This is a genomic window from Paenibacillus glacialis (genome assembly GCF_001637205.1).
Taxonomy (GTDB): Bacteria; Bacillota; Bacilli; order Paenibacillales; family Paenibacillaceae; genus Paenibacillus_AQ; species Paenibacillus_AQ glacialis.
Genome location: NZ_LVJH01000074.1, coordinates 115,344 through 173,014 on the forward strand (window position 1 = coordinate 115,344; position 57,671 = coordinate 173,014).

Annotated in this window: 46 protein-coding genes (2 of these 46 cut by a window edge); 10 read left to right on the plus strand and 36 right to left on the minus strand. The window is 41.6% G+C overall.

Annotated elements, in window-relative coordinates:
* From PGLA_RS25875 to PGLA_RS25890, 4 genes are all read left to right on the plus strand, one after another.
* On the plus strand, nt 1-1,414 hold the 3' portion of the coding sequence (locus tag PGLA_RS25875) for a sensor histidine kinase (RefSeq protein WP_068538082.1). 356 nt of this gene lie to the left of the window's left edge; 1,414 of the gene's 1,770 nt are visible here — the last part of the coding sequence; the start codon falls outside the window, past its left edge; its stop codon occupies nt 1,412-1,414.
* Between the two features lie 58 nt (nt 1,415-1,472).
* Nucleotides 1,473-3,083 carry a response regulator transcription factor gene (locus PGLA_RS25880; RefSeq protein ID WP_068538083.1) on the plus strand — a complete coding sequence of 537 codons (1,611 nt, stop codon included), beginning with the start codon at nt 1,473-1,475 and terminating at the stop codon, nt 3,081-3,083.
* 104 nt (nt 3,084-3,187) lie between these two features.
* A complete protein-coding gene (locus tag PGLA_RS25885; RefSeq protein ID WP_068538084.1) occupies nt 3,188-4,855 on the plus strand; it encodes a type 2 periplasmic-binding domain-containing protein in 1,668 nt (555 codons plus the stop codon).
* Nucleotides 4,856-5,106: 251 nt separating this feature from the next.
* Entirely contained in the window at nt 5,107-5,943 is an 837-nt protein-coding gene (locus PGLA_RS25890; protein ID WP_068538085.1) for a patatin-like phospholipase family protein, read from the plus strand.
* A 22-nt stretch (nt 5,944-5,965) separates the two neighbouring features.
* Here PGLA_RS25890 and PGLA_RS25895 read toward each other — a convergent pair whose 3' ends face one another.
* The 3 genes from PGLA_RS25895 to PGLA_RS25905 all read right to left on the minus strand — a co-directional run bounded on the left by PGLA_RS25895 (nt 5,966) and on the right by PGLA_RS25905 (nt 9,004).
* Nucleotides 5,966-6,925, minus strand: a complete 960-nt coding sequence (locus tag PGLA_RS25895; protein WP_145939684.1) for a VanW family protein — start codon at nt 6,923-6,925, stop codon at nt 5,966-5,968.
* 109 nt (nt 6,926-7,034) lie between these two features.
* Complete coding sequence (locus PGLA_RS25900) at nt 7,035-7,820, minus strand: tyrosine-protein phosphatase (RefSeq protein ID WP_068538086.1); 786 nt, start codon at nt 7,818-7,820, stop codon at nt 7,035-7,037.
* Between the two features lie 323 nt (nt 7,821-8,143).
* Nucleotides 8,144-9,004: an AraC family transcriptional regulator gene (locus PGLA_RS25905; protein ID WP_068538087.1), complete on the minus strand. Its 861-nt coding sequence runs from the start codon at nt 9,002-9,004 to the stop codon at nt 8,144-8,146.
* A 130-nt stretch (nt 9,005-9,134) separates the two neighbouring features.
* Here PGLA_RS25905 and PGLA_RS25910 point away from each other — a divergent pair, with 130 nt between their 5' ends.
* From PGLA_RS25910 to PGLA_RS25920, 3 genes are read left to right on the plus strand one after another with little or no spacing between them, the layout of a single operon-like run.
* Complete coding sequence (locus PGLA_RS25910) at nt 9,135-10,193, plus strand: Gfo/Idh/MocA family protein (protein ID WP_068538088.1); 1,059 nt, start codon at nt 9,135-9,137, stop codon at nt 10,191-10,193.
* 21 nt (nt 10,194-10,214) lie between these two features.
* Nucleotides 10,215-11,093: a sugar phosphate isomerase/epimerase family protein gene (locus PGLA_RS25915; protein WP_068538089.1), complete on the plus strand. Its 879-nt coding sequence runs from the start codon at nt 10,215-10,217 to the stop codon at nt 11,091-11,093.
* A 32-nt stretch (nt 11,094-11,125) separates the two neighbouring features.
* Nucleotides 11,126-11,983, plus strand: coding sequence for a sugar phosphate isomerase/epimerase family protein (locus PGLA_RS25920; protein ID WP_068538090.1), 858 nt, complete (start codon nt 11,126-11,128; stop codon nt 11,981-11,983).
* A 128-nt stretch (nt 11,984-12,111) separates the two neighbouring features.
* Here PGLA_RS25920 and PGLA_RS25925 read toward each other — a convergent pair whose 3' ends face one another.
* The 17 genes from PGLA_RS25925 to PGLA_RS26000 all read right to left on the minus strand — a co-directional run bounded on the left by PGLA_RS25925 (nt 12,112) and on the right by PGLA_RS26000 (nt 36,514).
* Nucleotides 12,112-14,856: an alpha-mannosidase gene (locus tag PGLA_RS25925; protein ID WP_068538091.1), complete on the minus strand. Its 2,745-nt coding sequence runs from the start codon at nt 14,854-14,856 to the stop codon at nt 12,112-12,114.
* 63 nt (nt 14,857-14,919) lie between these two features.
* The gene (locus tag PGLA_RS25930; RefSeq protein ID WP_068538092.1) at nt 14,920-18,045 is read right to left on the minus strand and encodes a beta-galactosidase; all 3,126 of its coding nucleotides are present in this window, start codon (nt 18,043-18,045) and stop codon (nt 14,920-14,922) included.
* Nucleotides 18,042-19,361: a glycoside hydrolase family 125 protein gene (locus tag PGLA_RS25935; protein WP_068538093.1), complete on the minus strand. Its 1,320-nt coding sequence runs from the start codon at nt 19,359-19,361 to the stop codon at nt 18,042-18,044. Before PGLA_RS25935 ends, PGLA_RS25930 begins: the two co-directional genes overlap by 4 nt.
* Nucleotides 19,362-19,502: 141 nt before the next feature.
* The gene (locus PGLA_RS25940) at nt 19,503-20,990 is read right to left on the minus strand and encodes an ABC transporter substrate-binding protein (RefSeq protein WP_068538094.1); all 1,488 of its coding nucleotides are present in this window, start codon (nt 20,988-20,990) and stop codon (nt 19,503-19,505) included.
* Between the two features lie 86 nt (nt 20,991-21,076).
* Nucleotides 21,077-22,000: a carbohydrate ABC transporter permease gene (locus PGLA_RS25945; protein WP_068538095.1), complete on the minus strand. Its 924-nt coding sequence runs from the start codon at nt 21,998-22,000 to the stop codon at nt 21,077-21,079.
* 19 nt (nt 22,001-22,019) lie between these two features.
* Nucleotides 22,020-22,949: an ABC transporter permease gene (locus tag PGLA_RS25950; protein ID WP_068538096.1), complete on the minus strand. Its 930-nt coding sequence runs from the start codon at nt 22,947-22,949 to the stop codon at nt 22,020-22,022.
* Nucleotides 22,950-23,200: 251 nt separating this feature from the next.
* Complete coding sequence (locus PGLA_RS25955) at nt 23,201-24,775, minus strand: response regulator (protein WP_068538097.1); 1,575 nt, start codon at nt 24,773-24,775, stop codon at nt 23,201-23,203.
* Complete coding sequence (locus tag PGLA_RS25960) at nt 24,768-26,588, minus strand: sensor histidine kinase (protein ID WP_068538098.1); 1,821 nt, start codon at nt 26,586-26,588, stop codon at nt 24,768-24,770. The genes PGLA_RS25955 and PGLA_RS25960 overlap by 8 nt, the downstream gene beginning before the upstream one ends.
* A 268-nt stretch (nt 26,589-26,856) precedes the next feature.
* Entirely contained in the window at nt 26,857-26,991 is a 135-nt protein-coding gene (locus PGLA_RS29520; protein WP_281197480.1) for a hypothetical protein, read from the minus strand.
* The gene (locus PGLA_RS25965; protein WP_068538099.1) at nt 26,981-28,171 is read right to left on the minus strand and encodes an alanyl-tRNA editing protein; all 1,191 of its coding nucleotides are present in this window, start codon (nt 28,169-28,171) and stop codon (nt 26,981-26,983) included. Before PGLA_RS25965 ends, PGLA_RS29520 begins: the two co-directional genes overlap by 11 nt.
* Nucleotides 28,172-28,384: 213 nt before the next feature.
* A complete protein-coding gene (locus PGLA_RS25970; protein ID WP_068538100.1) occupies nt 28,385-30,124 on the minus strand; it encodes a methyl-accepting chemotaxis protein in 1,740 nt (579 codons plus the stop codon).
* A gap of 279 nt (nt 30,125-30,403) precedes the next feature.
* Nucleotides 30,404-32,239, minus strand: a complete 1,836-nt coding sequence (locus PGLA_RS25975) for a UbiD family decarboxylase (RefSeq protein WP_068538193.1) — start codon at nt 32,237-32,239, stop codon at nt 30,404-30,406.
* 133 nt (nt 32,240-32,372) lie between these two features.
* Nucleotides 32,373-33,020, minus strand: coding sequence for a Vat family streptogramin A O-acetyltransferase (locus PGLA_RS25980; RefSeq protein WP_068538101.1), 648 nt, complete (start codon nt 33,018-33,020; stop codon nt 32,373-32,375).
* Nucleotides 33,021-33,166: 146 nt separating this feature from the next.
* Nucleotides 33,167-33,562, minus strand: a complete 396-nt coding sequence (locus PGLA_RS25985) for a hypothetical protein (protein WP_068538102.1) — start codon at nt 33,560-33,562, stop codon at nt 33,167-33,169.
* A 241-nt stretch (nt 33,563-33,803) separates the two neighbouring features.
* Nucleotides 33,804-34,100, minus strand: coding sequence for a hypothetical protein (locus PGLA_RS25990; protein ID WP_068538103.1), 297 nt, complete (start codon nt 34,098-34,100; stop codon nt 33,804-33,806).
* Between the two features lie 391 nt (nt 34,101-34,491).
* Nucleotides 34,492-36,198, minus strand: coding sequence for a DUF4127 family protein (locus PGLA_RS25995; RefSeq protein WP_068538104.1), 1,707 nt, complete (start codon nt 36,196-36,198; stop codon nt 34,492-34,494).
* Nucleotides 36,199-36,325: 127 nt separating this feature from the next.
* On the minus strand, nt 36,326-36,514 hold the full coding sequence (locus PGLA_RS26000; protein ID WP_425415423.1) for a hypothetical protein: 189 nt from the start codon (nt 36,512-36,514) through the stop codon (nt 36,326-36,328).
* Nucleotides 36,515-36,986: 472 nt separating this feature from the next.
* Here PGLA_RS26000 and PGLA_RS27750 point away from each other — a divergent pair, with 472 nt between their 5' ends.
* Entirely contained in the window at nt 36,987-37,205 is a 219-nt protein-coding gene (locus PGLA_RS27750; protein WP_068538106.1) for a hypothetical protein, read from the plus strand.
* Nucleotides 37,206-37,251: 46 nt separating this feature from the next.
* Here PGLA_RS27750 and PGLA_RS26015 read toward each other — a convergent pair whose 3' ends face one another.
* The 14 genes from PGLA_RS26015 to PGLA_RS26080 all read right to left on the minus strand — a co-directional run bounded on the left by PGLA_RS26015 (nt 37,252) and on the right by PGLA_RS26080 (nt 53,187).
* The gene (locus tag PGLA_RS26015) at nt 37,252-38,058 is read right to left on the minus strand and encodes an alpha/beta hydrolase (RefSeq protein WP_245700366.1); all 807 of its coding nucleotides are present in this window, start codon (nt 38,056-38,058) and stop codon (nt 37,252-37,254) included.
* Nucleotides 38,059-38,072: 14 nt separating this feature from the next.
* Nucleotides 38,073-39,089 (minus strand): FecCD family ABC transporter permease, encoded by a 1,017-nt coding sequence (locus tag PGLA_RS26020; protein ID WP_068538107.1) that lies wholly within the window; start codon nt 39,087-39,089, stop codon nt 38,073-38,075.
* A complete protein-coding gene (locus PGLA_RS26025; RefSeq protein WP_068538108.1) occupies nt 39,082-40,095 on the minus strand; it encodes a FecCD family ABC transporter permease in 1,014 nt (337 codons plus the stop codon). Before PGLA_RS26025 ends, PGLA_RS26020 begins: the two co-directional genes overlap by 8 nt.
* A gap of 10 nt (nt 40,096-40,105) precedes the next feature.
* Nucleotides 40,106-41,056, minus strand: a complete 951-nt coding sequence (locus PGLA_RS26030; protein ID WP_068538196.1) for an ABC transporter substrate-binding protein — start codon at nt 41,054-41,056, stop codon at nt 40,106-40,108.
* Nucleotides 41,057-41,192: 136 nt separating this feature from the next.
* Nucleotides 41,193-41,951 carry an alpha/beta hydrolase gene (locus PGLA_RS26035; protein WP_068538109.1) on the minus strand — a complete coding sequence of 253 codons (759 nt, stop codon included), beginning with the start codon at nt 41,949-41,951 and terminating at the stop codon, nt 41,193-41,195.
* A gap of 256 nt (nt 41,952-42,207) precedes the next feature.
* The gene (locus PGLA_RS26040) at nt 42,208-42,660 is read right to left on the minus strand and encodes an OsmC family protein (RefSeq protein WP_068538110.1); all 453 of its coding nucleotides are present in this window, start codon (nt 42,658-42,660) and stop codon (nt 42,208-42,210) included.
* Between the two features lie 25 nt (nt 42,661-42,685).
* Complete coding sequence (locus tag PGLA_RS26045; RefSeq protein WP_068538111.1) at nt 42,686-43,432, minus strand: ABC transporter permease; 747 nt, start codon at nt 43,430-43,432, stop codon at nt 42,686-42,688.
* A 28-nt stretch (nt 43,433-43,460) separates the two neighbouring features.
* Complete coding sequence (locus PGLA_RS26050; protein ID WP_068538112.1) at nt 43,461-44,498, minus strand: ABC transporter substrate-binding protein; 1,038 nt, start codon at nt 44,496-44,498, stop codon at nt 43,461-43,463.
* A 17-nt stretch (nt 44,499-44,515) separates the two neighbouring features.
* Nucleotides 44,516-45,310 carry an ABC transporter ATP-binding protein gene (locus PGLA_RS26055; protein ID WP_245700370.1) on the minus strand — a complete coding sequence of 265 codons (795 nt, stop codon included), beginning with the start codon at nt 45,308-45,310 and terminating at the stop codon, nt 44,516-44,518.
* Nucleotides 45,311-45,607: 297 nt separating this feature from the next.
* Entirely contained in the window at nt 45,608-47,833 is a 2,226-nt protein-coding gene (locus tag PGLA_RS26060; RefSeq protein ID WP_068538113.1) for an amylo-alpha-1,6-glucosidase, read from the minus strand.
* 25 nt (nt 47,834-47,858) lie between these two features.
* A complete protein-coding gene (locus tag PGLA_RS26065; protein ID WP_068538114.1) occupies nt 47,859-49,526 on the minus strand; it encodes a glycoside hydrolase family 13 protein in 1,668 nt (555 codons plus the stop codon).
* A gap of 140 nt (nt 49,527-49,666) precedes the next feature.
* Nucleotides 49,667-50,272, minus strand: a complete 606-nt coding sequence (locus PGLA_RS26070) for a carbohydrate ABC transporter permease (protein WP_342671712.1) — start codon at nt 50,270-50,272, stop codon at nt 49,667-49,669.
* A 290-nt stretch (nt 50,273-50,562) separates the two neighbouring features.
* A complete protein-coding gene (locus PGLA_RS26075) occupies nt 50,563-51,453 on the minus strand; it encodes an ABC transporter permease (RefSeq protein ID WP_068538116.1) in 891 nt (296 codons plus the stop codon).
* A gap of 21 nt (nt 51,454-51,474) precedes the next feature.
* Nucleotides 51,475-53,187: a type 2 periplasmic-binding domain-containing protein gene (locus PGLA_RS26080; RefSeq protein WP_068538117.1), complete on the minus strand. Its 1,713-nt coding sequence runs from the start codon at nt 53,185-53,187 to the stop codon at nt 51,475-51,477.
* A gap of 236 nt (nt 53,188-53,423) precedes the next feature.
* On the opposite strand from PGLA_RS26080, the gene PGLA_RS26085 reads away from it, so the two are divergent.
* Together PGLA_RS26085 and PGLA_RS26090 are read left to right on the plus strand one after the other, a co-directional pair.
* Nucleotides 53,424-54,992, plus strand: a complete 1,569-nt coding sequence (locus tag PGLA_RS26085) for a response regulator (protein ID WP_068538118.1) — start codon at nt 53,424-53,426, stop codon at nt 54,990-54,992.
* Nucleotides 54,970-56,670, plus strand: coding sequence for a sensor histidine kinase (locus PGLA_RS26090; protein WP_068538119.1), 1,701 nt, complete (start codon nt 54,970-54,972; stop codon nt 56,668-56,670). Before PGLA_RS26085 ends, PGLA_RS26090 begins: the two co-directional genes overlap by 23 nt.
* Before the next feature lie 106 nt (nt 56,671-56,776).
* Here the strand turns inward: PGLA_RS26090 and PGLA_RS26095 are convergent, their stop codons facing one another.
* A complete protein-coding gene (locus PGLA_RS26095) occupies nt 56,777-57,361 on the minus strand; it encodes a serine/threonine protein kinase (RefSeq protein ID WP_245700372.1) in 585 nt (194 codons plus the stop codon).
* Nucleotides 57,362-57,588: 227 nt separating this feature from the next.
* Nucleotides 57,589-57,671, minus strand: partial view of a DUF1963 domain-containing protein gene (locus PGLA_RS26100; RefSeq protein ID WP_068538121.1) — the end only. It continues 1,219 nt past the right edge of the window; the window shows 83 of its 1,302 coding nt (coding positions 1,220-1,302); the start codon falls outside the window, past its right edge; the stop codon is at nt 57,589-57,591.

Sequence of the window (57,671 nt, forward strand, 5' to 3'; positions counted from 1 at the left end):
CGGAGTGATGAATATATGGCCTGCCAGATACGCCGTTCATTCTCAGCAGAACAAAGATGTCCTTTCTAATTACAATCAATCACAGCAATATGATGAGGATTACTTAAGAAAAAATATCAGTGGGAAATGGACGTACGGTGATGGAACCCACTCCTCTGACGAACTAAAGGCCTTTTATTGGTTCTATAGCGATACTTTAGTTCAGCAAGGTAAGCTGACAGGTAGCAGTCTAGTGATAGAAGCCAGTTTCAGTTATGAGAACATTCAAAATATGTTAGATACCTATAAAGCGGGCGGACAGGGTGATCCTTTCTTTTATCACAAAGGTAATACTCCGATCCTGAACCGTAGTGCGGACAAGCAGCTTACGAGCGAATTGATACGTTATTTGGATGGAAAGTCACCGGAGAACACAACGCAGGATGTCGTGAAGTTAGATGGAAAAAATTATTTTGTTAGTTCTGTTAAATCTTCCAATTTGGATTGGCATTTGATAGATGTTGTTCCACTCGATCAGATATTAGGACCGATGTCATTCAGCCGTAATTTATTCTATTTTTCCATGTGCTTGCTTCTTGTGGTAGGTATCTCAGCATCGATTTTGTTATACCGAAACGTTCAAAGTCCAATTAAAAAACTGGTTCACGGTTTGCGTCGTGTTCAACGCGGAGACTATTCTGTAAGGCTCCATACCAAAAATCATAATGAGTTTTCATTTCTATTTCATCGATTTAATGATATGTCACGTCAAATTCAGGACTTAATTGAGAATGTGTTTAATGAGAAAATCCGTGCAAGGGAAGCAACGTTGAAGCAGTTGCAAGCACAAATAAATCCGCACTTCCTCTACAACTGTCTCGGTTATATTATTAATATGGCTCAGATGAAGGATGAGGAAGCTGTCGTCTCCATGGCATACAACTTAAGCGCTTACTACCGCTATACAACGCGAATGGAACGAGAAACGGCTAGCTTACACGAAGAAATTCAACTGCTCATCAACTATTTGGATATCCAAAAACTTCGCAACGGTAGAATAGATTATCATATTGATATTCCAGATGACATGAGGACCCAATTTGTCCCACGCTTGATGTTACAGCCTATTGTGGAGAACTCCGTCATTCATGGTGTAGCGAAGTCATATACATCTGGCGAAATTCGGATCGTTGGTGAGATGTCAAATGGTTATTGCAAAGTGTACATCGATGACGATGGACCTGGGTTAAATCCAGATCAGCAAGCAGCATTAAATCTTAAGATGCAAGAGCCATTGAAGGAAGACATGGGCTGTGGCCTTTGGAATACCAATCAACGGATCATTCACCAATTTGGAACTAATTCTTATCTCTATTTCACACAATCCCCTCTGGGAGGATTCCGGACGGAGATTATTTGGGAGATACCATCATGAGTAGAACATCACATTTATCCATTCATCACTGGGATATACAACAAGGAGACATACAAACATGCAGATGATCATCGTTGACGATGAAGCTCACTGGGTAGACAACCTATCCATGCACAAGCCCTGGCACACACTTGGAATCGAACATGTACACAAAGCTTATTCCGCACATGAGGCGCTTCAAATCATCGATACGCATCCTATCGATATTGTAATATCAGATATTCTAATGCCCGAAATGACGGGAATTGAGTTAATAGAGCGAATTCGAAAACATGATAAACGAATCAAATGCATTATTTTATCCGGTCATTCAGATTTTGAATTTGCCAAAAAAGCTGTCCAGCATAAAGCAGTGGATTACCTACTCAAGCCACCGACAGATAACGAATTATTCGATGCAGTCAAAACTGCGATCGAACAATTGAATATGGAATGGGAAACCATAAGTTCCCTCGAACGCACCCAATATACCCTTCGGGAAAACCTGCCCCTTCTACGTGGTCAGCTACTTCTTGACGCATTGCGGGGACATCGAATGCCAGCCGACGAATTGAGCCGGAAACTTGAGAGTTACGGATTACCGTTTCACTACGGCGACTGCTCCTTGTTGCTTGTTCGAATGGAAGAAGAATTCGGACAATATAGAAACAACGGGCAGCCGTTGATCGAATATGCAATCATCAACATGGCCGAAGAGATTATGGGCGAATTTATGGAAGTCTGGGGCGTCAAGGAGGAGCATGGGTATCTTGTGTTCTTACTACAGTTCAAAGAAGATGGTTCAGAGATAGGGAAAGAAACCATTTTGGAGAAGCTATCTTCGCAGCTTCAATATAAAGTGAAACAATTCCTGAAAGGATCCCTATCCATTGTCATAACGGAGTGGTTCCAATTTCCAGAGCAGCTGTCAGAACGTTTCCGACAGGCTTCATCCTATTTCCGACAAATTGTGGGAGACGAACGAGAATTCGTCATGCGAGTTAGTGACCATGAACATACGCCCACCCAAGGGCCCTTGAGTGCTCTCTACGTTCCTCCTTCTTTAATCAATCTGCTCGAAGCAGGACGCTGGGATACAGCAGAAGAAAAACTGCTCGCAGTGTGTGAAGAGCTAGATGACAAATGGTCAGAATCTTGGGAGCACTGTATGGAGGCTGGTTTTTTAATATCTGCTTCCTTCACTCATCTCGCACACCGAAATGGTCATACGCTCGTTAGTTTGCTTGGAACGGATATTGAACCATTGCAGAGCGGAGATGCCTTCTCCTCCATCAGTAAACTTAGAACGTGGTCTCTCGGTGTACTTGGCAAGTTGAAAGATGGAACTTCAAATGAAATCAAAGACATCCGATCCCTATATGTGAAGCAAATTCAAGAGTTCACAGACAAAAATTTGCATCTCGATGTTTCATTACGTGTATTAGCTGACCATGTGAATCTGCATCCAACGCACTTATCCAAAATCTATAAGATTGAAACCGGTGAAGGAATAAGCGATTATGTCGCACATCTTCGAATGGATCGTGCTTGCCATAAGCTCAAAACGACCAACAAAAAGATATATGAAATTAGTTTGGAGATTGGATATATGGATCCTGCTTACTTTATAAAAGTGTTTAAACGCCAGTTTGGGGTAACCCCGCAGGAATATAGAGACAGTAATAAATAGCATGACAGAGTCCTATGAAAACTAATAATCTCATATAGATGCCCTCCCCCAATCATTGATAAAGTAAAACTTGTAGAGATCACACACAGTAGGGGGAATAACAAATGAAAAAAATCAGAAAATCATGGCAGTTGCTCATGATCAGTTCACTCGTCTTGGTTACTGCCTGTAGTGGAACGTCTAATAAAGACGTAAAGAAAGATGAAACCGCTTCAACTGAAGTCAGTGCATCTGACGCTGCCTTTGCCAAAGGTAAATACGATCCACCGATCGATATCAGCACTGTCGTTATGTTCGCCGCACCGAAGAAATACATCAACGGCGACACCAGAGAAAACAATGTCCACGACAAATGGATGTTAGAGCAGTTAGGAATGAAGCACAAGGATACCTGGTACCCATCCAGCGCGGATCAATATAAGCAACAACTTCAGCTCGCTATTGCTTCAGGCGAGAAGATGCCTGATTTCGTATACGTACCAGGCGACCCTATCTTGACCAACCAACTGATCGATTCCGGTCAGTTCCTTGCAATCGATCAGTTATTTGATAAGTACGCCAATCAAATTTGGAAAGACCATGCTACAGAACATCCGGAACTGTGGTACCCTTTCATGAAGGATGGCAAGAAATACAACGTGCCAATTCTTGAATATACAGACAATGACAATACGTTGTTATGGCTTCGCGAAGATTGGATGGAAAAGCTAAATCTTCCTGCACCCAAGACGATCGCGGAATTAGAGAATGTGATGGACAAATTCAAGAATGAGAACCCAGACGGGCTTGCTCCGAAGGACGTCTATCCACTCGCTCTTACCTTGAAAAGTAAAACAAACACATGGTTAGGTGGGCTCGATTGGTTTTTCGGGGCATACGGAACGGTCCATGAGCAATGGAATAAGGACGCAGCTGGGAATCTCGAATATGGTTCGACGAATCCTGGAGCTAAGCAAGCGCTCGCTAAGCTGCAAGAATGGATGGACAAAGGTTATATTCATCCCGATTCGGCTTTGTGGGATGAGAATAAAGCCGCGGAAATTTGGACAAAAGGAAATGCAGGTATTCTCCCAGGAGCAAACTGGGTTCCAGATTGGCCAGCTCCAGATTTGCAGAAAAACGTCAAAGGATCGAAATATAAAGGATATCCGGTTCCAGCTGGACCAGATGGACATATAGGAACAAAATGGCAAAATTCTGGCGTAAACAGTAGCTTCATGATTAATAAAGATGCTAAAAATCCGGAAGCATTTTTCCTTTATTACAACTATTTGCTAGACAACATGGCTAACCCAACAGCAGGGAGCAAATACGAATACGGCTTTGCTCAAGGGTACGACTGGAACATGGTGGACGGAAAACCAACTGTCGTCAAAGATAAAGTTGACTTCACATTTATCACCGCACCTGGGCGGATTCCAGATCTTTATATGAAAACATTGGTTGACCTTGCGGATGGCAAAAAGCCAGAAACACCTTATGAGAAGCAGCTTGCAGAGTTCCGCAAACCTGAAAACTGGGCTGCTGCGAAAATCGTCATGTCCCAAAAGGACGTTCGCAAGCAAAACTACTTTACAGGTGCTTCGACACCAACGATGATTTCGAAGTGGAACCTTCTAGCCCAGTCTGAGCTGGAAACCTTCAACAAAATCATATATGGCAAACTGCCAGTAGATGCTTTCGACGATTTTGTTGCTAGCTGGAAAGCAAATGGCGGGGAACAAGTTACAAAAGAAGTAAATGATTGGTTTAAATCTGTAAATACAAAATAAGAAAAAATTAACAGGCTGTGGATCAGGGGAAACCTTGATTCTACAGCCTGTTTTGTTGCAACTCGCTGAATATTCACTCCAAATCTAAATAACCTATAAGCGCATATTGCATATTGTATAGTAATCGCTTCCAATTTAAACCAAATATTTCTATAAAGTCTGAATTGTGATATGTTAATATCAACATAGTATTCAGTGCAATTTAATATCCATCCATATGAACACAAATGAAATCTGAGAGGTGATTATACATGCCAAGCTTAATTCTGGAAGGTGGTACCCTTCGTCCTATATTCAGTGCAGGTGTGATGGATGCACTGCTAGATCATGAAGTGATGTTCCCTTATTGTATCGGTGTTTCTGCTGGAATCAGCAATGGATTTTCTTATATCTCCAAACAAAACCGTAGAAATTTAGATATATTAGAAAAGTACCGCCATGACAAGCGTTATATTGGCGTACATAATTTTCTTCGCAGTCGCAGCTTATTTGGATTGGATTTTATATTTAGGGAGATCCCCAATACGTTACTTCCCTTTAATACTGAAACTTTCAACACCTATCCGGGTCAACTTATTGTAGGAGTTACCAATGCCCATTCAGGAACACCAGAATATATGAACGGACTGGATATTGATGAACATTGGACGATGTTACGCGCTACCTGTGCTCTTCCGCTATTCTTCCCTGCCATTGAAATAAACGGAACCAAATATTATGACGGAGGCCTGAGCGACCCAATCCCAATTCGCAAAGCTATTACGGACGGTAACAACAAACATCTTATCGTTCTGACTCAACCGAAAGGTTATGTTAAACCACTCAGCAAGGAAAATGCGATGGTCGGCAAATTATTGAAGCGTAAATACCCCAATCTAGAGGAAATCTTGCTAACAAGACACGATAAGTACAATGAAACCGTAGCGTTTTGTGAACAATTAGAGAAAGACGGGCAAGCCATTATCTTTCGTCCTAAGCAATCACTTAATAGCTTCGAAAAGGATATCCATGTACTCAGAAATACCTACCAGCATGGATACGACATGGCGATCAATCATATGAATGACATTCACAAGCTGTTTCTTTGATGGTTAGTTGGTTTACACCATTTCACATATGGTTAGCATTTAAGTCCTTCGCGATCTCCTCTGGCATTTTTTTAGATGCGCTAGGTACTTCTCTTCGTTTGTCATTAACCATATCAGATGAACAAATGATGATGCTCACCTGCCCCCCATGCGCGAAGGCTCGTATAAGAATCGGTTGATTATATTTATTTTTGAAAGAAAAATCCGGTCCATACCAGCTTACCGTTGCATCTCGGCCAGGTGGTACATAGGTAACACTCTTGCTATGGGAATAGCGCTGGATGACCTCAAGACCGGCACGATCTACCGCATTAAAGAGTGTCGATGAGATCTGACATATCCCTCCGCCAATGTCTTCGGATGCTTCTCCCCTTACAATAATGGGAGCACGTAAATACCCCTTCTCTTTCGTTCGTTTACCAACCACCGCATTGAACGAAAATGTCTCATTTGGAAACACAACCGTATTATTAATGGCTTTGGCTGCTAATCCTATATTGTGTGAACGATTTTTATTGTTTGAATTGTAATATGTAAAATAGTTCCCAATCTTCTTTTCCATAATGGATTGCAACAACTCGCTATCCACTCTTGCATGAACACGTTGCAAAGGTACTTCCAATCTAGAGATGTTACCTTCTATAATATATCTATAAAGCTTTTCTTTAATTAGAGTCCTGTTAAGTGCTCTACCTGCTTGCTCAGATATAATTCTGCCTCCCGCATCAATTACAGCATTCGTAGGCGCAAAATATACTTGCTTAGCTAGGTCATCCATTAGAGCATTTAATTTGATATCATCAACAAGTGGTACTCCGGGAATGGGTATCGTGTATGCCGAGTGATTCACTTCTCCTATAACTTGTCCTTGATCCTCAATAACCAAAGGTTCCAGAGGGAATAATTGTTGAAATACAAATACAATAGCCACGATCAAATGCAACCTCACAATCGCTTTCCCCCATATGTCAGTATCGGTCATAGTATGAATCAAATGAGACAAACTGATACATATTATTAATCGCACTTCTGACATCATCGTTTCCTTAAACAAAGAAAGTCGACCATGTGTACATGATCACAGCATTAAGCTAATGATTTCGTAAATAGGAACCTAAGCGGTGCAGTATACCGCCGGATGAAGGTTTCTCGACTGGCTGAATCTCAAAAGGTCTATCGTCAATCACACACTGCGCATTATTTAAAAAATAGTTCTGCCACTGCTCCCCCATCACATCACCGATAACATTATAGGCTTCACGCAAGCGAAATCCTCTACGCTCCACATGATGGGCATCCGATGATACGATATGAATGAGACCCCTTTTGCAAAGTGTCCAAGCCAATTTCTCGATTCTCTTACCAAAGCCACCTAGTAAGGAATGGGTTGTAACCTGTGCCCAAGCACCTCTCTCAATGAGATTAGCAAGTCGATCTGGGTGCTTCATAATCTCTGCATTACGTTCAGGATGAGCAATAATGGGCTTCATATTTAATATATTCAGCTCATAGATTAGTTCATACAACTCTTTCGGTATACGAGAGGACGGCAACTCTATCAGCACGTAACGTGAGTCTGCTAGAGGAAGTAACTCCTTTCTATACCAAGAATCTAGCCAGTCACCATGCAACCGAATCTCTTGTCCTGACCGAATCGTAATAGGCACACCCTCTACGATCAACTGTTCGTTGATTTGTCGTGTTCGTTCTATAACTTCAATTGCAGTGTTCATATATTTCCCATTGGCGTGATGCGGTGTTGCAATCAACGTTGTGATTCCCTCTGCAACGGCCGCCTTAGCCATATTCAATGTGTCATTCCAATTCTTCGCTCCATCATCTACTCCAGGTAATATATGCGTATGAATATCAATCATCTTTGGTTTCACTTCCTATGAACGATATATTCAACTTACCTAAGAGATAAGCTTGCATATATTCTATCATATGGAAATATTTAATTAAAACATCTAAATACAAGCACTTTCGAATCAGCATCTGTCCCATCGCTGTAACCTGATTTCAAGAGTTATTCTCTCCTACTTTATCATCATCTAACAGCAAGCTTTCTCAGATTTTATAGAGACAACACAATAATTGCCCAGTCCATGATCATAGGTCTGGGCAATTATTTATCACTGAAATCAATGTTTTGTTGCTCTTGATACGACTGTCTATAATGAAGATATTCAAAAAGGCGTTACTGACCGACTCTACCCCGGAAGTTCCTCGGAGAAAAGCCCGTTATACGTTTGAATACACGTGAGAAATAGAACATATCTTTATAACCGAGCGCTTCGCTTACTTCCTTGACGGTCAACTCGGTGTTCAGTAGGATGTTCTTTGCTTCTGCCACTTTGAGGCGGTGCAGAAATTCATTTAAAGGAAATCCCGTATAATCATGAATGATTCTGCGCAGCGTTGACACTGAAATGTGGTGTCTTGCTGCCATATCCGCAGGCTCCTGTGATATGTGCAGTGAACGTGAGATATCGTCGATGACTTTTAGAACTTGATTCCCCCGGTTACCTGCTTCACTCTTATCCGCTTGAGCGACAAGTTCATACAAGAAAGATTCGAGCATCATCGATGCACGATCCTGATTGCTCGGGACACCACTGTCAATGAGCATGAACATCCATTCCATCTTTTGAATAAGTGGTTCATCCATGTCGGCCTGCTTGATTAGAGCAGGATCAAGGAGCCAATTCTCCAGCCATTCAGCTACTCTAACTCCTTCCACGGTAAAATAATACTCATCCCAGTACCCATCCTTATGCGGACCATAATTAAAAATAGCGCCAGGATATAAACAGAACCAACTTCCCTCTTTAACGTCCTGTCGTTCTCCTCCATCTACCTGATAATAACCTGCACCTCCCGAAATCATAACGAAAGCCCAAGATTTGAAATCGGCATCTATTCTCTGGAGTGTCCTTGCGGGTAAATGTCCTGCATTCACAACGGTAAGCGACCTGATTTTCTTTTTGCTCGAATCTACCATCGGATTAAAAACTCGGATCGGATGAGAACTGATCATATAATCCATATATTTTGTCATCCTAACCATTCTCCCCTTTAAACAACTATGTTAAATTAATCTTAGATGAACAAATAAAACATATCTGTGCACAATATTGATCTAATTGTATCAAAATTGCATGGATAACGAAAGGATGTAAGCGTACACAATGACTCTGATCAAAATTGGTATTATCGGAAATGGATCGATCTCCGAATCCCACTTGACTGCCTATCAAGCTAATCCGAAAGTGAAACTGTGGGCAGTCTGCGATTTGAACGAAGAGAGAGCTCGTAAAACAGCAGAGAAATATGACATCCCTCATGTATATACCGACTATCATGAACTACTTGCTAACAAGGAAGTACAAGCGGTCAGCATCTGCACCTGGAATAATACACATGCAGAAATAAGTATCGCCGCCCTTAAAGCAGATAAGAACGTATTATGCGAGAAACCACTATGCAAAACTGTGGATGAAGCTCTTACAATCGAAGAGGCTGTTCAGAAGACTGGTAAAATGCTTCAGGTCGGTTATGTCCGTCGTCATGCTTCTAATATTGCTGTGTTAAAGAAATTTATTGATGCCGGCGATCTCGGTGACATCTACTTCGCCAAGGCCAGCATGATTCGCCGTCTCGGTAACCCGGGTGGATGGTTCGCCGACAAAGAACGTTCGGGTGGAGGACCACTTATCGATATCGGCGTACATGTCATCGACCTGTGCTGGTATTTGATGGGCAAACCGAAAGTAAAATCAGTCAGTGGTAACACTTACGCTAAACTTGGTAACCGTTCCAATATTGAGAGTTATGATTTCTATAAAGCGGCTGATTATGATGCAACACGTAACGACGTAGAAGATATGGCAAATGCGCTGGTCCGTTTTGAGAATGGGGCTTCCCTATTGGTAGATGTGAGTTTCTCACTCCATGCCAAGCAGGATTCGGCCCAAGTTAATCTATACGGCACGAACGGTGGTGCGGAAGTCGAACCTCAATTGTCAATCGTCACGGAACAACACAACACAATCATTAATATCGATCCACAGATCACCGATCCTGCATTTGATTTCCAAGGGAGCTTCCAGAATGAGATCAATCATTTTGTAGACAGCTGCCTAGGTATTATCGAAACAAACAGTCCCGTCCAGGATGGCGTAGAAATGATCAAAATACTGAACGCTATTTATCAATCAGCTGCTGAAGGCAAAGAAATTCAATTCTAGTATAAAGGAGGAATAACTGAGATGAACCTTAATAACAAAATCGGTGTCATGGTGGATAGCTTTGGTGTTGGCGTGCTAGAAGGTCTGAAGAAGGCAAAAGACGTGGGTGCAGATGGTGTTCAAATTTATGCCGTATCCGGCGAAATGGACCCTGCGACATTAACTGTTACCAAACGCAGAGAACTTCGAAGTTATATTGAAGGACTCGGACTTGAAATTTCAGCGCTTTGTGGAGATTTGGCTGGTCATGGATTCCAAGATGCGGAGGTAAATCCGGACAAAATTGAAAAATCTAAACGGATTCTTGATTTGGCTGTGGAACTTGGTAGTTCCATCGTAACAACACATATCGGTATTGTCCCGGATGACCAGAACGGTCGCATTTATGACTCGATGCAACGTGCATGCGACGAACTTGGTGTATATGCGAAGAGCATGAATGCATATTACGCTATTGAGACTGGTCCAGAACCAGCTGCTCATCTGAAGAGCTTTCTTGATACTTTGCATACCAATGGTGTCTCCGTCAATTTCGACCCAGCCAATATGGTCATGGTCACTGGAGATGATCCGGTCGAAGGTGTCAAGACTCTGAAGGACTACCTCGTTCATACACATGTCAAAGATGGCAAACGTCTGCGTCCTGTCGATCCGAGAGATGTGTATGGTTATCTCGGGTATGGTGCAATGGATCATGCCAAAATCGCTGAAATGGCAGCATCAGGTGCCGCTTTTGAGGAAGTTCCACTTGGTGAAGGCAAAGTTGATTTCAAATCCTACTTCGCAGCCCTTCAGCAAATTGGTTACAACGGCTATTTAACGATTGAACGAGAAGTCGGAACTAATCCAGAAGAAGATATACGTAAAGCGGTCTCTTTCATTCAATCATATCGGAGTTAAGTCAACATTATATTAACAAAGGAGCAGTCATCATGAAATTAGGAGTTAGTTCATATAGTTTGTATCAAGCAATGGCCGCAGATAACATGAGCATTCAGGACGTTATTTCTTGGGTAGCCGACATTGGCGCTCAGCATATCGAAATCGTTCCGTTTGGATTCGATTTCAACCTTAATCCAGAATTAGAAGATCAAATTCGCGAGAAAGCGGCCGAAGTAGGTATCGCCATTTCCAATTATGCTATCGGAGCGAACTTCATCACGGATACAGAGGAAGCTTATGAGGCTGAAATTCAGCGTGTCATGAGCGAGGTAGATCGCGTCCATCGCCTTGGTACCACACTGATGCGCCATGATGTTGCTTCTCGCAAGGATACGTCTATTGCCCGTTTCAATGAAGATTTAGCGCGCATCGCCCATGCTTGTCAACGTATTGCTGATCATGCCAAGCAATATGGGATTACAACGAGCGTAGAGAATCACGGTTATTACGTTCAAGCTAGCGACCGTGTGCAAGCTCTCATTCACGCTGTAGACCGTCCAAACTTTAAAACAACGCTTGATGTTGGTAACTTCGTATGTGTGGATGAAAATCCGATATCAGCCGTGAAAAATAATATGAAGTACGCGTCGATGGTGCATATTAAAGACTTCTACATCCGTCCAACTTATCGCAATCCAGGCGAAGGTTGGTTCAAGAGTGCATCCGGAGACTTCCTCCGCGGAGCGATCGCCGGTCAAGGAGACCTCAATTTATATGAAATTCTGCGTATCGTGAAACAATCCGGTTATGACGAATACATGTCTATTGAATACGAAGGTATGGAAGAATGCCGAAAAGGAACCCAGATTGCCTTTAATAACGTTAACCGGATCTGGAATGAAGTATAAATCATACCGCATTGTTATAAAGATTAATGAATCTTAAATCAATAAAAAGGGGCTAATCCTCGTCATGTTCACTGACTTGGAATAGCCCCTCTTTATGGTCTCTCTTAAATGATAATATTGCCCTCGTTCTATCGTCGAATACCCACCGTTACGATTTCACAAGGACCCACCTGTAAGGACAAACTGCCGTTCGCCGTGCTTGCGATTGGATTGCTCTCCTCTTCCAGAATCGTCGTCTTGTAGAAATACTGCTGCGGAATAGTCGAACTAAAACTAAGGTCTGTCTTCTGCAGACTCATATTATACCAGCGAAGAAGTAAGTCTCCAGTAGCCTCGTTCATTTTTAGCGAAGAAAATGCAAGTTCCTTGTTCTCCCATTCGAATGGCGTATATACAGGAGCGATCACTCCTTCATGGACATCTGTCTGACACACTGTCCAAGGAATCTGGAATTGGTACGCCTCAGCATAAGCGCCAGAAGTCATACCATTGCCGTTGTGTGGGATGAGCTCCATACGTACGGTATGCTCCCCGAGACATTGCGCTTCCGGTGTCGGGAATAGCCCCCAGTCTCCGAGTTCGCCCACACTACGTAGTAGCGTGATCGCAATGGTATTACGACCATCCCGAAGCACTTCATATTCGTTCAATCCAAAGTTAGCGACCGTTAGGCCCGCTTTCTCATCACTGATATCCACAAAAGCCTGCTGATGTTGCGTGTTACTTGGATTAACCCACTCTGTAGCCGGCTCGATATCCCGCTCAGGAATCTCGAACATGGAATCTACATGAAGCATGGTGGCGTTTAAATCCGTCGGAAACAGCGCACGAACTCGGTGGTCCTTGGCAGGATTATCTATCGTCGTTTCGATGTGCAAGCCCTTACCGCCACGTTCTAAGCTGATTACGGTGCGAAGCTTCAACATGACTGTGCGGTGGCTACGCTGTGCTTTGCGCTCTGGATAGTACACCAATGCCCGCTGCTCCTCGTCCAACTTCTCATCTGCCGAAGCTGGAATTTCCCAGTCATGTTTGATTTCCACAGAGGCCCGATAAGATGTATCTTCCAGCACGGAAATGTTCGCCTTAAGTCCTTTTGTCGTCAAAGCCTGTTCGTTCTCCGGCTGTTTGTACATATACTCGTTACCGATATCACCGGTGTTCTCATACACACCAAGATCATGGTATGTCATACCACTGTTTTTGTCATTCAGTGTAAATGAACCATCCTCTTGGATCTCTACCTTAAGTGCCTCATTCTCCAGTATCCGTTCTCCCTGAAGTAAAGAATCTGCCGCTAAAGGCAATGTTCCGTCTGCACGACGGACCCAAGCATATGAACGAAGACCCAGCGCAGGAACTTCCTCTGATTGGAAGGTAAGTCTTACCCGACGGCACATATACGGCTGGCGGAACTTGTCATCCGGCAAGTCGTAGCCAAACTGAAGACCCAAATCCTTCACCGTGCATGCCAAGGCATCCCCTTGTTCATCTACGAGTACGCGACCATTCAAGTCGAGCTCCTTCATACGGCGAGCCGTTTCTTCCAGAGTGAAGTCTTCCCGCAAATACAGGCGCGCTGCGTCGAGCTCTAAGCTCACTGTACCGGTGCGCTTCCAGCCAGTCATGTTCATGACTACAAGCGGGAGCACATCCTCACCATATTTAGCAAAACCAGACGTGTCCACAGATGATGCGATGACTTGCTTACTATCGTCAACAATGGTCTCCGTTACATGGCGGCTTTTCTCAAAGCGGGTAACCATTTCGCGGTGTACTTCATCTACGCTGCATCCGCAAATGCTGTCATGCGGGTGGTTCTGCATCAGTGTCTTCCATCCATAGGTGAACAAATGATGCGGATAGTCCTTACCCAGCAATTGAGCGAACGAAGCAAGTGGCTCTGCCACCTTCTCCAGCAAGACCTGTCCTTCCTGATTCATTTGTTTCAAATAGACCCGGGCCGATGCCGTATTGACTAGCGTCCCCCATCCGTCCGTGCGTTGACTTCGTAGCTCGCCCTTTACAGACGATAAGTTACTACGATCCATTGCTCCATCTACTGCCTTAAGATAATCCGGAAAGTTTGAATGAACAAACTCGATATCCGGATACAACTTTCTAGCGGTTTCGATCGCTTCCGGCAAATCAAGTTGGACAGGTTGGTGATCGCAACCATTCATGAACAGCAGCTCACTTGTAGATGCGAACTTCTCCGCATCAGCCAGCTTCCGCTCCCAGAATAATCTCGCTTCAGCTTCATCGACTGGCACTTCATTTCCGTTCGAATACCAGTTGGCAAACAGAATCCCGAGCACTTTCGATCCGTCGGGCCCTTCCCAAATGAGTTCAGAGAAAGAAGACTCGTAACCGCCATCGGATACGGTATTATTAAATCCCGTCGGTTTCACACCTCGTCCGAAAAAGGCGTTCGTGATCCCGGATTGCTGCATCAACTGCGGGGTCTGACCAACGAGCCCGAAGGTGTCCGGGAAATAACCGATCTTGGATGGTTCCCCGTATCGTTTCGAGTCCTGATGACCGATCTGCATGTTGCGTACGTTCGCTTCCCCGCTTGTCAGGAATGCATCTTGTAGGATGTACCAAGGTGCAATCAGAAGACGGCCTTCTGTAATATATTTCTGCAGACGCTCTTGATTTTCAGGGCGAACCTGAAGGTAATCTTCCAAAATAATCGTTTGTCCGTCGAGGAAGAAACTTTTAAATTCGCTATCCCCATCCAACTTATCTAGTAATGAATCAACCAACTGAACTAGGCGCACGTGGTGTTTCTCATAAGGTAGATACCATTCCCGGTCCCAGTGGGTATGGGAAATGATGTGGGCAGTCTGACGTTTACTTGGTGTTTCCATTGTATAGACCTCCTAATATGAAGTACGTTCTACGCAGAATCTTTATGTAGAAACGAGAGATGATTATGTTACGTTGATTTCGACTTCCTGTGGGCGATAGACACCCATCAGGGCTCCCGTTATGTCCGTGGCGAAGAGGACAGAACGTTCCTGTTCCAGCAGGAACGTATAGGTCCGACCGGTGAGCGGGTCCTTCACCTCGACCTTCGCATCCAAGGCATACTCCGATACGAAGGTGAAGAGCGCGCCGCTAGCGAAGCTCAACTTGCGTCCGTAGACGCCAGGCAAGTTCCCACCGCTAAGCCATTCAAAGTCACGCTCCACACCAGCAGCCTCCATCGCGTAGCGATATAGCGCAGTCGTAGTGTCACTCCGATCACTCAGTTCAACGGGTAGCGGGCTCCAAATGAGCCTGCCCTTACCAAGCGGAATGTTCACGACGGAATCTCCCATGGAGTTATCTATTGATCCGTGAACGGGTGCTTCCTTTGTCACCTCAGCAATCCGGCGGTGACCGAAAGAGACGGGCAGTGCTTGGCCCTGCAGATCAAGCACTTCTTCGCGGCGCACGTTGCGTAGCTCGTGCTTACCGAGGATATCGCTCAGGCGCTCCGACGGGCGCCAGTAAGCATCAATGCTGAGTGGGCCGGTGGCAAGTAACACCGCTCCGGTCTGCTCAACAATACGGATGAGCTGTTCCATCGCCATATCGTCAAAGTTGTGCGCGCTTGGTAGCATTATTAGTTTCACTGGATTCTTTTCCAAGTCATCCAGATGGTATTCAGAAGCGCCTCGGAAAGGCACTTTAAGATCATACGCAAGAATACGGGTAAGCTGCGTTGTAGCAGCAAAGGCCAACTTACGATTTGAGAAGTCGTTGGAATAAGGGAACACCGCAGCAATCTCTTCCAGCTTCCGATCACCAAACACATCACGGATACCTTCTATAAACTGACCGAAATCATAAGATACGTTCGCCTCCGGCTTCTCGGTTCCATCGGCTCTCAGTGCCCCAATATGGGACTCATTCGCATTATCCATATAGAAATTGGTGTTCCATATCCAGTGCACTGCTCCGGCTCCGGCAGTCCCAAAGGCGTAAGCGTACTTACGTTCCAGCAGATTACGTAGCTCTTGCTCCGAACGTTTGGCCCGTCCATCAGGGGTTTCGACGTACATGACGCCTGTCTCCTGAATTAGGTTTGGCTTGTTCGGTGTCTTCGCGAAGATACCATCCCACATCAGATAATCATTAAACCACCAGGAATGTACCGTTGTGTAATCTACCGCTTCTTCATAGAAGAACGGTGAAGGTCGTTGCGCACCAAGACCTTCATCCTGGCCAACCGTTACCATATGCCCTGGACATTGTTCCTTGATGGTGTCATTTAACTGCTTCGCCCAGCGATTATGCATATCCATTGAGAACAGACAGTAATCAAGCCAACGTGTTCCCCTCTTCGCATTGTGCATATCCTGTACATCGAAGTTAATCTCTCCTGCTTCTGGAAGCTGTGCCGAAGCAAAGCTCGGAAGTTCATCCGGTGTCATGTTCCAGCGTTCCTGAAGCACTTCGATCATGCTATGTCTCGCTTCTAGCCACGCTACGAAAGCTTGGCTTTCAAAGCGATCATGACATGAACTCGGACCATTTGAGAAAATACGTGCCGGATCAAACATCGACGGCTCATTAATCAGATCCCAGTCTACATTCGAAGTGTCTTTATGACGAGAAACGATAGAACGGATGAATCGCTTCTGGGCTTCCACACTTAGTGGGTCCAGATACGGGTTTACCCCTCCCCACGTTTCCGGGGTGAAAGAGAAGAACGTAAAAGTCACCTGAAGGTCGTGCTTCTTCGCAGTCATGATAAAGGCATCAATCGCCCGCAATACATCTTCTGAGATATGACCATCGTCTTGCATCACATTACGATAAGCCGTCCATATACCTGTGCGAATCCAGTTAATCCCTGCCTTGCGCATCTGACCCATATCACGATCCCATACACCGACGTTCGGAAGGAATAGAAATTTCCGTGCTACATCACTGGTCATATAGGTCATGCCTACTACAGGTAGAGGACGTCCACCCTTTATGAAATAATCTCTTCCAGTCGTTACTGGTTCTCCTGCTGCCAGCAGCTCAGGAGCATGGCCCCAGAAACCTTGACGCAGAATCCGAATTTCACCATCATTGGATTCTGCTCGGCATACTATCCGGTACATACCACTGCTGATTTCTAGAGGAACAGGAATACGAACAATGTTCAGTTCAGCATTAGCCTTCATCTCCAAGTTGTGTGACCAGCGCAGGGACGCATCTTCTTCATGCTCTACCATAACCGTAAACTTCCACGTTTCTTCTTTCTTGGAAGATGGCATCACCCGTTCAAGCTGCTGGATCTGAAGTGTCAGCGAGGCGCGTTCTCCTGACTCATAGGACCCGTAATTCGGCTTAATCCAGATCTCTGTAACGCCCTTGGCGCAGAATTCGGCCCATGTGTAGATCGCGGATAGACCCTCTTGTTCCCATAAAAGAGAAGTCGCTGGTATATTTAAGAACAGCCAGCGTGAACCTGCAAACAAACCGAGCGTATTCTCCCAAAGTACTACTGGAGCAGCCGTTTCCCGACCGTCTTGCATAAGTCCCTTCAGTAGCGGATAAATACGTGTACTCATCGGACCCGAGGACCCCATTTGATGTGGTAGATCGCTGGTCTTAGTGGTATGTGGTACAAGGTTCCATGTGTCGGTACTCGCCATGAACAGGGATTCCTGACCCTTAAGCAGTGGAATTACATCCGATGCAGCCAGTGAGTGGATGCGTGAACACTCAACGCGTAGAGCCTCATGGATATACAACTGCTGATGATAAGAAGTCTGTTCCTCCTCTACATGCCATTGCCCATCAACCCGACGAACCGGATGTTTGAATGGCGCACCACCGATGCTGAGTAGCCCACCGCCTCTTTTCAAATAGTCAAGAATGTCTATCCATGCCAATTTAGGAAAATAAGGAGCGTGTAGGTTGATGAAACAACCACCTTCGGTTTCCCGAAGTGTTTCTGCAAGCTGATCCCCATCCACAATAGTGCCGAACCGACTCATAGATTCGATAGCATGCTTAGGTATTGATCCAGAGATCGGAAACTCAGAATCGTAAAATATCACGATCGGTCTATTCATAGAAGACCATCCTTCATAGATTTATACACAAGCTGGGAGAACAGACTATTGGACCAAGCAAACCATTTTCTCGTGAATTGATTCGGATCATCGACATGAAATCCTTCGTGCATAAATCCTGTGTCTGCATCTGTCGCCTCTAACATTGCAATCATTTCCAACTTCTCTTCCTTTGTCGAAGCCGTCAACCCTTGCATGGACAAAGCCATATGCCATATATATCCCTTCGGAGTATGGGGGCTGCCGATGCCTTTAGCCGCTGTACCCTCAAAATAAAAAGGATTCTCCTTGCTCAAGGCAAAACGTCTCGTATTCTGATAGATTTCATCATCTGCCGTGACATATCCAAGATAAGGGATTGACATGAGCCCAGGTGTTCCGGCATCATCCATCAAGCAGTAGTTGCCAAAACCATCTGTCTCGTAAGCATAGATCGGTCCGAATGTCGGATGACGGTAGATACCATATAACTGGATCCCGTGATCAATATCCGCTTCCAGTGCTTTAAGCTCTTCCAGAAATCCGATATCTCGGAATACCCATTCCATAATGTCCTGCATCTGACGTAACGCAACAACAGCGAACATATTCCCTGGAATGTTGTAATGAAAGTCACAAGCATCATCGCTCGACCGGAACCCAGACCAGACCATACCTGTATAATTGACAGGCATACCAAGTCCGTTGTTACGCAATGTGTCTTCAGGAATGCCGTTATTACGCGTAAAACGGTAAGGTGATAATTCGAAATGGCGCTGCTCGGTTCTAAACAAATCGTATATCTTGACCATCGCTGCCTTAAATCCGGCGTCGAATATATCCGTCAATCCTGTTTCTTTCCAATAAGCGTGCGCTAGACGCATGGTGAAACAGAGAGAATCAATCTCGAATTTACGTTCCCACACCCATGGGGACATCTCCGTAATATCGGCCGTGCTCCAATGCCAATCATTAGCCGTCTCATTGAATGCATTCGCGTATGGGTCAATATGAATATATTGAATATGACGCTTGATTAACCCTCCAATAATGCGCTGAAGATCAACATCATTCTTAGCAAATGGGATGTAATGCATGACCTGCTCCACAGAGTCTCGTAGCCACGAAGCCGGGATATCTCCGGTGATCACGAACGTCGTTCCGTCATCCATGAGCTTAGTTGTCGTCTCTAGTGTATTCGGGAAGCAGTTCTTGAACTGCTTCAACAGTTTAGGGCGGTGAGCTAACTTCTCTTCTGCCTCGTTCAATACTTCTTGAATAGCCTGCGGAAGTGGAAACTTCGGCATTGAAATGGTTGGTAGTCTAAATTGTTCCATATCTTCACTCCTTCATATTATATAAATGGGATTAATTTCAAAGTTATATTGGTATTCCAATTCAGTTCTCAATTCACATAGAGCAAACGGACAGCTATGCTGCCCGTTGCCATTAATCATTATGGATTACGTTACATAGCATTATTTCTTTGTTGCTTTCCATTCATCAAATTGCTTTTGAACTTCTGCGATTACTTTATCAAGTCCTGCTTCTTTGAATTTCTTTGTTGCTTTTGGCAGATAAACTTTAGGATCTACAGACCCTGTGAATAGTGCAGGAATAAATTCTTTAGATACGTTATTGATTGCTGCTACTTCTGTTTTTACAGGTGTTGAATCAAATGCAAAACCGAATGTAGGTGCCTCTGTTGCTGAATCATTAAACTTCTTGAAAGCATCCCATTTATCAGCAGGCTCATCCGCATGCAGATAAGTCAGGTACATATTTCCAAGCGAGAAGCCAGGCATGGCATAACTATCCTTCATTGCAGGTAGATCTTCAATGACATTTTCAGAAATTTTCTTATAATGTGTGCCTTCGATACCATAGTTGATCAAATTACGTAAATATTTATCTGTATTCAAGAGATTCAAGAACATCATCGCACGATCAGGGTCACCTGATGTTACTGAAATACCATGCATGGAACCTGCTGCAGACTGCGTATACACATAAGGATCATGCATCGGTGAAGATACAATTTCGTAGCCTGCTGGACGAGACCAACCCTTATCGGCATAAGGCTGTGTAATTTCACGATCTGCAAACCATTGACCTGTTTTTATGTTGTCAATACCATCGAGTGTCGCTACATCTGGACGTAAGTAACCAGCTTGGTAGAATCTACGCATGGTGTCTAACGATTGTTCCAATTCAGGTGTTTCAAGGACGTTAACGACCTTGCCATCTTTGGAATCCATGTACACACCAATTGGCAATTCATCACCTAATACATAGTCAAATGGTAGGTATGGTTTATAGTTCTTAGCAACAGCTAGCGGTGTAATATTACCAGGCTCGCTCGCTTTAATCGTTTTAAGTAACGGCTCTAGATCTTCCAATGTACGTACATTAGAAATATCCATCTTGTATTTATCTAGATATTTCTTATTGAAGCGCCATACCCATTGCTGCCCTAGCTCCTTATTTACAGGAACGCCGTAGATTTCACCTTTAATTTTAGTCCCTTCTAAGAAACGGGGATCCAAAGCTGCTTTAGTTTCTTTTCCATATTTATCTAATAAATCATTCAATCCCATGAAAGTTCCATTAGCTGCATTACGGCGGAAATCATTCGTCCAAGATGCTGTAAATGCGATGTCATACGGCTCACCAGAAGCTGTAATGACTTGCATCTTCTTGTCGTAATCGCCCCAATCAAACATGGTAATATCCAAGGTTGCATTAATTTTTTCTTTTGTATATTTATTAATTTCGCCCAATACAAGATTCAAATCCTTTTGTGGTCCACCAATTAAATACATCTTCAACTCATAAGGCTTTAATCCTGATGGATGTGCCGTTGTAGCTTCTTCTTTCGTTTTATTGTTCGAACCACATCCAGCAAGAAGACCAGAAAAAAGCATTGTTCCAACAAGAGCGAGCGTTAAACTTTTTTTCACTTTCATTTCTATTTTCCCCCTAATAGATTGATGAACTCTTTATTTATATCGATTCCTCAAAAAGGAATACGAATAAATACAACTTAGAAGTGTTATTCCTTCAAAGAACCGACTGTTAAGCCTTGAACGAAATACTTTTGGAAGAACGGATAAGCTAAAGCAATCGGCAATGTAGCAAGTACAACCATCGCCATACGAACCGTTTCCTTCGGCATTGTCGCTGCAATCTCAAAACTTGATCCCATCTGCATACTGTTCTGAATAACGAACTCCATATTATTCTGAATACGCATTAGCATGGCTTGAAGCGGTACAAGCTTCGCATCATCAATATACAACAGTGCATTAAACCAATCATTCCAATAGCCAAGCGTACAGAACAATCCGATGGTTGCAATACCCGGCAATGAAATCGGAAGTACAATTTGTACGAACGTCCGTAATTCCCCGGAGCCATCAATCTTCGCAGCTTCAACTAGTGCATCAGGCACTGTCGTCAGGAAGAATGTACGCATTACAAGAATAAAGAATGCATTCATCGCAATCGGTAATATCAAAGCCCAAATCGTATTGTATAGATGTAAAAATTGTGTAGCCACGATATAGTTTGGAACCATTCCGCCTGAAAATAACATCGTAAAGAATGCGAAAAAGCTGAAAAAATTACGATAACGGAACGTTCTTCTCGAAAGGACATAGGCATAGGTTGTAATTAAAATTAAGCTAATGATCGTTCCTATGACAGTAACCGTCAATGTGACTCCCAATGAACGAAGCAATTGATCACCCGTGCTAAAGACAAACTCATAAGCCGCCATACTAAATTTATCTGGTATTAAGCTAAAGCCATTTATAGCGAGTACCTTCTCATCTGTAAAAGAAATTGCAATGACAAACAAAAACGGAAACACACAAGTAAAGGCAAACAATCCAATCATAATGTTTAATACCACATTCCAAAAGGAAGAAATGGCGTTGTTGTCGACTTCTTTTTCCTTAGGCTTGAATATCCTCATAACGTCACTGCCTTCCTTTCTAGAATATAGCGTTTTCTTTGCTGATCTTCTTCACAATATAATTTGTCAACATAACTAAGATAAAGCCTACAACCGATTGATATAATCCTGCTGCTGTACTCATACCTAGGTTACCTGTTGTACTCATGCTTCGGTAGATATACGTATCGATAACATTCGTCACCGAGTATATAGCACCGGAATCCCGTGGGATTTGATAGAACAAACCGAAGTCAGATCTAAAGATACCGCCAATCGCTAGGATGGTTAGAATGATCATTAATGGTTTAAGTAAAGGAAGCGTAATATATTTAATTTGCTGCCATTTACTGGCACCATCAATCATAGCCGCTTCATAGTAAGACTTGTCGATGCCCGCAATTGCGGCTAAGTAAACTACGCTTGAATAACCAATTGATTTCCAAATCCCCATAAATATGATGATAAATGGCCAGAAGCGTGAATCCGCATACCAAGAAACTGGGTCGCCTCCAAAGAAAACAATAATTTGATTCAATATCCCTTTATCTACACTTAGGAAGCTGAACGTAAAGAAACCAATAATGACCCAAGACAAAAAGTAAGGCATGAACATCGCTGTTTGATAAACTTTAGCCATCCTTTTGTTTACAAGCTCATTTAATGCGATCGCAATGGTAACCGCCAGAACAAGACCCAAAAAGATCAAAGCTACGTTATAAAGAATCGTATTTCTTGTAATGAGATAGGCATCTTCTGTTGAAAATAAAAATTTGAAATTATCAATTCCAACCCACTCACTATTTAAAACGCTTGCAAAGAAACCATCCCGATGAATTTTAAAATCCTTGAACGCAATAATGGTTCCAAACATCGGTAAATAACAGAAAATCAAAAACCATAATGTCCCCGGCAATACCATAAACCACAAAGCTTTATCATTTTTTAAGCTTTTGAAAAATGCAGACATTTTTTCTACATCCCCCTTCTCTATCCCCCAAAAAAAATCACCTATAAAACCCACATACCCTTTAGACCCTTTTTCCTTGCCCCCTAATACTATCTTTAATAATGCGCTATAAAAGCGTTTTCATAAAGTTGAAAAACTCCATAATCATATGTAAAAATTAAAGATCTAACTATAAAAAAAAGAGAAGTTTCTCTTTACCAACGCTCGTGAACCCCTTATTGAACGCGATCATGGGAACTCCTCTATTGATTCTAAGCTTTTGTTTTTTTGTACATATTTCGGAGTTCTGTCGGGGATACCCCTACTGACTTTTTGAACTGCCGATAGAAATAGGTTGGATCTAAGTACCCTACTTCGTTCGCGATTTCATTGGTTAACAACGTCGTTTGAAGCAGCAGTTGTCTTGCCTTTTCAATTCGAAACTGATTCACATAATCAGAGAAACTACTCCCCATTTCTTTCTGAAATAGCTGTCCCAAATAATTGGGATGCATGTCCATTCGCTGACTGAGCGTTTTGAGTGATAGCTCTTCTCGAAAGTGTTTGCTAACTTGGTCAACCATATATCTCGTATTCGCACTCAAATGATCATCCACTAACGATAATTGGTCGAGCGTCACTTTCACACTCTCCTGTACATGGTGAACCAACTGCTCGATCGTATCTATGCGGAGTAATGGATTAAACACCGCACTATAATCAGAATTCTTCTCTATATTTTTTGCGATCAATATTAATTTAATGGCTACGTTGTAAGTATCTATGCGAGTTAACATCGTACAGCCTAACAGCTTTTCAAACGTTTCTCCGATAAATTGGTTCGTTGCCTCCCGCTCTCCAGATAACAATAATTTAGTGAATGCTTCATAATCAATTTCAATCTTCTCCATATGTAAATCCATAATCGGTAGTTGATCCACATCAACAATCGGATAGCCAGGCAACATGAGATGATCTACATATAAACTCTTTGCTTTTTCATAACTTCGCGGGACATCTTGATAACGATGTTCTTTGCTTCCTACCGTAATCCAGACGGACTGTTCCAGTTCACGCATAATTTCATACTGCATTTGTTTCAGGACACTATATATCCTTTCTTTGTTCTCATCTTCAGAATTCTCAGCAATAATTACAACAAGATCGCCTTCCCTATCCACAAATATATAGACCGTCCCCAACTCACCTACGGACTGCATAGCGATGCGGTAACATTGTTCCATGAGTTGATTTCGTCGCATGTTAAGCTGGGTTTCATCTCCCTCATGTTCCGTAATAAGTCGAATGGCAGCTACCGTAAAAAATGGACAGTTCAGCGAAATATTCAATACTTCTGAACGATGCTGTAGCTCTTGTGGGTCTATCTTTCCGCTCACCCAGCGATTCAAAATATTGTTGCGTAGATCTTGCCAATCCCCCATAGCACGAAATCGATTAACATCTTCCTGATTCAGGACTTCAGTAATATGTTGAATGGTCGATTCCAATTCCTTTATATTAATCGGTTTAAGAATATAGTTTTCAATACCGAGACTCATTCCTGCTTTTAAATACTCAAATTGCTCATACCCGCTTAAGATAATAAATCTCATTTTGGAATCAAAGAGTTTTACTTGTTGAATCAGTTCAAGTCCCGTAAGCTTTGGCATCGTAATATCCGTAATTAATATGTCTATGGCTTCGTTATGGTTTTGCAAAAATACTAAAGCTTCTTCTCCATTACAAGCTTGTCCAGCGATTCTTAATCCATAATCTTCCCATTCGATGACCGAACGTAATCCTTCAAGAATAAAAGGTTCGTCATCTACGATAAGTACGTTACGCATGATTCGTAATCTCCCTTACTGCTGGTATATTCAAAATGATTGTGGTTCCTTTATCTACTTCACTTGCAATCACTAATCCATATTCAGTTCCATAATAAATTTTAATTCTTTCATTCACATTACACAGTCCCACTGAGGAAGGAAGCGCATCCATTTTTATATTAGCTTGAAGCATTTGTTGCAACTCCGCCAGTTTGCTGGGCATAATTCCTTTTCCATTATCACTTAAAATAATCTGAATTAACTCATCGGATTCAACAACCTCAATTCGAATCAGATTGTCGGAACGCTCAGGTCGGAATCCGTGAACAATATAATTCTCAATGATCGGTTGAATAAGCAGTTTGACGATAGAGCAATTCATGACTACTTCATTTATCTGTAACTCAATTTGGAGCCTATTCTCATGTCTAATCTGGAACAACTCAAGATACAGCTTACAGTATTCAATTTCATCGGCGATAGTAACAATCATACTTTTCTTAACTATACTTCGGAACAATGTCGACAATATGTAAATCATCTGGCCTACATCTTTCGCCCCTTGCGAAATCGCCCTCATTCGAATAACCTCAAGCGTATTATATAAAAAGTGCGGATTAATCTGCGATTGAAAAGCAACCAATTCAGCATTTTTTTGCGTAATTTCCGAGATATACACTTTATTAATATACAGTTCTAACCTTTCACACATATAGTTGAAATTGTTGGCAATGAGCTGTAATTCATCCTCCCTATGAAGATGAATACGTGTGCTTAAATCACCTTCTTGTAAACGCTTCATTGCTTTAATAATGATCTTTACTTTTTTAGAAAAACGTAAGATAATACCGTACGTAAAAGCCATTGCTATGATTATAAGTGTAGTCGTTATTCCGATAATCCAGTTTCGTACACCACTCATATCTGTATTTATCTGTGACTTTTGAATAATCCCCGCTACAATAAGACCTGAGCTATTCGTTGTATTTAAATAAACCTTGGATGGTTCATCCAGTGCAGCCCAGCCGTCCGAATAAAGACCTGCCATATAGGGATAATGCTGTCCGCCATACCCTTTCATCGAGTCATACATGACATCTCCTACTGGCGTTAGAACCAGCAGTTGCCCATTTTGCTCTGTACGCTTTGATCCTAACCATTCAGAGATAGACTTGGAATCAAAATCTATAATGAGCACACCAATCGTTTTCAATGAAATCGGATCTTTAATTTCCCTAGACATCGTATATAAATTGTCAGCATCCCCCCTTTCATTCCTGATAAATGAATTATTTTTTTCCGAGAGCCATCCATTTTTCGGTAAGGGCGCTTGTTGATCAGCATTATCTATTTCGCTCATGTAGACTTGCCGTGTATTATTGTTATATAAATAATAAAATTCCTTCTCTGTACTGTATAAGATGATATTTTCAACACCCATTTGCTGCTTCAGATAGTTTTTAAAATAAGTATCGAAAGTGCGTGGTAGAAAGCTCCCAATTTCTGAATAGCGATTTAAACGGTATTTGAGATACGCCTCATAATCATGTTGCAAGAAATAGGCCAAATCCTCACTTAAAGATGCATCGCTATACATTTGTTGGATGGCCAATTGAATGCTTTCGTATTGCTGATTCATGTACAGACTTACGTAATCCAGCGCCTCTCGATTGGCATCTACATGTTCGCGGGTTATGGTTTGTTCATAATACTTATAAACAGTAATTGATGATGCTATCAACGTAATAATGATGATCGATGAGTAAATAGCCAAAATTTTATTGAACAGTTTGCGTTGTAAATGATAATGATAAAATTTCTTTATATTCATCAAAGCTGCCTTCTTTCCATAGTTATCCTTTAGGACTAGAAGTTTAACATCCCCCTGCTTTATCTGCAATGGAAGCGCACACATTTTTTATATGTAAAATTATGGACCTTGATTATTTTGCTTCAAATCGATTATAGTTAATTTCTAATCCCCCACAAACCTAACTACAACCCATTTGATCTATCGTCTCCCACCACAAGTTTGGGAGGTTATTACTCACGTTTCTAACTAACCATAAACTTAATTCCCGACTACAAGAACTTTCCGACTATTCCTCCAGTTCATGGTGACTGATTTCGGAAGCCGCAAGCAGAGAAAAGACTGGAAAAGGATCGGGATAATCCCCAATCCATTTCCAGTCTTTAGTGATTTTGTAGACAGCAATTAGAACTTTAATGCTCACTATGTGTGATGTTCAGTGTTTCTCTTGTAAATTCATAGAAAGTAAAAGCATCCTCCCAGGTCGGGAATCCAGCCTGTGCCATTTTATCGCTACCTCCACCTTTTCCATTGAATGATCCCAAGTTTGCTTTGAAGAACGCCCCACATGAAGGGTCAAAACTGCCATTATGCGCAAAAACAACCTTATTCTCCGTAGCAGTAGCAAGTAGTACCGGCAGATCACTATCTGCAGTCAGCTTAACCGCTAGGTTTTGTAAATCTTTAAGTGACTTGTCCTCAAAAATATGAGCCAGCAGACTGCCCTTACGATTGGATAACAATTCCTGTGCCACATAACTATCATTGTTCTCCTTAAGAGAAGCCAGCTCGGCCTGAAGCTGTCTCTGCTCATTCTCCCACTTTTCTACCCGGTCAATAATTTCATCTTTACCCGTATTGAATTTGGCAGACAAAGTGCCCAAAATGCGCATGCTTTCATTAAATTCCTCTAAAGCGCGGTATCCGCATTTGAAGTAAATTCGAGTGTTCCCCTTCTGCTTGTCCGCCTTCATCAACTTGATCATGCCAATTTCGCCCGTTGACGAGACATGTGTCCCTCCGCATGCGTTGTATTCCACGTCTTTAATTTCAACAATACGGATATTTTCTGTCACTTTAGGCTGTTTGACAAGCTGTAAGCGAACTACTTCTTCCCCCGTAACAAAATAACTAATGATGTTGTGGTTCAGATAAATTTGTCGGTTCACTTCATTTTCGATGCAAGTCAGTTGATCCGCAGACAGTTCTGGTTGTTCCACATCAATAGTCGCAGAATCAGTACCCAGATGGAAACTTAAGGTTATTGCCTGATATAGATCACGGCACACTGCCGAGAGCAGATGCTGCCCACTGTGCTGCTGCATATGGTCAAATCTTCTGGTCCAATTAATCTGGCAATTTACTACCTCGGTCTCTTCTGGCAGACGCGCCAGCTTATGTAGTATTTCATCTCCTTCACTGATCACATCAAGCACAGGAATTCCATTAATAAAACCTTCATCACAGGGCTGTCCGCCCCCATCCGGATAAAAAGCGGTCTCTTCTAGAATGACATAATACCCGTCTGCTCTTTCCATGGTTTTGTTGACGCCTGTTTGCCATTCGGTCAAATAGGTAGAATCGTAATATAGCTTTTTAGTCATGACTATCTTCCTCCCTGTTCTTCGCATCCACCGATACCCACATCATCATCTATTCAGATGGTCTTCAAGCATTCTATCCCATATTTGTTTGCTGATCAATGCTACAGGAGTTTCGTCAATATTTCACCTAAAAAAAGGTACCAATCTCCACTTCGAATTGACTAGCAAAAAAACGGCATCTCTGCCGTTTCAACTTGCTATTATCTACTCTATTTATTCTAATCTAAACTTTCCGATTTCTTTCTCAAGATCATGTGCCATATCACGAAGGGTTGTTGCGGAACTCGAAATCTCTTGCATCATGGCCATTTGTTCCTCGGAAGAAGCGGCAACGTTCTGAGAATTTTGTGATGCATTTCTGCCTATTCTAGCAAGTTCTTCGAGTGAAGCAGCTACCTGCTCGCTTCCAGCGGACATTTGTTCCGAGGCAGCCGATACTTCATACACTTGTTCATTGACGCTATGTAGAGCCCCAACAATCTCTTGGAACGTCTCTCCTGCCTTATACACCGATTGTATCCCATGTGTAACTTGACTCATGCTTGTATTCATAGCTGACGAAGCACGATCGACATTCGTAGCGATATCATTTAACAAAATTGAAACCTGCTGAGAAGAGTTATGTGATAACTCAGCCAGGTCCCGAACTTCTTTTGCGACAACAGCGAACCCTTTCCCGTGTTCTCCCACTCTCGCTGCTTCAATAGAAGCATTCAGTGCAAGCAAGTTTGTTTGTTTTGCAATATTCGTAATAATGGAAAGGATTTTTTCGATTTCTTGAGAACGCTGCTGCAACTCAGCCAATATATTCACGGTATCTGATACCGACGAATGAATAGCTTCCATTCCATTAACCGATTGATGAATGACTTTATTACCTTGCTCTGCGTTTCCTGTAACTTCATTAGCATGTTCGGACAGTCTTGATGAGGACTCCGCAATTCGCTGGATTCCAATAGCCATTTCTTCCATGGCAATTTGGCTTTCCATAGCCGACTGCATTTGTATTTCCGAGCCGGTGGCCACCTCTTGAATAGAATCCGCAATTTCTTCCGATGCCTTTGCAGTCTGATCCGCACTCATCGTCAAAGCCCTCGAGGATGTTGTAACGTTTGAAGATGTCGTCTGTACGTTAAGAACTAGTTGACGAATATTACTGATCATCGTGTTAAAGTTATCTGACAGTATTCCAACCTCATCCTGATTGTTAACAGGTATCTTCACGGAAAGGTCTCCCTCTGCTACCTGTCTACTCAGTTCAGACAACTTTCTGATAGGGCGTAGTGTAATTCGCACTAGATAAATGGTCAACGCTACAAACAGAATAATAAGAACTGCTCCAATGATAATCGTCATTTTCAGCTGAGAATTTTGCTTTTCCTGTAATACGCCGTAGTTGAAGTCGACTCCGAATATCGCGATCCTGTTCCCATTATCATCGTTAATCACACTGACAACACTTACCCATTCCCCTAATTCATCTGTATAAACATCCGAAGATGCATATCCGTCTTTCTCCATCTTATCTAAAGCTGAAGCAAAAGCCCCCTTCGCTTCATAGGTAGTACCTGGTAACTGACCCCCGTCGTACAATTCTTGGTTACCAAGTAGTAATTGTATCTTTTTAATATCTCCACTTGTCTTCACATCCGGCATATAAATATAACTATTCGCTATCAATTGATTTTCTTTCATACTATCTAACTGCCGCTGCAATTGTTGAATACTTTCTTCCTTCAAGAGCTTGTCTGAAGCGATCAAAGATTTTGCTTTCTCAATCGTAGGAATATTCTGAACCATCAAATTGTGTAATGTCCATTCCATCGTCGACAATTCCTCATCTTGCTGCATTCGTAAGCGTTCGAAAGAAATATAAGCCATCGTACTCCCGAGTAAAAAAAACAACAACGATAACACAATGCTTGATTTAAATATTAAACTTTTCTTTTTCATTATATGCCTCCTAGTCATTCTATGAAGTATTTAATTTGTGATATTTCAGATATGTGATACTCTCTTATATCGGCATTTAATTCTCTGAATTGTATAGTCCTTTTTTACAAATAAACAACTGTTACAATTCGTCCCCAAAGATAAATATTTCGAATCATTGCACAGCTTTCATTCGGATTAGGCGCAAACAAAAAAACGGCATCTCTGCCGTTTCATCTTGCAAATAGTTGTAAAGAACCAACAATCACTTGGAACGTCTCTCCCGCTGTTATACCCTTTTCATTCTATCTTTAAACCGCCCAAGCTAGCTCCTTTAACAAATAATCGCTCGATGTTTTTTGCTACCGTTGGATCGGCTATTAATGGAGGTGCTTGATGAGGCTTGGTACGTGCATCAATAATCACATTATCACAAGCCCAATGCTTGTTCTCATAGCGACTATTCACACCATAAATGTCATGGGAAGGGTTGCTACGCGTGAATGTAACCCACAGGAAATTCTGAATTGTCGCACTTATGAATGAGCTGTCGTCACTCAGAATAATCATCGGACAAGATGAGATTGATCCCTTGGCTTGAATAGCATCCGATAAACCTTGTAACTCTTGTTGTGCTTGACTATAATCGATGAATTTAGACCCTTGAATCACTACAATCCCTGGCATCACTAATTGTGCATTTTCGAATCCACGGATTTCTTTTAACGCATCGGGAACTTCTCTGCATAAATCTCTCTTTTTATCTCCATAAGCTGCGAATACCACTTTGCTACCACTATTTAAACCCGTACCTGAATAATCAAGCGTATCAATGGTCGTATTAGTATAGAAATGAATATCTCGATTAAGATCAATCCGTTCCAAAATATACGTTAAAAAATTCACTTCATGATGCGAGTCTACGGGTTGATTTTCTTCAGCCGTTATAAATAAATACTTCGCTAGGCTCAATTGACCTGTACCTAATATACGATTGGCTATCGTGAGTATCTCAGTCGGCTGTTTCACTTTCTGGTAAGGGGTATATCGCTCACTGCCTATGGCAAACAGCAACGGATGTACACCAGCCGCATCGACAGCATGTACTTCTTTGACACCTGGAATTTCTTGTTTGATCGCGTCACCCGTTAACTCATGAATGAGTTCACCAAAGGCAGTATCTTCTTGCGGTGGACGACCCACAACGGTAAATGGCCAGATGGCATTAGGTTTAGCATACACTTTATTTACTTTCATTACTGGAAAAGGATGGGTAAGACTGTAATAACCCAAATGATCTCCAAAAGGACCCTCAGGTTTCGTGTCGCCAGGATGAATTTCTCCCGTTATTACAAAATCAGCATCGTTACTGATACAGTAACCATCAACATAGCTGTAACGAAAATTCCGTCCTGCAAGCAGTCCAGCAACCGTCATCTCACTCAGACCTTCTGGTAAGGGCATGATCGCTGACAACGTGTGCGCGGGAGGACCTCCTACAAAACAACTCACTTTCAAAGGCGTTCCTAGCTTATTCGCCTTAGCTTGATGTACGCCTATTCCACGGTGAATCTGATAATGTAAACCAATTTCTTTATTCTTTTCATATTCATTACCACTCAGTTGAACACGGTACATACCTAAATTAGAATTCATAATTCCAGGCTTCTCCGGATCTTCTGAATATACTTGTGGCAATGTGATAAAAGCACCACCGTCCATTGGCCAGTGTTGGATGTGTGGAAGATCGGATATTTGAATTTCCTGTGCAGTTACCGGAAGACTCCCAAACTTTTTCAAAGGTAGAGCTTTCATTGCCGCAAATCCATTTCCGATATTTCTAAAAGGTTGTTTCAACGCTTTCATAGGATCGTCGCGCAGAGCCATTACATTCTGTACAGATGCCCAGGTATTTCGGAAGATAAACTTGCTGCGCTCTATTGTACCAAACAAGTTGGAAGCCGCTCGGAACTTCGAACTTTTTACATTTTCAAATAACAACGCAGGACCGCCAGCCTCATATACTTTCATATGAATCGCAGCCATTTCAAGGTAAGGATCCACTTCTTCTCGAATACGAACCAAATGCCCATTTTTCTCTAAGTCGATAATACAATCTTCCAAATTGCGATACAATTGAATGACTCCAATCTGTACTGATAGGTTTAGTGAATACAAATTCTCTCCCATATGTGGGAGTCTTATTCTATTTTACTAACGTTAAAATAAGTTCAAGGTAGTTGTCAAACGAAAGCAGGATGGTTTCCTATTAATCATTTAATAGCATCTTTAATGTGGCAATATCGTTAACGGATACTAATTGCTCGAGATGATCAAATAACTTGTTCTCATCCCAATTCCACCATTGAAGCTCCAACAAAAGTGTAATCATTTCATCACTGAAACGTTTTTTAATAACACTCGCAGGATTGCCACCAACAATGGTATAGGGTTCAACGTTCCTTACAACCGTTGAGTTCGTAGCAACAATAGCACCATCCCCAATGGTTACTCCCGGCATAATCGTGACATTCTGTCCCAGCCAAACATCATTGCCAATCAACGTATCGCCTTTGAAAGGCAACTCTTCTAACATTGGAGTGACCTTCTCCCAACCTCCTGCAAAAATATTGAACGGATATGTTGTAAACCCATCCATCCGATGATTAGCACCGTTCATAATAAAAGTAACCCCTTCGGCGATCGCGCAGAACTTTCCAATAATCAGCTTATCACCTAGAAACTCATAATGATGCTGAATATGATCATAGAAGTTCTCTGGTGAGTTGGAATTGTCACTGTAATATGTATAATCGCCAATCTCAACATTTGGCCTGCTTGGTAAGTTCTTAATGTAACAAACGGTTCTAATATTCTCATTTGGATAAAGATTATGTTTATTCGGAGCTGTCGTCATAGCTATACTTCCTTTCAAATGCATTCTGTTACTATCATCTAATAACTCCCTAATGAGGGAGGTTATTAGTTAGTATATTATCTTTATGATCAACTTTAAAGTAGCCGCTACTGAAATTTGACATCAATTTTGGCTTATTGGCATTTTCATAGGGATTCACGTTTAGAGAATTGTCTTTCGACCAATGCCCAATTTTGTGTGCTGACATTCCATTTCTTAACGTAAATTTGACTGACATTTTGTTCGTTTTTTTCTGCCCATGCTGCATATATTTCTTCGTTAATCGCAATAAGATCAGGTGAGGTTGCTTCATAACCGAGTTGATTCACACTGCCTCCACCAACCTGCGTCCAAGTACGAGGTAAAACAGCCCCGTTGTTAGGCATATGTATAGATGCGGTTGCTGGACACTTCACATCAACGCTCACCACATCAGAAGGCTGTTTGACACCCTTGTCTCGAGCTCCAACATTCGTCGTTTCAGCAAATGCTGTCCCTCCATATGAGAGCAATAGGCATAACACCACCCCTATTGAGACCATTTTATTCAACCACTTTTTTTGTTATCCTGTTTGTTATTGGATACACGATGTCCACTCCCTTTCATCAAGAAACACATTCGTCATATTCTATCAAAAGGTGCTCACAAAATTCTCATGAAACAACGAACGATGTCGAAATCAACAATATTAGTATAACTTCTCACAACAAAACAAAAAAACGGCAGAGATGCCGTTTTTTTGTTTTGTTATCTAGCGGAGCTGAACCTTGGAGATAAACCGATTAGAACATGACTGGCGCTCCACCCAATACATATTTTTGTCCGAGTTCTGTAATACCGTAGATCAACAACCAGAGAGCTTGATCCACTTCTACTTGACTTGCCTTTTCATCAACAATGATTCGATGCGCGTCTCCTTTAAAAGCACTGAACTGTGCCCATCTGGATGTTTGATGATTCATGCTCGGATCTACATAAGCCACTGCGTCCGTAATCTGATCAGCAAATGCTACTGCTTGCTTAAGCTTCTCTATATTTACACCTTCTTTTTTAACCTCATTACATACCAACTTGCTCACACTATACCGATCACTTAGATTCGTATATTGTAACGTTGCTTCGAGTTGTCCTTTGTGAACCCCTTGACTTGATTTAACTCTGCCGCTAGCTGATCTGAGGTTTGCTTTTCTCCTTCATTTTTCCCATACCTATTATATCGACCGTGATTTCACAAATCTGTTTAGTCATTTAGTTTTAATTTTAGGTTACTCTTTCGACTATCTGAAGCCCCTTGATATTGAAAACATAGTACAAGTTAGACTTTTTTTTATCAAATACTACTCATTTATAGTCTCTTTAGCCCAGTATTCTATCTTGAGGTCCATACAAGCCTTCCTTAGATACTTCACATATTTAATTAAAAACAACATGGATTTTTCTCAGAACACTGCTCATTTAAAAAGAAACACATCATTCTAACATTACTTTAGGATTTAAAGTGATTTCAAAAACACGTTCCCACATAAAATCAGGATTTGCATACGCAAGCGAAGCACTCATATATTCTGAAAAAGACCACGTTGACCCGCTAATTTCACGTACATTGCTTGCTGCACTTGTAGAGCCGATCATAAAAGCATTTTTACCTGCAAGGGTGTTCATGTATGTCTGCATCCGATCTCGCAAAAGGATATTCATATGGTTGTAGTCACTCGTTGAGTTGAATAATCCCATATTTTGATCAGGGTAAAGAACGTTCGTGTAAAGTGTATGATTTCTGGAATAAGTCCGAATTTCGGCAATGGCTACAGATTTATAGTAGTAATCTTTCAAGAAACGTTTGAACAGAAGCGATCCATGCGCGTTCACTGCCTTATGAAGGGCTACGGGATGCGTTTCAGTTACTAGATACGCGTAACGTGCCTGCCCCATTCCGAGTGCAATCCCGATTTTGTTCCCTGCGGTATTCCACCCACTATATCCTAGAAGGCCTCCGGTGAATGGACAGCTGAGTAATGCCTCAGTTACCGTCGCATTAGCTGCACCTTTAGCCACAAAATCAATGACGATCGTCGGGATGCGGGCGTTACTATTAGATTGAATACGACTCACCGAACTAGATACTTGATTTGCATCCGTAATAGCAACGATCTCAAGGTCATACGAGCCACTCGTGACAAATTGTCCCCCGATCATTTCAACGTGACGCTGAATATTTTGATGTACGGTCATATACTCGTATGTGTTAATGATCGTTGAACCATGAGGCCCATAGTATTGCACCATATAGCGTAGCTTTGCACCCCCACGATACAATTGGTTCGCCATGCGAGCCATGAGCGAATGTCCTAACCCATCTGCGTCAGGAAGAATAATGGCTCGATCTGGATTCTGACCTTCCTTACCGCCACCTAGCCACTCGTTGATGCGCCCTTCAATAAAAGTAATTTCGTTCGCCTGCACCCCTTGGGTAGAGGAATCATCGACACCAATCGCAAGGAAGTCAATATAACCCAACCGGGCAAGTTGATCTAGGATATAATAGTTCGACTTAAATTTATGGCGTCGTGCGTTATAATATTGCTCCTTGTTGAAATAGACCGTATCCCCAAAAGTAGTGTTGTCCGGTTTCGTATTATAACCGTTAAGGATGTCGGTGAAATCAGTGAAGCTTTGTCGTGGCTGTTGGCTGAAACTTCGCGACTCCGTATACGCATCATAATCTTGCCCCTCAACATACGCTGATGTAGCCAGTCGCATAACGGTATCCAGAACATAGACTGGCTTGCTCGGATAACATTGCTTGACTTCACGAATAACGTCTAACAAATTTGTCGTGGAAGCATCGTAGTTCGGATATGTCCCTTCATCGTTTGTGCGAAGACGTCTGCTACCAATTAATCCCCCATAAGCGAGCATATCAGTCGAGATAATGAAGCCATCCACAGAGGACGCGTTATTCAGAATGAATTGCCGAATGTTCGACGTTTTTCCAAAGCTGGGTGAACTGGTTCCTAGTAACGTAGATCCTGAAGTTTTTTTTTGTGAGTCTAAGCGGTTCTTAATATCGTTAATACTCGGCGTAATGACTTCAATTCCGGCCGATCTCCCCTGTACAATGACATCATCCAAATTAACTGGGCGGTCGTCTAGTGGTACATATAGAACTTTTTTCATTATCAACAACTCCTACATTCGTGATAGGCCACATAAGTCTCTACTACTCTTTATGTTTGTGCCTTCACTTATATAGGTAATTCACGATTTAAAAAAACAACCGGCAATAAAAATTTCTTTTATTGCCTTATTTACTTTCCTTCTTTTCTGCACGCTCAATAGATTGAATTGTCTCTGCCAGTTGATTCAGAGAAATATCTAACTTGTCCAACTTCTCTCCGATCGTCTGTAAGACATAGCGAATAAGAATAAAACATAGTGTCACCGGGAATCCAACATTAGTTACTAATGAAATCAAGTCCGTGATCTGCATCATTACTCACTCCCTTCTTCCGTTATTTACTTGATAGGCAATCTATTTATTAATTTCACAACCAAAACTTACAAATAAATGGTATAATAAAATAGGAACACTTGTTCTTGTTTTAGTTGTAGAAATACGTTTCAAATTTCCCTATACATAAATTGATATAAAACGTATAGAAGGGAGAGGTTTTTTTGGAGGCACAACAGAGTGTATATGAGCGTTATAAAACGGAGGTTTATCGTATTGGATGGCGATTACAATATCGAGCCAAAATCATTAAAAACCGGGAATGTTCATTCTATGGAGTCGAACCTGCTGCAGTAAACTTTACCACTTCTATTGATAATAAATTATTGATTCAGCAGCTCATAGAACCCTTACCACCCTATGGAAAGATCATCCTTTATAAACTCTACATCCAAGATCAGACAGAATCGGAAGTCGCTCGTCAACTACAAATGAGTCAACAGGCGGTGAACAAATGGAAGAGAAAAATGATACACAAACTATCACAGACAGCGAATTCCTAGACTTACTGCGTTCGGCAAGGCAAGATGATCCTGAGTCCATGTTGGAACTCATAGAACTGTTTAAAGGTGACTTTCTTCGTTTAAGCAAGTTTATCCATATGCCTCAAGAAGATGCGATATCTCAAATCATTGTAGAGTTTCTTGAATTTATTAAGCGTAGTGAGGATTGAATCTACATTTAAAAGCGCGTACCGATGTAATATCGGCACGCGCTTTTTACTCTTCCTTCACCTGAGAACAACCAAATCGGAACATTCTACTCATAACGGAAGGGACCACTGAGGAATGGTTTTCTTCGAGAGCCGTGTACATTTCTACAGGTCGTTGATGCTTTTGCAGTACCTGCGTCAGCTTCTCTGCATCCTCAACCATAAATCCTTCTTCTCCTCCAACAGTGATAAGTACATTGTTATCAATAGCAACAGTCGTATTCACGGCATATTTCTGTGCATACATCAGCAGTTCATGATCGTTCCACCACACGGATGGGCTAGAACTAAGGTAAGCTTGGAATAACTCTGGTCTTGTGAATTTCACCCATAGTGTGAAATAGCCCGCCAAGGAGTGACCGAACAGGCATTGTTTTGAGGCATCGATTGGATAATGCATTTTGACGTAAGGCTTTAATTCCTCTTCGACAAAGGCGAGGAAGTTCTCTGCTCCCCCATGCGAACCAAGATCACCTCCCTTTCCCTTTAATCGAGGTGGATAAATATATTCCTTCGAAATCGCTGTGAAATCATGAAATCTTTTCTGAGAACAGTCTGATTCCTGATGACCAATTCCAATTACGATCGCTGGATCGATATGTGTTTTGGGAGCATTTCGCGATTGAAGTTTTACAACATCTCGTGCGATTTGAAAATAGGAGTTACCATCAAGAACATAATAAACCGAATACCCTCCTGGTGGAATCTCTCCCTCTGGAACGAACACCCGAATATCATAGGTATAATTTACTTTCTCTGACGTGAACTGAATATGATCCGTGTGCGAGAGAATTAGTTCTGATACTTTTTGCACTTATTCTCCACTCCTTAAGCCTTTGATTTGATTAGCAAGTATAAAAAGTAAGGTATACCAATAATCGATACGACAATTCCGACTGGTAATTCTGATGGTTCGAACACTGTTTTGCTAATATAGTCTGAGAATACTAATAGCAACATACCAACTGCAGCACTTGTAGGCATGATGAATCGGTGGCGAAGACCAACAAGACTTCTAGCGATATGTGGTGCCATTAGTCCGACAAAACCTATGCTCCCAGATACCGATACACAAGCACTAACCAATCCTACACTAGCTAATAGTAAAATGATTTTTTCCTTTTCAATTGCGATTCCAAGGCTTTTAACACTACTCTCTTCAAGCTGTAAATAATCCAGTAAGTGTGCCTTATGATAAATAACTATGCTTAATAGAACGATCCAAGGTAGCATCGATAAGACGAACGTCCAGTTGGCGTTATATATACTACCTGCCATCCATACTGAGGCCATCTCGAAATCTTGTGGATTCATCTTTAATGAAAGATACATAGATAACGCACCAAATCCACTATTAATCGCAATCCCAGTTAAGATCAATCGTTGCATATCCGTCCGACCATTTTTTCTAGAAAAAATAAGAATGAGTACTGCTGCAAGCGCACCACCAACAAAGCCGAAGAGAGGCATCATCATAATGGATGACCAACTACCACCTGTCGCATGCTTTGCTGTCATTTGAAAGAAAAACATAAATAGAACAATCGAAGCCCCAGCTCCGGCATTAATACCTAGAATCCCTGGATCAGCAAGACCATTTCTCGTTACCCCTTGCAAAACCGTTCCTGCAATACCAAGCCCAATTCCAACAAGCATCGCAATAACGATACGAGGAAGACGGAATTGAAAAATAACGAGGTCATACTTTGGATTGGGTTCGATCCGAAGTAAGGTTTGAAGTACTTCCCATACACTCATATCGAAGGATCCATTCGTTATATGGAAATAAAATGCCACACACGTTAGCAGAAGGATCGTAGCTAAAGTTAGTAGAAATCTACGCACTCTGTCTCCCTCCTTTCTTACGAATTAGATAGAGAAAGAAGGGCACACCGATGATTGCAGTGACAACTCCGATTGGTGTTTCAAACGGGAAATTGATAAATCGGCTAACGATGTCACAGAAGGCAAGAAAGACGGCACCAATCATCGCTGCGCAAGGAATGATATATCGATAGTCAACTCCAACAATAAATCTAGTAATATGAGGGATAACAAGTCCGACAAATGCGATTTTCCCTACGAGGGCCACCGATGTACCTGTTAGAAATACGACTGATAGTATACTTAAGGCTTTCACCCATTTCGTTCGTTGTCCTAATCCAACGGCAATATCCTCCCCTAGAGAAGCTACCGTAATCGACTTGGAAGAGAGTAATGCCAATAATAATCCTACAATACCAAACGGAATCGCAAGCCGTAACATATCTGGCTGTACAGCATGAATTTTGGAATTGTACCAAATACTGATTGTTTGCGAAACTTGGAAATACATAGCAATAGCAGAAGCTATACTACTTAAGAAAGTACCAATGACAGTACCGATAATAGCTAGTCTAACGGGAGACAAACCATTTCTAACAAGCGAGCCAAGACCAAATACTAAGCCAGCTCCAAGTGCTGAGCCTAACATGGATAGTAGGATCATCTGGTAATTAGATATACCAGGAAAAAAGACGATAGCTAGTGTAACGATAAATGCTGAGCCATCATTAACCCCCATAATAGAAGGTGAAGCTAAATAATTTCTAGTTACTCCTTGCATAACCGCTCCTGCCACCGCTAAAAAAGCACCCACTAGCAAGGCGGCAACGACACGCGGAATTCGTGAAGATACAATAATGTTATGATCCACATTACCTTCATCGAACTGCGTTATCGCTTGCCAAGCAGTAAGTGCTGAAATGTCCTTTGTACCGTAAAGGATTGATATTACGATGGCGAGGAGAATGAAGAAAGGAGAAGTAACCATGATTAGTGTCGGTATCTTGTTTGTTTTCTTCGCCTCCATCGTACGCACCTTATTTCAATAGATTTTCAATCGCTGCTTCCAAAAACTTCACCTTTGACCAAGCTGTTCCGCCTTGCGCTAGTGGATCAACCACATTTACGAACACATGGTTATTCTTAGCCGCTTCAATGCTTTTGAAGATTGGATTATTCAACAGTTCATCCAGAGCAGCAGGGGCATCTGTATTTTCAGATGTTTCATACTGTAGGAAGATATAGTCTGGGTTTACCTCAGCCAGTGCTTCTATTGAAAGCTCGGCTTGTGCATCTGTTCCTGTGAGAATAGCAGGTGCGGTCACACCCAGATCTTCATAAATAACAGGGTTCAAATATACTGTTGCAGGGTAGGCATTGATAGAACCTGCACGGATACGAAGCACAAGTATTGTTTTATCCTTTATAGATTCGCTGATTTTAAGTTTTGCCTCAGCAGCCTTGGCATCATAATCGGTAATAATCTTGGAAGCTTCAGACTCTTTCCCTGTTAACTGACCAAGAAGCGTAAGGTTTTCTTTCCAATTCGTTGAAATATGAGAATAAGGAATCATCGTTTGAATTTTATTCAATGCCTCAGCAACTTCGTCACCAAATTTAGATGTACCCAGTATCACGTCCGGATTCAAAGCTAAAATTGCCTCATTGTTAGGTGTACGTTTGTCACCAACAAGTGCAGCTCCAGCTAGCTCATTCTCAAGATATTTAGGAATAGCATCACCAATTGACAGTACACCGGTTGGTTTGATCCCAAGGATTGCTGCATCTTCCATGGACTCCAGACTTGCCGCCACAATATTGTTCACTTGCGCTGGTAAAGTATATTCTTTTCCAATATATGTAATTGTTTGTTCTGTAGCCGTAACTTCTGCTGCCGGTTCAACCTTATCTTCTTTTGCTGTTGTCGATGAATCCAATGGTGCAACTACAGTTTCCTTACTAGAATCACTACATGCAGCTAGACTCATAGCTAGTAGTACGGTCGTAGATAAAACGAATAATTTTTTCACTTTAATTCTCTCCCCTTAATAGTTGATATTGTAATTCTAACGATATTGATTATCATTATCAACCAAATAATGTGAACAAACTGTGTCACTGTTTTTATCCCGGAAATAAAAAGGACAATCCCCGAATACAATACAAAATGAAATAAGAATCCTCATGTGTCCCCTCAGGATCACTCTCGAAGCGAATTTGCTTAGATGGTGACTCTAGTTTTTCATACAAGATATCATAGCCAATGTTATTACTTGTGATCATATGTCTTTGAATATTAGTCTTAGTTATACCTTCCATATCACCAATATACATATACGCTTGCAAGGTAGGATCTAGTTGATCTGAACGCATGAATTCAATAAATCCCTCATACCAAAGTGAGCTCGATAGAAGCATGAACTTTTTAAACAGCGTATTCTTTTTATACATCGCGTAGATCGAGATTAGCCCTCCTAAGGAAGCACCACCTATCGCTCGATCATTAGGATCCGTCGATATTCGATAATGTGTCCTAATCCATGGGAGGATTTCATGTTCTATTGTATGTAAGTAAGCGTCACCTTCTCCAGCGAAGGGGGGATATTTGTCTGCTAAAGCTGGTTGAGGCCATGGTGTATATTCATCGTTTCGTCGCTCGGAGTAGATACCTGCAAGGATAATAGGAGCTGCAATTCCCTTTCGAACATTCTCTTCAATGAATATTAGACTATCCTTAAATAGAAAATCTCCGTCCTGCAACAATATGATCGGAAAGTCATGATGTGGCAGAAGATCGTATTCCTTGGGTAAATATATCGTAATGTTCCGCTCATTACAGCAAATCTCCGATATAGTCCCTTCTATTAATGAGTTAACAGTCATAGTAATTCACCTTTCTCTGAAAATAAAAAATAAGTAGGTATCGATCTCCCCCTGTACTCAATCCTAGGGATTTCGCAACATACGAAAAAAGAATATCTATAATTGATTTGTACAGTAATGATTATAATTGATAATGATTATCAATTTCAAGACATTTATTCAATTACCAGATTAATCGGTGCTACCACATCATATCCACAAGTTGCTACAAACAAAAACGGGTCCCATATAGGACCCGCTTCGTGGATATATTTCATTATGTACAGCAATTACCGCCTTCTAGTGTACAACTGCTAACGGCCATAGGCGCATCCGTTGGGTCAGACTCGTTATAGCTGATCGTGATATGAGGACCTACCGTACGCAGAACCTTGCAATTGTTCTTCACATGCTGCAAAAGGGTTACTTTCTGTTTAGTCGTTAGTTCTCCTGTGAAAGTGACTCTAAAGTCTATCGCAGAAATATCCCCATTCTGATCTACCGTATCTTCCGCAGTAACGGATACATCAGTGAGCGGTAAAGCATGCTGCTCCGCATAGCGAAGTAATGTCATTACCGAGCACGACGACAATCCTATGAGCCATAACTCGGTCGGACGGAATCCTAAATCCTCGCCTCCGCGCTCCACGCTTTGATCGACGGTTACCGTGCGATTCTGCGCATGTGCCACATGTAAAAACCGTTTCACGCGCTCCAAATAAATTTTCATAAAGGTACCCTCCTTATGGGTTGTATTATCCCTTAAGCGCCCATGATGCAAACCGTTTCTTCAACGGATACAACAAAGCAAATTCAAACACCATGGCCAATATACCAATTGTGATGATCCCCACCATGACTAACGGGGAATTGCCGATTTGTCCGCTTGAAGAGATAAGCCATCCGATACCTGCACTTCCACCGATCATCTCTGCTGCAACAAGTGAACGCCACGCGATTCCGAATCCTACTACTATACCAGTGAACGCTGCCGGCATGACCTCAGGTAGATACACATGCCATGCCAACTGAAGGCGATTAGCACCAAGCGTCTGAGCAGCTCGAATGTGCGTTATTTTGATTCGTTCCATTCCTTGGGTTACATTGACGAGTATTGGAAAAAATGCAGCTATCACAATGACAGCTATCATCGGTGCATTCCCCAAATCCAGCATCAAAATAAGCAATGGAGCCCATGCCATTGGCGGCGTTGCCTGAAACAGCATGGTCATCGGAGATAAAAATTGCCGAAATGCTTTGCTTATACCCGCTAGCAGTCCTAACACGAATGCAGAAACGGCCGCAATTGCAAACCCGGAGAATAATCGGTAAAGACTGAGCCCGATGTGGTGGTAATAATCTGGGGAAATGAGCTGTTTCTTAAGCTCAAGCCAGGTACTCCAAGGCCCCGGAAATATTATTGGAGGATAATTCCTTGCAACCAACATCCATACAATGATGATAAAAGGGATGGCAAGTATGCCGAAATGAAATTTTTTCATGATTTTCCCCCTGCCTTCGTAGGCCCGGTTATTTAACCCAAGTTGTATCGATGATCGTAGATACATCGAGCTGTTTTTCGATGGATTTAATGGTTAAGCTATTATCTGCCACCTCTTGGTAATATTTCAGGTCCTCATCGCTAAATTTATATTCGAACTTGTTCCGTTTCAAAGCTTGCGTGATTACCTCAGTCGGAGTGTACGTTTTATCCGTTCCTTTAATTTCCGGCACGTTAAATGCTTTGGCCAACGCCTCGGCATTTTCGTTCACGTTGTGATTCAAATCATCGATCGAAGCAATATGACCTTGAATGAATTTCTTCACAGCCTCGGGTTGTTCCTTTAGGAACGCATTCGAACCAAGCACGACAAACGCCGGGTCTGGAAGCTCCTGCACGACCTTGAGTCCCCGTAGCTCTGCAAAGGTCAGGAACGGCTCACCGGCCACTGCCGCATCAATTGTTCCGTTTGTAATCGCAGTCTCCATGTTAGGCGTCTCCATTTGTACTAATGTGACGGATTGATCGTTCAGCTGTCCTTCTGGAAGTAATACAGCACGGATTAGATAATCTACGCCGCTACCTTTAACAAGGTTGCCAAGCTTTTTTCCCTTAAGGTCAGCCACTTGTGTTATACCAGATGTTTCTTTCGTGAACAGTCCATTTTTCCCTTGATCCACTTTAGCAATGATTGTGAACTCTGCTCCACGTGAGCCCCAGTTGACGGCTGCCGGCATGCCCGCATATGCTATGTCCAACTTCCCTGAGGATAGCGCCTTGTACAAATCCGGGCCATTCTTAAAGGAAAAGAACTCCGCCTTTAATCCCTGTTTATCGAGCAACTTCTTCTCTTTGGCAACAATAGCTGGTGCAGCCGCGATCAGATTCACATATCCGACCTTGATCTCCTGTACTTGCCCCGTTTGCGCTCCATCCTTACCTTGATCTGCTGATGCTTCGGACTGATTGTTACTGCTTGAGCTTCCGCATCCAGCGGTAAGTGCCGCTACCAGCACAAGACTTCCTACCATACTGAGCAATTTGGCGTATCCTGATCTCTTTTTCATGGTTACAATCCCCTTCTTTATATCCCAGAGCCTTCTGACTCGTAGTAGATTTGAAAATCATATCTTAAATCCTTCATTAACTGCTTCTTATATTCATTAAAATACGATGACACCCTAATTTCCGGGATTCTTGGTCTTCCCAAACCAATATTCACAATGTTATGAACTTGCCCGTGATCATCAAACACCACAACTCGATCCGATAAATATATCGCCTCATCAATGCTGTGGGTAACCAAAATAACGGTCATTCCCGTCTCCTTCTGGATACGGAGCAATTCCTCTTGAAGGGATTCCCTCGTCTGTTCGTCCAAAGCACTGAACGGCTCATCCATCAGAAGAATACTTGGTTTAGTTACCAATGTTCGAGCTATCGCTACTCGCTGCTTCATCCCGCCAGACAGGTCTGCAATGCTTTTATGCTCAAACCCAGTAAGTCCAACCATCTGAATGGCTTCCTTGCTACGCTCCACTCTTTCCTTTTTACTAATTCCAGCCATTCGTAATCCAAAAGCAACATTGTCCAGTACGCTGAGCCAAGGGAATAAAGCTAAATCCTGAAATACAAATCCCCGATCTGGTCCTGGCTTGCTCACCTGCCGGCCATTAATAACAATGTTTCCTTGCTTCGGTTGTATGTACCCGGCAATCACGTTGAGCAGAGAGCTTTTGCCGCAACCACTTTTACCGATAATACTGATAAATTCACCTTGATTAACCGTTAGATGTACATCGCTAATGATGCTTTTATTGTCCTCATAAGATACATGGATATGGTTAATTTCTAACATGGAAGTTCCCGTGTGTGACAAGGTCATCTCCCCTTTCTAATTACAACTATGCCGATATGAATTATTATATAAATTAGCACTAAATGGTTGTAAGCGTCAAGAAAAATATGTAAACATTATATAAATTCCTCTTATACCTCTAAATAACGACCTCAGGGAGGAAAGGTATCCTGTTCGCCATTACCAAAAGTAAAAGTAACTAAAAAAGAAAAAAGGCGATTTCCCATTCAATTCTGAATGAAAGGTCGCCTTTATTTCTTATATTTCCAAAGAGACGGATACCCGTATCTTAAGGGGCATGTAGCCGTTTCTTCTTGTTTACAGCTTAATAACCGGATGATTCTCTAAACCCATTGGCGTCGCGAAATCGACATCTGCTAGCCATTGATTATTGCGCTCATCTTGCTGGGCACGTGATGTAGATTTGGATACATGAATCTCCTTAACAACATTACGATTTGCATCCCGTAGCGTAAGCGTTAAGCTATCTTCTGTCTGGCATACGATTAATTCTGAATCAGATTCAACATCAATCTGTACAATCTCGAACGGTGATATGTCAATCACAGCTTGGATGGCAATGTCATTAAAGGTATAACGGTAAGTTCTTTCGGGTTCGCTTGCGTAGCTTGCTTCAATCTGTCCCTTTCCAACCTTCACATGATAATCCAACACTTTTAACTCTTCAGGAATTCTAGGAGCTATCGTGAGTGTATGATTGATCAAATCTGGCCGGATGCCTAAAAAGTACTGGTACCACACACGTAACTGCTCGGCATTGGACCAAGCTTGTAAATACGCTCCAGTAAGTTTTGCCCAGTCCTGACCTTCTTGAGGATATGCGTCCATATTCTCGCACAGTCCACCAACGACACCTAGAGTCAAGGCTTGCCAGTTCATGTTCTTGAAAAGCTTATAGGCGGTATCGATTTGCCCAACTTCAATCATACGCTGCATGGCAATACCATTCAGCCAGGTCCAAACCGTACCATTATGATAAGCTTCGTCTTTCGGGTAATGATGTGTTAAATGAAACGGATGGAAAAAAGGATGATTTCTGTCCAGAGAAGCTACACCCCATGGATATACTAGTTCTTCCCATGCCGTACGAGTCGCTTTACATTTAAAGTCAGGGTCTTCAAACATTTCAAAAGCAAATAATTGATTCGGTCGCAGAGAGAATTCCGGTTGGTCTTCTGCATTCAATCGATCTGCCAAATATGGATGACTTTGATCCCGGAAATCGATCTCAAAATTACTTTTCAATCTTTCGGCAATGCCGTTCCATTTAGCAACATTTACCGCATCATTCATATATTCAGCAAAGTATACACCCGCCCGTAGCTGATTATACCAAAGTGCTTGAATGTCATTGGCACGGGTATCTCTTGGAGAGTAAGATTCCAGATTGGCATCCCGGGCATCCATCCATGTTTCATTATCTGCGTGCATAAGGTATCCCTTATCATCAACCCAGTACTTAATGGAGCCCTCTATACTGTTTTGTACAGTAGAGTAAAGCTCTCCTATGATTGCAGTGTCTCCTGAATATTTAACATAATCCTGCAATTGGATAATTAAGCGTGGTGTACCGTCGGTTGTGTGGTAGTCAATATTCTCAGGAGCAAGAATATTGGGCACTCTGCCGAAATATTTAGAATCTTCGTCCGTGTTCTGAAATTCTGCAAATGACAGCAAGATATTTCTGGCGGTCTCGAATTGTCCCGTAACTAACGTTGCTCCTGGAAGTGAAATGAATTGGTCCCGTCCCCAGTATTCATTAAACCAAGGTAACCCAGCATAAATACCATCACCCTGTTGTCGAGTCACCAATTGGTCCATGGTGATACTCATCCAATTCAATGCCAAGGTAAGCGTGTCATTATCACTTGTTATATATGCATTTTGGTGCAAGAAATCTTCCATACGCTTAAACCGTTCATTTTTCAGACTCATACTATTGTGTCTCGTATCATGAATCAAGGCTACTGCTTCATCTGTCGTCTTGCCCACAGCAATATAAAATCCACCAGCAGCAGAATCGGTATACAGGATTTGATGTTCAAGCTGCAATGGCTGGCTGTTTTTTGAACTTACAGCAATGATCCAATCTCCCCCCATGGAGCGAAAGAAGGCGATATCATCTTGTTGGTTCAAATATTCAACATTTTCTCCCTTTAAGGAAATTCCGATGGCTTGTTCTGCACCGGCAAGATTAATTTCTATTATATTCTTATAATCAAACATCCAAAGCTCTTCCGTTAGACCTTTATGCGTACGAATCATCTTATAAGGGTATACCCAGACTTCAGAATTTCGATTATCCAGCATAGTATCGCCTGTAAATAGCGTGTACCCACCAAAAATTCTATTCTTAGCAATATTCATTCCCTCAAAGAAAGCATGTTCCACATGATTGGTCTCATGAGATTGCGTAAAGTAATAGGCTGCCTCCTTATTCGTGAAAGAGACTGCGCGATTAGCTTCGATGGGTACGAATATTTTCATTTCATTCAATATAGATGTATTTGGTTGATTATTCATTCGTATTAACCTCCTAGTTAAAATGCTATGCTTCTATTTGATATACTCTTGCTTCATAAGGACGCAGGGACAATCTATTCTCACAATCCGCATAGTTAGCAAGACATAACGTAACAGCGGATAGATTACAATCATTCTCATTGAGTTCCACTACATTGTCAGATAAGTTCGTGATGATCAGCACCTGTTCATCGTTTAATGTACGCGTATAGGCATATACTGTTGGATGATCCGGTAACAGAAGATCATAGATACCATATGTGAGAATATCATTCTCTTTTTTCATCTTGATCATCTTCTTATAGAAATTAAGAACGGAACCTTCGTCTTGAAGCTGATCGCGAACATTAATATGTTTATAGTTTTCATTTACACCAATCCAAGGTTTACCTGTCGTAAAACCTGCGTTTTCTTCCGAAGACCACTGCATAGGCGTTCTTGAATTATCTCGGCTTGAGGCCCAAATGATCTTCATAATTTCTTCATGAGGAATACCTTCTTCTCTCTTCAACCGATACATATTCCGATCAGCTACATCATCGTATGCTTCAATCGTTTGGAATTGAACGTTCGTCATCCCAAGTTCCTGTCCTTGATAAATAAAAGGAGTGCCTTGCATAAAGAAATACATGGTTGCGAGAGCCGTCGCACTTTCATACCAATACTCATCGTCATTACCCCATACGGAGACTCTTCTGGCTTGGTCATGATTCTCAATAAACAAAGCATTCCAACCGATGCCTTCAAGCGATTTCTGCCACTTCGTTAATGTTCTTTTCAAACCTACAACATCTAGGTTTCTGCCTTCACTTGTATGGTTCCATAACCCCATGTGCTCGAATTGGAATACCATATTGAACTTGCCTTTATCCTCACAGATCCAATCGATCAAGTCTTCGGGATCATCCGTACTCACGCCATTGGCTTCCCCAACCGTCATAACATCGTATTTAGAAAATGTTTCTTCTTTTAATTCTTGTAAATATCGTTGTATCCCCTTCACGTTCATATGTTTCTCATAGGAGGCTACATATTCCAGACCTTCTGGATTATTAATATCCAGCAAACCCTCTTCTTTATGAATGTGGCTGATGGCATCCACACGGAAGCCATCAATCCCCTTATCTAGCCACCAATTAATCATTTGGTAAATCGATTGACGAACCTCTTGATTAGTCCAGTTCAGATCAGGCTGTTTCTCAGAAAAAATATGAAGATAATATTGATCTGTCACATCATCATGTTTCCAAGCAGAACCGCTGAAAATACTTTCCCAATTGTTCGGTTCCTCACCTTTTTTTCCATCTCTCCAAATATACCAATCCCGCTTCGGATTTCCCTTCGAAGATCGTGATTCAACAAACCATGGATGCTCATCGCTCGTATGATTGATAACGAGGTCAATAATTAACTTCATGTCTCTCTTATGGACTTCCTCCAACAAGAGATCGAAATCTTTCATCGTACCGAACTCATCCATGATGTCTTGATAATCACTAATATCATATCCATTATCATCATTGGGGGATTTATACATCGGACAGATCCAAATGACGTCAATTCCAAGATCCTTAATATAATCTAGCTTGGATATCATCCCTTGAATATCGCCGATTCCATCTCCATTCGAATCCATAAAGCTTCTAGGATACACTTGATAACCTATTGCTTCTTTCCACCATGTCTTTTTCATTGTCTCTCTCTCAAACCTTTCTCATCTGCGATTATATCTGCTTAACTTTTATGTTCATTAATGATTCATTTTAAATACTAAGCCGCTATGAACTTTCATAGCGGCCGCATATAAACATCTTATATTTATTAGATACTAGCCTATTCCTTAACAGATCCAACTACGATCCCTGATACGAAATACTTCTGCATAAAAGGATAAATAATAAGTAGCGGCAATGTAGAAACCACAATTTTGGCTGCGTTCAAAGTCTTATCAGAAACTTTTGCTAATTCCATCAGTTTTTGCGGATCCGTTATGTTCTGAACTTCCACGCTAAGTTGCTGGATATAAGTTTGCAAAGGATAATTCGAAGCTTTATTAATATACACTAAAGCACCAAAATAATCATTCCAATGAGCAACGATAGTAAACAACATAACCGTGGCCAGCGTAGGCATTACCACTGGAAGATAAATACGCACTAAGATTCTCCACTGCGTAGCTCCATCTATTGTTGCAGCTTCTTCCAATGACTTCGGCACGGCACGGAATGCATTCATAAGCAAAATTACATTACCAATAGGTACTGCCCCAGGTAAGATCAACGCCCAAATGGAGTCCAAAAGATGAAGCTCTTTGACTACCATAAAGGTTGGGATCAGACCACCCGAGAATAACATGGCGAAAATAACGAGATTCATGTAAACTTTCTGTCCACGAAATTGTCTTGAACTTTTAGATAACGGATATGCGGTAAGAATCATTAGTCCCATATTGACAATCAGACCAAAGAAAACCCGTTCTACCGAAATCATAAAAGAACGCCAAAACTGGGTATCCGACAACAGTTTTTCATACGAGCTGAATGTCGGATTGACTGGAAAAATACTTACAATGTTTGCGGAAGCCGCCGCGTTGTCACTGAAGGATATAGCTACTAGGTTGACTAAAGGAATAAGACAGGACAAGGTAAAGGCGAGCAGCAATGTCCAAATTATACAATCGGCAATGCGACTCTTAACTTTTTCAGCAGTAATGAGAGCCTCCTCCTTTTTCAGAAAATACGATAATCTGTAAGTTTTTTAGCCAATTTGTTGGCGGAAAGAATTAATATAATACCGACTATCGAACGTAGTAGACCGACTGCCGTACCCAAGCTATATTGTCTCTCCACGAGTCCCACCCGATAAACATAGGTGTCAATGATATCGGCTGTTTCGTACACAAGCGGATTATACAGATTGAAAATTTGGTCAAAGCCGGCATTCAATACGTTAGGTAAGTTTAAAGTCGTAACTAGTAAAATCGTAGGCATTAAACCGGGTAGCGTGATATACCACAGCTGTTTAAATCGATTAGCTCCATCAATGGAAGCCGCCTCGTATTGCCCTGGGTCGATAGATGTTAGAGACGCCAGATATATGATTGAACCATATCCGAAGCCCTTCCATACATCCGTAAATACTAGCATAGATCTAAACCAGTCATTGCTAGCCATAAATAAGACCGGATCGATACCAAACCATCCTAATACTGCATTTACCGGACCTTCGTATGAGAATATATTCATCACGACGGTAGCCAATATAGCCCATGACAAGAAATTCGGCAGATAAACAACCGTCTGCATGAATTTCTTAGCGGAACGAACACGAATCTCATTTAATAGTAAAGCGAAAGAAATGGATACAATTGTGCCTACAATTATTTTCCATACAGCGATGACGATTGTATTAGAAAAAATTTGTTTACTGTCTGGAATTTGAAGCATAAACTTAAAATTATCAAGCCCCACCCATGACGAACCACTGATTCCTTTAGCGGGAATATAGTTTTGAAATGCCATCACAATACCAAACATCGGTATAAATGAGAAAATAATTAGGAATATCATTCCTGGTGCTAACATGAGGTGGAACGCTGTCTGATCTTTTTTATTTTTCATTTAGGATCAACTCTTTCAACGTCATTTGGATGTAATTGCTTCATTGACTTCCTTCGTGATGACTTCTCCGCCCGTTTTGTTCCAGCTAACCACAAATTGATCGAATGCGTCAGGAGTCTGATCTCCAGTAATGATCTTCAAATACATTTCAAGCTCCATTTTTGATAATGTTGGCCATTTCAATGGCATGGAACGCGTACTTCCGAAGAATACCGGACTTACTTCCTTGATGTTTGATTCTTTAACCATATTAGCCGTCGTAATACTGGACTCATAACCTGCCCATGCGTTTGAATCCGGTTTTGCTCCACTTTTCTCATCATCAAGGAATTTCTTGTATGAGTTATAAGCGCTAATATCATTATTGCTCACTAATTTACTTGGATCTCCAGTTGCTAATGCTTCTTTCATAATGTCGACATTACGGTAAAAGGCATCATAATAATCAACGTTAATTGTGATTGGATATCCTCCAACGGTAAGTGAACTATAGTCTGCAAATTGTTTTAATGCTTTTTCATCTTTTTCTTGATATCTCTGATAGTCAAATTGAAGACTAATCATTTTGGTTGCTAGTTCAGGATGTTCGAAGCCTTTACGAACAACAAGATAACTGCTTGAAGGATTGCCTGTGAACATCGTAACCGATCCATCCTCCGATTGTGGTGCTACATAAGGAACCCACTTCGCATCCGGATTTAGTTTAAGAGAGTCCGCTACAGTCCAACTTCCCCACCAGTTATCTAGGAACGCTCCACTTTTCCCACTAGTAAGTAGTGCTTTGCGATCATCACCTGTACGTACAGCTAACTGACGATCGATCAAACCTTTCTTATACATATCAGCAATCTTTCTAAGCGCAGGTTTCATTTCCGGTTGAACCGATCCGTATACGGCTTGTCCGCTTCCGTTATCAATCCATTGTTTCGGGTACGCGCCATACAACGAGAAGATGTTATTCAATGAATATTGACCTCCAGATACTCCGGCAACGTTCTCATTATCAACAACAAGACCAACCGTTTTTCCAGCTCCGTTTCCACCTGGGTCTTTTTCTACGAACTGCGTAAGGATATGTTCGATATCCTGCATAGATTTAGGATCTTCAAGTCCTAATTTGTCCATCCAGTCTTTACGCAACCACAGGATACCAGGACCACGAGAGATTTCAGTCGTAGGAATCGCCATTAACTTGCCGTCAAATGTTGCATTTTCTAAAACACGCCCACCGTAAGAATCATAAATTTCCTTGATTCTATCACTGGCTGTATTCTTATAGGCATCCGTAAGATCGGCAATGAGATCGTTTTCATAAAGCTGTTGTAATGTCGCATAATCAGGAACAACCATAAGATCCGGAATTTCGCCACTTACGATGGCCATAGAAACCTTTTGGCTATAGTCTGTTCCATCATTCGCTTCGAATTTTGGTGAATTTTGGATGTTTAGCTTGTCCTTGAAATATCTTGTCCATACATTGTTTGTAGCATTGTCACCTTCATATGGTGATCCATCAAGTAGTGTAAAGTTAGTCGCCGTCTGTCCTACTGTATAGTTAACGGTTTCAGGAAATGCGCCAAAAGGGGTCGTTTTTGCTTCTACCCATGCTGGATCCTTCGCATTTGTACCTGCAGAATCATTATTTGCATTGTTAGTACTCGAACAACCGACAACGGTTACAGCTAATACTGTTGCTAATAAAATCGTAAATGTACGTTTTGTTTTTAATAACATAATAAGAACCTCCCAATAGTAACCATCTGGATGTAATAGATAGCAATCTTAAAGCGCCGGCTAGCTTTTAAAGCTAAATGTAGTTTACTTCTTTATTTTAAGATTGTTCTCATCGATCGTATACACAAATTAATTGTGTTTTATACCAAAAAATACTCGCTTTTAGCAAGTGAAATTGCTCGTTCTGTAAGTGATATAATAGAATATGACTATTACAGGGTGGAAGGTGGACACACATGTTTACAATATTGGTGGTGGACGATCACGCAGAAGAACGAGAAGGTATCTCTTTTCTCATTCAAGAACTCAGTTTCCCCCTCCAGTTGGAAACGGCAGAAAACGGCCAAAAAGCACTCAATTACTTGGAACAGCATTCTGTTGATATCCTATTTACCGATGTGCGAATGCCATTGATGGATGGATTGCAACTAACCGAACACGTACTAAGACTTCACCCTAAAACAAAAGTGATCTTGTTTAGTGGCTTCGCCGAATTCGAATACGCTAAGACAGCCATGAGACTGGGTGTCTCAGACTATCTTCTCAAACCGGTCAATGTAGAAGCGTTTAAAGAAACGATGGAAAGAGTTATTGTTGAGTTAACTGATCAGCAGCATAAAGATGAAGCTTCTCAAATGAAACTAGCTTATGTAAAAAAACATATTCTTTTCACGCTGGTTAATGGCATCGGAGAAGAACCTTCGATGAAAGGTCTTTCGCTCGGATTGCCGACTCATTATCATAACGCGATGTTGCTCGAATTTGAGAAAGATTTCTTTGAAAATGTTGGACCGGAGTTTGAAGAATTTCTCCTTTCCCTATTGGAAATCCCAGTCGATTATTTAAATTTGAATGGATGTCAGAGTCTGCTGCTATTCCCTGAGCCTAATAAACTCTCACGTGTTTCTTATCATGAATTAGCGCTTCGTATAAACAACAGTATTCTGATTAAATATAAAGTACATTGCTACCTCGCTATTAACGAGGAACTTAGTGCTATACAAGACATAGCTGGCGTACTGCCCCAATTGGAGAAATTGATGGAATATCGATTCTTCCTATCGGATACTTACGTATTTGATGCAAGGAACGAATTGATCTTCTCTGATCAGGTGTTCCCCAACCTAGCAGACAACCATATTTTAGATCAGATACGAAATAGTTTGAATGAACGAAATAGTGTTAGTCTAAGAGCAAATATAGAACTGCTATATCAAAAATATGTAAGGCAGGTACAGTTTTCACACTTATATGTGAAGCATACATTTTCCACTCTTTATCAAGATGTTATGAAGTATACTACGACAACGTCTGAAATGGATTTAAACATAGGAATTGAGAAAATATACAAGTCTGAAGACTTGAGAGATATCAAGGATATTATTATGGAAGGTATCACTCGGTTGGAACAGGATTCCAACCATTTGGAACCCACCCAGAACCGCGACATCTCGGTTACTAAACAATACATTGAAGAATATTATGCCGAAGATCTGAGTCTGGAGATTCTTGCCGCCAAAGTGTATTTGTCTCCCCATTATCTGAGTTCCATTTTCAAAAAACATACCGGTTGCGGATTAAACAAATATATTAAAAACGTGCGGATGCAAAAAGCGAAGGACATGCTGACAAATACGCATCTAAAAATATCAGATATATGCATTGCTGTCGGATATCGTAATATTTCTTACTTCTGCCAAAATTTCAGGGATTTCTACGGACACACCCCCGAGAAATTCCGACAGTATAACCAGAGATCCCTTGAAAATTTGGAGGACTATCATGCGAATCTGGCGGACTCTTAAGAACAACATTCATAATATGAAATTTCAAACCAAAATCAAGTTAGCTTTTTTACTGATCAGCATGATTCCCGTCGTCGTATTGGGCGGATTTAGTTTTTCACAAACCAGATCACTCTTAGTTGCGCAGTCAAAATCTGATTTAAAAGCTGCTCTACAACAAAGTGCTCTGACATTGAACAACCAATTGGAAGTTCACAATAAATTAATGAACTTTCTGAGCTTAAATCAGGAAATTGTGAATGCCGCTAATCACACCTATACCAGTACGTTTGAAATGTACGATCAATTGGTCAATGTCATCGATCAAAATTTCTATACCGCTCGTTCATTGAACGCAGGAGTAGAACAAATTACATTGTACACGGGGAGCAACTTACATCAACACGGAAAAACCGTTTTACCCATCGATGAGATTAAAGACATGGATTGGTATCCTCACGTAATGAAATCGACCGATGGCCTGTGGTTTGCCGATAACCATAATATATACAGCGTTCGGCGTATGATCGACTTAAAACAAACCAATCCGAAAGATAATGTGTTGTTCGCACGCATAAACTACGACAGTTTATTTCAATCATTTGAATCCATGCATTCTCAAGGTGCGGAAATACTTATAACGGATTCATTCGGACAAGCTATTTATTCCACGGAAGAATTACAAGGATCCCTCCTTCCCCATATCACAGATACACCTGTTGATGAAATGAATTGGAGTGGAAAAAAGAGCACCGTGCTACAATCGGATATTCCCATTTCAGGATGGACGGTATATTTACATAAACCTACGAGCTTAATCACGAACTCAGCTTGGGCGATCGTCTCAACGGTCTTGTTGATTATTGTAGCCTGTATTGCGGCTGTAGTTGTGGCGGGCAGCCTTTTTTCTCGTAAATTCATTTCACGGATTGAGCGTTTGCGTAATAATATGAAGACGGTCGAACAAGGGGTACTTGAGGTCACCGTCTCAAGTGAGTCGAAGGATGAAATTGGTGACTTAATCAGAGGCTTTGGGAACATGGTCGAGGAAACGAAAACGCTGATTAATAAAGTATATGTCGAGGAAATTGCCCGCAAAGAATATGAAATGAAAGCTTTACAGGCTCAGATCAACCCCCATTTCCTATACAATTCCCTTTCGCTGATCAATTGGAGGGCACTGCGGATTCGCGCGACGGACATTAGTGAAATGGCGCAACTTTTATCTACATTTTATCGTACGACTCTCAATAAAGGTGACAATATGATATTGGTTTCGGACGAAATTCTTAATGTTCAATCTTATATGAAAATCCAACTTATTATGCACAGCAACAACTTCGAGGTGGAATATCAAATTGATGAAGCGATCCTCATCTACTATATGCCCAACTTGATGCTCCAACCACTGATTGAAAATGCCATCATTCACGGTATCGAGAACAGAGAAGAAGGTGGGAAAATAACTCTTTCAGGAAAATTGGAGAATCAGTGTATTATTTTTCAGGTAGAAGACAATGGAATCGGAATTCAGCAAGAACGACTTCAACTTCTGCTTCAATCTCAGTCAAAGGGCTATGGCCTCAAAAATGTGAATGATCGAGCAAAATTGATGTACGGAGAAGAATATGGGTTAACGTTAAGTAGTGTTGTAGAAGAAGGAACTCAAGTAACGCTTAGGTTTCCTATGGAGAACTAAACGATAGACCAGCCAATTACCATTGTATTCTACTAATAGAATACAACATAAATAAAGACGACTATTCACTCTGAATGAATAGTCGTCTTTATTTATAGGAAATTCTTCAACTGCGTCGCCATAGCTGATATCCCTTACGTACCGCCTCCAACACAGCGTCGGGAACCGGAAATAACCATAGGGAAGTCAACGGCTGATAAAGAGTATAGTAAGCTTTTTTGAAATCATCCCACATGGTGCACTCTTCATGCTTTAAGAAATCGGACACATCCACGACCAAACCCCGACCATCATTGATCATGATATTTTTGCCGTGAACATCGTGAGGGCGGAGCTCTCGGGAACAAGCGTATTCTAAAGCACCGTCAATATCACGGATAGCTTGCTCAGATACTGGAATGCCCCGCTTAATACAATCATAAACAGTGATTCCCTTAAGTCGTTGTAATATAAGGAAATTCGAACCGACATAATAACACATTGAATACGATGGATGATTGCCCAGACGTTTGTATACCTCAGCTTCTTCCTTTAATCCTGGTCTACCCGGAGCATAAATCTTCACTGCATATTCTGCATAATCGGGATGAGAGAATACTGCCGCATAATTCCCTGATCCTAGCAGTAGCCAAGGCTTAGGAACCCACCGAACCTTTACTGGTTCATTTGGATGAATGCTCTCTGAAGCCAAGCCTCCTAACAACTCCCCCGTAACTAGTTCTATTAGTTTCTCTACCTCTTCTTCTCTAAGTGTCTGAATTCCATATCTACTCCATTCATATACATTTTAAATACTATCTATCATAACGACTATCCTTAATCATATTACCCATATTGCCGAATATATCAGTTTGTAAATCTATTTTATCATTAAAATGTAAAGAGAAGCTTGATAGATCGCAGGTTCGCAGACTCTATTTATGATTGCTGGAATGATGTAGCTGTAATCCTGCAATCCGAACATATAAACATATAATAGATACCCTCTCCATACTCCACTA

Bases quoted from the DNA above. Each gene is read 5' to 3' on its own strand.
- PGLA_RS25880 (WP_068538083.1), top strand. From the start codon at position 1,473: ATGCAGATGATCATCGTTGACGATGAAGCTCACTGGGTAGACAACCTA.
- PGLA_RS25885 (WP_068538084.1), top strand. From the start codon at position 3,188: ATGAAAAAAATCAGAAAATCATGGCAGTTGCTCATGATCAGTTCACTC.
- PGLA_RS25890 (WP_068538085.1), top strand. From the start codon at position 5,107: ATGCCAAGCTTAATTCTGGAAGGTGGTACCCTTCGTCCTATATTCAGT.
- PGLA_RS25895 (WP_145939684.1), bottom strand. From the start codon at position 6,925: ATGACCGATACTGACATATGGGGGAAAGCGATTGTGAGGTTGCATTTG.
- PGLA_RS25900 (WP_068538086.1), bottom strand. From the start codon at position 7,820: ATGATTGATATTCATACGCATATATTACCTGGAGTAGATGATGGAGCG.
- PGLA_RS25905 (WP_068538087.1), bottom strand. From the start codon at position 9,004: ATGACAAAATATATGGATTATATGATCAGTTCTCATCCGATCCGAGTT.
- PGLA_RS25910 (WP_068538088.1), top strand. From the start codon at position 9,135: ATGACTCTGATCAAAATTGGTATTATCGGAAATGGATCGATCTCCGAA.
- PGLA_RS25915 (WP_068538089.1), top strand. From the start codon at position 10,215: ATGAACCTTAATAACAAAATCGGTGTCATGGTGGATAGCTTTGGTGTT.
- PGLA_RS25920 (WP_068538090.1), top strand. From the start codon at position 11,126: ATGAAATTAGGAGTTAGTTCATATAGTTTGTATCAAGCAATGGCCGCA.
- PGLA_RS25925 (WP_068538091.1), bottom strand. From the start codon at position 14,856: ATGGAAACACCAAGTAAACGTCAGACTGCCCACATCATTTCCCATACC.
- PGLA_RS25930 (WP_068538092.1), bottom strand. From the start codon at position 18,045: ATGAATAGACCGATCGTGATATTTTACGATTCTGAGTTTCCGATCTCT.
- PGLA_RS25935 (WP_068538093.1), bottom strand. From the start codon at position 19,361: ATGGAACAATTTAGACTACCAACCATTTCAATGCCGAAGTTTCCACTT.
- PGLA_RS25940 (WP_068538094.1), bottom strand. From the start codon at position 20,990: ATGAAAGTGAAAAAAAGTTTAACGCTCGCTCTTGTTGGAACAATGCTT.
- PGLA_RS25945 (WP_068538095.1), bottom strand. From the start codon at position 22,000: ATGAGGATATTCAAGCCTAAGGAAAAAGAAGTCGACAACAACGCCATT.
- PGLA_RS25950 (WP_068538096.1), bottom strand. From the start codon at position 22,949: ATGTCTGCATTTTTCAAAAGCTTAAAAAATGATAAAGCTTTGTGGTTT.
- PGLA_RS25955 (WP_068538097.1), bottom strand. From the start codon at position 24,775: ATGCGTAACGTACTTATCGTAGATGACGAACCTTTTATTCTTGAAGGA.
- PGLA_RS25960 (WP_068538098.1), bottom strand. From the start codon at position 26,588: ATGAATATAAAGAAATTTTATCATTATCATTTACAACGCAAACTGTTC.
- PGLA_RS25965 (WP_068538099.1), bottom strand. From the start codon at position 28,171: ATGACTAAAAAGCTATATTACGATTCTACCTATTTGACCGAATGGCAA.
- PGLA_RS25970 (WP_068538100.1), bottom strand. From the start codon at position 30,124: ATGAAAAAGAAAAGTTTAATATTTAAATCAAGCATTGTGTTATCGTTG.
- PGLA_RS25980 (WP_068538101.1), bottom strand. From the start codon at position 33,020: ATGACGACAGCTCCGAATAAACATAATCTTTATCCAAATGAGAATATT.
- PGLA_RS25985 (WP_068538102.1), bottom strand. From the start codon at position 33,562: ATGGTCTCAATAGGGGTGGTGTTATGCCTATTGCTCTCATATGGAGGG.
- PGLA_RS25995 (WP_068538104.1), bottom strand. From the start codon at position 36,198: ATGAAAAAAGTTCTATATGTACCACTAGACGACCGCCCAGTTAATTTG.
- PGLA_RS26000 (WP_425415423.1), bottom strand. From the start codon at position 36,514: ATGATGCAGATCACGGACTTGATTTCATTAGTAACTAATGTTGGATTC.
- PGLA_RS27750 (WP_068538106.1), top strand. From the start codon at position 36,987: ATGGAAGAGAAAAATGATACACAAACTATCACAGACAGCGAATTCCTA.
- PGLA_RS26025 (WP_068538108.1), bottom strand. From the start codon at position 40,095: ATGGAGGCGAAGAAAACAAACAAGATACCGACACTAATCATGGTTACT.
- PGLA_RS26030 (WP_068538196.1), bottom strand. From the start codon at position 41,056: ATGAGTCTAGCTGCATGTAGTGATTCTAGTAAGGAAACTGTAGTTGCA.
- PGLA_RS26035 (WP_068538109.1), bottom strand. From the start codon at position 41,951: ATGACTGTTAACTCATTAATAGAAGGGACTATATCGGAGATTTGCTGT.
- PGLA_RS26040 (WP_068538110.1), bottom strand. From the start codon at position 42,660: ATGAAAATTTATTTGGAGCGCGTGAAACGGTTTTTACATGTGGCACAT.
- PGLA_RS26045 (WP_068538111.1), bottom strand. From the start codon at position 43,432: ATGAAAAAATTTCATTTCGGCATACTTGCCATCCCTTTTATCATCATT.
- PGLA_RS26050 (WP_068538112.1), bottom strand. From the start codon at position 44,498: ATGAAAAAGAGATCAGGATACGCCAAATTGCTCAGTATGGTAGGAAGT.
- PGLA_RS26060 (WP_068538113.1), bottom strand. From the start codon at position 47,833: ATGAATAATCAACCAAATACATCTATATTGAATGAAATGAAAATATTC.
- PGLA_RS26065 (WP_068538114.1), bottom strand. From the start codon at position 49,526: ATGAAAAAGACATGGTGGAAAGAAGCAATAGGTTATCAAGTGTATCCT.
- PGLA_RS26070 (WP_342671712.1), bottom strand. From the start codon at position 50,272: ATGATTCTTACCGCATATCCGTTATCTAAAAGTTCAAGACAATTTCGT.
- PGLA_RS26075 (WP_068538116.1), bottom strand. From the start codon at position 51,453: ATGAAAAATAAAAAAGATCAGACAGCGTTCCACCTCATGTTAGCACCA.
- PGLA_RS26080 (WP_068538117.1), bottom strand. From the start codon at position 53,187: ATGTTATTAAAAACAAAACGTACATTTACGATTTTATTAGCAACAGTA.
- PGLA_RS26085 (WP_068538118.1), top strand. From the start codon at position 53,424: ATGTTTACAATATTGGTGGTGGACGATCACGCAGAAGAACGAGAAGGT.
- PGLA_RS26090 (WP_068538119.1), top strand. From the start codon at position 54,970: ATGCGAATCTGGCGGACTCTTAAGAACAACATTCATAATATGAAATTT.